Raw genomic sequence first — 57,671 nt, 5'->3', positions numbered from 1 at the left:
TGAACCATCCTGCTTTTTTTATGCAGGCTGCATCCTTTAATTGAAATCCGGCCTCAAGAAAAAGTGAATGTTCCTTCATGATCCTAATAAAAAACAAGTGAAGTTCCAATGATATTACTGCATAATCTTTCATCTATATATCCATTTAGTTTTTTATATTATATGAATTAAGGGGGTAAATGGTCTCTTTTTACTCCATATCCCATCCAGCATGAATTTTCTCTCTTATTTTCAGAGTGGCCGCTGGCTATTTTTCTTTCTGTTTGTTACAATAGTACATGTAAATAATCACAAAGGAAGGAAATGCATATGCGTCTGGAAAAAATACAAAATCTTCTGAAAGAAAAATCCCTGGAGTTTCAATATAATGAAGTGGACGGCTGCGGCAGCCTGGATTTTGATTACAGAGGTGTCCCTTATCATATCTGGGAATACCAGGAAAACGGCTGGGGCGTGGAGACGAATGTGAAGCACGGGGGATACAATGAGGATATTACCGGTGATTATGAAGAGGAAATCCTTCAGGTCATGAAGGACTGGTAAATAATCGCCCACCGCATGATTTCTATTATCATGAACGAAAAAACGGGCTCATAGGAGTCCGTTTTCCGTGCCCAGTCCCAAACTGGCTTGCTGTCCTGTTTTCGTTCGTTTAATTGAAACTTGTTACAATAATAATACAAGCCATCAACATAGTAGTCAGGTCAACCACATAGTTTATCATATCCCCCAGCTGTTTATTTTGAGGGTTCTTCTTCATTTCTTTCAGCTTAGCTTTCAAATCATCAAATTCATGTTTCGATAAATATTGGTTCAAATTCTTTGTTTTGTTTAAAATATAAACAAGTGCTATATCGTGAGGGGAAATTTCGTCTTTCGCCACCTCCGTCTTCATGTTTCCGGCCAATGCATCCTTATAGCTTCTATCAGGAATATATACGGCTTTATTACCGAACAGACCGCCTGCTTTTTTCACTGCCGCGCCATCTTCAAGCAAAGATTCACCGATCTCTGTCAGTAGTTGTTTGATCCTGCTGCCTGTTGATACCGCGTAATCACTCATCAATTTTTCCGTGGACCGTGGTTTATCCTTTAGATATGTATACAGGGAGGCAAGGTGTCTAAGTTCATTTGGTAACTCTTTGATCACCGTTATTTTTTTCTTTTCCACTGTGATCACATCATTTAATATGAAATCCATGATACCGGATACCACGATTCCGGCATTTGATTCGTCCATGTGCATGACCGGCATGGTTCCTTTTTCATTTACCGCTAAAGCATAATACTCCTGTGCAATTGATTTTCTATACATGTGTTACCTCCTATTTGGCAGTCAAACCGTATCAAATCACGTTTTTACGATCATACTGTATGTTTTATTTCTTCCATATGCTTACAATAACACATTCTGTACGTCTGCTGTGTGTAAATTCCCAAACGGTAAACATCACTTCCTAAATGGTATACCTCCGGGTAAAACGCCCATGGCAAAAGACGATTCTGTATAAACTTATGCTGGAACTGCCCAAACCTACCGGGGCTTTCCGTAAAACTTCCATACAGCAAATCCCGTGACCGCTGCTGTCAGGCCAACCAGCACTGCCACAAGCCGGATATTTCCTGCTTTTGACTTAACCGAGGATGTTTCATGCACACCCGGGATTTTTTCCGGGGCTTCCGAAGATGTTTCGGCCACACCCGGGATTGTTTCCGGGGCTTCTGCTATATCCCTGTTAATCTCCCTGACCGGCAGATCAGGATTTTCCGGTTCATCAATACAAACCCAGAAGTCTTTGTTTCCCATATAATATCCTACATTTCCCCAATGCATCCCCTCTTCATCTGTAAACTCCGAACCATAGTCAAAGGAATCCTCCCATATAATCCATGGGTACCCAGCCGCCATTCTCCTGAGAATCCTCTACAAATCCCCATTTTACATTCTTCTTATCTGTATAGACAAATGAAATATAATAGGTTTCCCTATTCTGAATGGTCATGACTTTTTCGGCGGATCCGGGACTATCATAGACATCCGTTTCCCCGCCATAGCCATTGACAACATAAACGCGGTTTACATATTCACATGCATCCTTATGCTTTTCGTAAAAACTGTCCTGCGGTTCAAAAATCAAGTCCGCACGCACCACGGAAGCTTGAATGATCATGCACAGAAGTACCAGCAGCGTTATTTGTATCCTCCTATTCATGGTCTCCTCCTTTCCCGTATATTCCCCAAATAAGGCATCCTGTTACAATGACAAGCACCGCAGTAAGCCCGGCCACAACCCAGACCGAAACCGTAAAACCACCATTGACACGGTCAATTGCTTTGGGTGGGTCGGGAATGCTATTGTCCACTTCCCGGATTGGCAGGTTTAAATTTGACGGGTCATCCATACATACCCAATAGGTATAAGAGCCATAATGATAATAATTCACATGTGCCCATTTAAGCCCCTGCTCATCTGTAAAAACCCGGTCATAACTTAATGGATTTCCCTCCATTCTCACTATTAAAGGGTCACCTGAGCCGGGATACGCCCAACTGTATATTGTTTCGCTGCTGTCAACCTCTATGATCCCTTTCTCTTTTTTAATCTGAGATTGGTATTCCTTCAGAAAGGAACTTCCCCCATAAGAAGAGTACATATATGCCATGGGTACCCAGCCTTCTCCTCCTTCCACATCCTCGACCAGTCCCCACATGTTCCCCTTTTCGTCTGTATAGATATAAGAAATATAATGTTCCTCATTATTTTTCATTACAGCCAGCACTTTATCGGACAAAGGACTTTTATAAAGCGTCGTTTCTCCTCCATAGCCGTTAACCGTAAAGGTACGGTTGACATATTCGCATTCTTTTGCATGACGTTTGTAAAAAATATTTTCCGGCTCAAAAATAACATCTGCGGATACGTCCAAAGCCTGTATTCCGAGACAAATCCATATCAGTAAAAACAGAACGATCCCTTTTTTCATCTGTATCCCCCCTATCCAATTAACAACCCCAAAAAGAAAGAACATCCATTTGCCGCCAGTGAATATTTCATAGGATGCCTGCTTCCCTGCAGATAAGCCCTGTAAATTCGTCCCTCTGTTATGACTACTGCTGCCTCCACCAAAAGATAAAAAACAATTTTCCCCGCACCGGGCGGCATATACATCCTCCATATCCACGCAAGAAACACTGCTGCAGGGTTTGTCATAATATTGACCAGACAGATCAGCAGCAAATCCTTTCTCTTTCTTATCCCCCACACAAGAGCAGCAGCTTCCTCGATCACAAGCGTAAGCCCCAGAGAAACCCCAAACATTTTAACCAGATACAGAACCATCCGACTCTCCTTTCCGCCTCATCACCCCGGCAAACAGCAACAGCGAAAGCAAACTTCCCAGACTGCCTGTCAGCCGGGGATCCATAGGCGGCACCGTCTGAAAATAGACCGGCAGAAATCCCAAAAACAGAGCAAACGTCAATGTACCAAAAGCCAGCCCCGGCTGTTCCCGCATCTCCTTCCACATCAGATACAGTGTCAAAGGCATGGTCATATTAAAAAACAGCAGTGCCAGCAGCCCGGTTCCCCAAAATCCACCAAGTCCATACATCCCCGCCGCCAGAATCAAGGAGATCACCGCTGTCCTGGAAATTCCGATCCGGTCAGCAAAAAAACCTCCCGCCGCTTTGCCTCCCGCCACAGCCGCAGTACACAACACCCCCATAAGGACGGTCTTATTCCACGGAAAAGCAGCCGACATCCCAACATAAGACCTCAGCAGCACCACCAAAAAACAACCGACTGCCATCATACTTCTACCATAAACAGGCCTGCCTTTCCCGGATATTCTACTGCCATGCTCTTCCAAATACTTTCCCCTGCCCAGCCACAAAAGCACTCCCCCTAAACTCAGCAGAACAAGCGCCCCTGCCAAAACGATCCCCACCTCAGATACAGACTGACTCCACATTTTCCCAAAAAACAGCCCCAAAGCTCCGGGCGCCACAAAAACTCCCAGCCGTGTGCAGACTCTGTCTTCCCTTTCACTGGTCCAGATAGTCCCCACGCCTCCTCCCACATGAAACAGCGCATTCCCCAGCCCCAAAACCGTCACATGCGTAAATCCGCCCAAAAAAATAAGCACTACCCCAAAAACTGCAAAACCTACGGAACACCTATACTTTTCCTCTGTACCTTTCCCTCTGCATAGCCCGTCAAGTACCACCCCCAACGGCATCTGCAAAGCAAACGCGCAGAAATTATACAACAACAGATACCAGTACCAGGCATCCTTTTCCCGAAATACCCCATACATGGCAAACGCGCAGGCAGCATCCACAAGAAAATGCATACATGAAAACACACCTAAAACAGCCTGTCCCCTTCTCATAGGCTTTCTCAGATTTCTCCCAGCATCTGAGCCGGGTTATCCGCTGCCTTAACCTTTCCGAATGCCTTTTCTATTATCCCGTTCTCATCAATCAGATATGTGGTCCGCACCACCCCCATAACCTTCTTCCCATACATATTTTTCTCTTTCCACACATCATACTCCTGAACCACCTGCAGCTCTGTATCAGAAAGCAGTGTAAACGGCAGATGATATTTCTCCGCAAACTTTTTATGGGAAGCAGCCGTATCCTTGCTGATCCCCAGCACCACAGCCCCCTTCTCCGTAAACTGCGGATAAAGCTCCCCAAAACCACATGCCTGCTTCGTACATCCTGCCGTATTATCCTTACTATAAAAATACAAAACTACTTTCTTTCCCCTGTAGTCAGCCAGCGAAACCGCCTCCCCATCCTGATTTGGCAAAGTAAATTCCGGTGCCTTCCTTCCAACTTCCAACATATCCATTCCTCCATCTCTTGTTTTTTCACTTCTCTTGTTTTTTCACTTCTCTTGTTTTTTCACTTCTCTTGTTTTTTCACTTCTCTTGTTTTTTCACTTCTCTTGTTTTTTCACTTCTCATTTTATCACTTATTTTACAGTTCTCACCACTGCCAGACATCTTCCGGCTCCACAACTACTAATATTATAACTTTATTCCCTGACTAAAGCAACTTAACAACATCCTCTCTCTGCCCCCCTTAATCCCCTTTTAAATAAGTGTCCTTCACAACAGACTTTGTTGCCCCACAAAAAATCCTCAGATCACTCATCCCAAAGTTGTCAAAGGGCGAAAGGCAAACCGGAACGGACTGCTAATAATAAACCAAAGACGCTATATGGAAATCCAATACCTTTGAATGATACCACTTTCACTTAAACCCGCTGTATCAGAAATTTCATTCTCCAACACCCCGCCATTTTTAATAATCGTTCTTTGTGAAGCAATATTTTCTTTATCGCAAGTTAATAAAACCCGGCTTTCCCAAAAGTCACGACAAATAGGCAAAATCAATCTTAGCATTTCTGAGGCATACCCTTTACGTCTTTCTGATTAACGAATACTATATCCAATATTACCTCCAAAATATTTAAGAAAATCCGACAATGGATGACGAAAATCAATCATTCCGACCACAAAATCGTCATTTTCCCTTACGCCTAAAAACACTTCCGAAGGAACATATCCGGGTCATCCCCTAACACTCCGCCCACAAACTCACGCAATATTTTTCCAACAATTCCCGCCTGAGAAAACCAGGGAGAAGCGGAGGTGCCGGGAGGGGCGGCGGGTGTGTATCTGTGGCAGCGAGGTTAAGTGGAGGGTTCTGTGAGATCCACCAATTACGGAGACTTAGGCGAGAGCCCATTGGCGAGCGTCTTAGTCGCAGTTATTGGTTAGCTCACAGGTTCCGCAACGTCGAGCGGCCACAGATACACACCCGCCGCCCCTCCCGGCACCTCCGCTTCTCCCGTCCCCTCCCCCAAAAAAATATTTTTTCCCCTATTGACTTTTCCCTCCCCTCATGCTATGATACAAAAAGTGATTAATTTGAATTTAGAGCCGACCAGACAATGATTCCATTTAATTCATTGCTGTGTTGGCTTTTTTCTATTTTATTACGACCAAATATTATATATGGAGGTACTGATTATGAATAACGGTACAGTGAAATGGTTTAACGCTCAGAAGGGATACGGATTTATTACTGATTCCAATACAGGAGAGGATGTATTCGTACATTTTTCCGCTATTGTTTCCAATGGTTTCAAAAGCCTTGACGAAGGACAGAGAGTAACATTTGATACAGAGCAGGATCCGAAAGACAGCAGAAAACTGAAAGCAGTTAATGTTTGTGCAGCATAATTCCTGATTGCATAAAAAGAGGCCGTGCAGCCAAATGCACGGCCTCTTTTTTATCCATCTTTTCCCTCATCTGTACACTTTCCCATACCGGAAGTAAATCTTCTTATACCAAGGCAGTCTCTCATAAACAGCAGCGCAGACTTTTTTATACACACGCCGTGCATCTCTCCCCTGCATTCCGGACAATTCCTCCTTACCGAAACTCTCCTGAAGGGCAGCCCTCTGTATCTGTCCGGCTTCTTTTTTAGTGACAGACGGTACTGCATTTGACAGACTTTCGGGAAAATCTGCCCCCATGGCATCACAATCTTTCATCTCTCCAGCCAACCCCAGAACCTCCAGCATTCTAACCATGATCTGACCAGTCCCATACTTTTCCTGTCTGCATAGGATCAGATAGCGGCGAAGCAAAATACTCCCCCATACAAAGACTATCAAACCTATCACAGCAAATACAGGCGCCATCCGCAGGAAAAAGGAACGCACGCTTCCCTGGCCGCTCTGGCCGCTCTGGCCGCTCTGGCCGCTCTGGCCGCTCTGGCCGCTCTGGCCGCTCTTCCCGCTGCTCCCATCCTTCTGATCGGCTTCTGTCTCATCTGCATCTTCCATATTTCCTGCCTGTTCCTGACCGGTCATCTCATTTGGAGCATTCGGGTCCTCCTGCTCCGTCTCCGGTTCCTGACCGGTTTCGTCTTCCTCCCCGGCGGTTCCTGCTGCTGTCTCTGCATTCGTCATATTTTCTTCGCTCTCAGCGCCAACTCCGGCGGGCAGTTCTCCCGCTGCCGGAGTTGTCTCCACCGGAATCCACCCCTCTCCTCCGGAATAAATCTCCGCCCACGCATGAGCCTGCTCATCTGTGACAACCGCTCTATACCTGCCGTCTTCCTGCTGTTCAAATAAATCCGGCGTTACCCTAAAGCCCACCGCGTAACGCGACGGAATCCCGTAAGACCGAAACATAAGGGCAGCTGCCGTGGCAAAATGCTGGCAGTATCCTTTCCCCTGTTCAAATATAAAGTATTCCGCAGGGTCCTTTCCAATAGGCACCACGCCGGGGTTCAGAGAATAGGCTGCCTTGGACTGCAGCCAGGAACGGATGAATCCGCTCACCTCCTCTGCCCCTGACTTTTCATTTTCACCGCAAAGACGGACCAGCCGCGGTACCTCCTCCTCGGGAACCGTGAGACAGGACTGCTCCACAAACGTTTTGTAAGCACTCTCCTCCTGCTCAAACCGGGCTATGGTATCTGCATCCGCCATGGCGAGCACCTCTTTAAAATCCTGCTCTGTGTACATGGTGCCTCTATGCACCTTATCATCCCCATACTCCTCCCCGTAAATATAAGGGATTGATGCGGTCCTGTTTTCTGCTGCCAGGGATTTAAGCTCTACATTCTTTTCCCCCGGCATATTTTCCCCGCCGTATACGCCTCCCATATTGGCAAGAATATAACGAATCATATAAAACTGTCTGTTCTCAAAATACTTCCTGGCGTCTGCCCCCTCCTGGGCAGCATACTGTCCATCCAGACTCTCATAAAATTCCTCTCTGTCCGACACTTTCCAGGAACCGTTCTCATACACATCTCCCACAAAGTTTTTCAGATATAAAGCTTCCTCAGGCTTCCCGGAGACGATCACTTCCATCTGTTCTCTTCCGCTTGGGTAAAGACCTCCCCTGTTTATCTGGCCTTTGAGGGATTCGGGAAGCCACATACCTGCGGCCATGCGCCAAACTCTGTCACCGGCCTTTAAAGGAGTCTCATACAGCGTTTCCATATGTCCTGCCGCTCCTTTTTGGGCGATTCCCATAGCCAGCAGAAGAAACACAGCAAGGACAGGTATCACTCTGCCCGCATTTTTGTAAATACTGCGTCTGGTCTGCCCCGGCTTCTGGTCCGTCTTTGCCGCAACACCTGCCATGCGGTTTCCCAGATGAAAAACAGCCAGAAGACAGAGCATCCCTGTCTTGATCTCTGCTTTCTGCATCATGACGGCAAATACAAGAGAAAAAGTAATAAAATAAAAGATCCACCCCTGCTTAGCCAGACTTACCGTCAAATACATAAGGAGCAGCCCCAAAATCACACAGATACACAAAAGCCCCGTCACTTCAATCACGGGAATTGCCCTCATATTCCACATTCCGGCAGCATACAGCATTTTCATATTGGTAAGGTATGCGCTTTGCCTTATTAAAAACATCCCTCCCGCCCCTGCAATTCCGGTCAGTATGATAAAGAAGGGCTTCCATTTCAAAACATCCTGCAAGACCCAGCATAACAAACAAGCCAGAGAAAGTACAAAGACCACGGCTCTCCAGCTATAGTTCAGCCTGAAGATCAGTGAACACAGCAACAGATAACCCAAAATCCCGCAAAAATAGCAGCCGAAAAAGAACAGGCCGCTGACCGGTCCGCCGGTTCTCCCTGCTTTCCTTCTTTTATTAGCTGAGTAAAAATGTCTCTTTTTTGATCTCTTCCGCATAATTATCCTCTGAAAACTGAACCAGCATTTTGTGGTACAAATGCAGCCTGAGGGACGTGTCCATGGAGAGGACTATCTCCCCCTCCTCCTGCCGCCGGTACATCTCCCCTAAATACAATTCATCCGGGTAACTGCTTCCCACAAAAAGAACATCCCTGCGAATCATTTCACATAGATCATTCATAATATCTTCATGGCAGGCCACAGGATACACCTGAATCTGCCCGGTCTGCCCGTCATAACATCCCACCTGATGACTGACTTTTTCCTTCAAAAGCCCTGCACTTACCGCATAGCAAAGCTCCCAAAAGGCATCCATCTGTCCCGGACTTAAAGGCTTTTCTTCCCGGATATCCCAGAATACGAACACCGGTGCCTGCACTTCTGTACAATACTGTTTGCTGAGGAGCTCCCCGCTTCTGGCAGTCAGCTTCCAATGTATATCCCTCATCCCGTCCCCCGGACGATAAGGCTGTATCTGGTATATTTCAGGAGGCTGTACGCCGAGCCTGCTGTTCCCCACCTCCACTTCCATGCCAAAAGGAAGGCTTTCTATGGAAAACTGCATCTCATATCCCTTGGGGTACACCACTGCATTACAGGAGGCCTTCTCCTTTTTCTGCCCGCAAAAAAGACACAGCGGGTCCCAGATTTTTGACTTCACTCCGCTGATCTCCAGGGCACCACAGTGCCTTGGAGAAACTTCAACCGGTATCCTTGCAGTGCCCCTTGCCGGAACATAGCCCTGTACTTTTTTTACCGCTCCTTTGGATGTTCCCTGATTCCATATTTTCATACGTGTTTCAAATTTCATGACAGGTACCAGGGAAGGGTTCACAGCAGTCAAAACCACGGTAAGCGTACTCTCCTTGGACACGGTGCCCCGCTCCGGCTCCAGACTGATCTCCAGTCTGCGGGCCAGATATTTAGCTAAAAAGCCCATACACCCTAAAAACACCAGAAATGCCAGGATAAATACCATAACCGAAGAAGAGCGGTAAAGGCCTGCCAGATAAAAAAACAAAAGAAGTACCAATGTTATCAGCAATTTTCTCATCTGTCATCTCCCCTTAAAAAACGGCCGCTCCTCACGCTCCAATATCTCAGCCAGCACATTCTCTTTTTCCACACCGTCCATACGCGCCCTGGTTCCAAGCCTCACTCTGTGATTGACCACAGGAATGAACTGGGCGGACACATCCGCAGGGGATACAAAGTCATTCCCTGCTATCCAGGCCGTGACCTTAGCCATACGGACCAGGGATATGGTTCCCCTGGGGCTGGCACCGGCTTCCAAATGGGGATTTCTCCTGGTTGCGGTAATGAGTTTGACGATATAATGATAGACAGCGTCGTGGACAAATACCTGTTCTACCTCCTGTCTAATATTCTGAAGCACCTGGGCATTCAGCATGGAGGTCAGATGGTCAGTCTTTCGCTCTATCCCTGTCCCCTTAGCCATCTCCACCTCACTGGCAAAGTCAGGATATCCCATGGTAGTGCAGATCATAAAACGGTCCATCTGGGCAGGCGGCAGCATCTGTGTGCCTGCCGTACCTGAAGGATTCTGTGTTGCAATGACAAAAAAAGGAGCCGGCACCTTTCTGGTCACTCCCTCCACGGTGACCTGCTCCTCCTCCATTACTTCCAGGAGCGCAGACTGTGTTTTGGGTGAAGTACGGTTAATCTCATCCGCAAGAAGCAGATTACAGAATACAGCACCCGGCTGATAGACAAACCGCTGCAGATCCTTTCTGTATATGGAAAACCCGGTCAGGTCAGACGGCAGCACATCCGGCGTAAACTGCACCCTTTTCCAGTCCAGTCCCAAAAGTTTAGATAACGCCAGCGCCAGGGTGGTCTTCCCCGAACCGGGCAGATCTTCCAGCAGCACGTGGCCTCCCGCCAGAAGCGCTGCCAGTACCTCCGCCGTCAGAGTCTCTTTTCCCAATATCACTTGATTAATCTGTGCAAGTACCTCCCACACAGCCTCTCTGTTTGATTTCATATTATTTTATCCCCCTAATCCTGTATTTCCTCTTCTCTGTCCTGATTCTCCCCATACAGACCCAGTCCTTCCAGCCAGTCTGCCATCTCCTCCCCCGCCTGGTCTGCGCGGGAGCCATAAACTGCCAGCCCCTCAAAAGTTTCTGCATCCGGGCACAGTTTTTTCAAATCCTGCTCACTGCTGCCCAGTCCGCTTCCTCCATGAGTACAGAATGGCGCAATGATCTTACCTTCAAAATCATATTCTTCCAGAAATGTATTTACAGCCATGGGCATACTTCCCCACCAGATGGGATACCCCAGCAGCACCACATCATACGCTTCCATATTTTCCACATGGGAGGAAAGCGCCGGACGGGCATTCTCCTCCATTTCACGGGCTGTCTCTTCCAGACACTTGTCATAATCTTCCGAATAAGATTTTTCAGTCTCTATCCGAAACAGATCCCCGCCTGTATACTGGGCAGCCGTTTCCGCCAGTTTCCGTGTATTTCCGCCGTAAGAGAAAAAAGCCACCAGAACTTTTACACTCTCCTTTTCTGCCTGCATCCCGGCAGCATCTTCCGATCCTTTTTTGCCGCAGGAGGACAGGGACAGTGATGCTATCAATAAACAAAAGGCCACAGATATTATTTTTTTCATATTCGGTCCATCCTTTCTGCGTATATTTATGCATATCTCTATTCTATCATAAGTGATGGACCTAACTCCAGCGCAAGACCCTAATTCATTCCTTTTTTTCAGTTTCCCAGTAAATTTTCTTCTGCTTTTCACTCAGGGATTCCACAAACCGCTTCTTATAGAGCAGAAATTCCTCCAAATCCATCATAATATGATATAAAACCGCTCTTCCCTCGAATTCCTCCCTGGTCACCGGAAGCGGTGCCCTGTGAAATTCATCCTCCACCTGGCGGAGTCTTTCTATCTGTTTCTTCGGCACATTTTTTTCCTCCACGAATCGTTTCATATAAGTCATGTACTCTGCAATGGTCAGGGCCTGGCTGGGCATGGTGCGGATCTTCTGTATCTCCCAGTGAAGGCTCTGCAGCATACTGCACTGCCTGGTCCGCATTTCAATATAATGGTTGTAATACTCCGTGTGGGGAAGAAATGTATTTCTGTCGTACTCATAGGCCCGCTCCATGGAATGGGACAGATGCTCCTCCAGATGAGCGATCTCCTCCCATACATCCGCCTGGTTTTCTCTCTGCATCAGGTAGTCTGCCAGCATTTCCAGAATGTCCTGCAGCCTGGCTTCCACATACCGCATATCCTGCAAGATCTGTTTTTTCCTGCTCTGGTTGCGCTGAAACAAGTTCAGCACCACCGCCACTGTTATACCGATAAAGACAAGACAAAACTCATTCCAGATAGCAGCAGCGCCAAAGTCCTGCGTTGTCCAGAAATGTGTCCCTATGACTGCATTGACAGACATGGTATTCTGCCATCCCACAAACAGGCTTATGCCCACCAGCAGAAATACAAACACGCCGTATGTGATCCATTCCCTGCTCATATGGCTGAAGATCATCCAGGCCAGAAGCACGGCAGCAAAAAAAGAGAGAAGCCTCACAGCAGACAGCCTGAGGGTATCCCATCTTGTATTGATCAATGTCAGCAGCGCGATGATCCCCGCTGAGCTGGCAAATTCCAGGTGAAACTGCTCCGCTGCAAGTATTGCAACACAGCTTCCTATGGCTGTTTTCAGAGCAATTGCCACATATTTTCCGGCTTTCATTTTCAGCATATCAAACCCTCACAAAAAAGGCTCCCACACAGAATCTCCTGTGCAGCAGCCCTGATCCTTTTATAGAAACGGTTGTAAATCTTTCATAAATCTTTCTTCTGCTTTCACAAGGCGTTTTGCCAATGCGATACTGTCTGTGGACGCATGGCAATATTGATTTACAGCCTTGCTGATACTCTGGATGCCCATATTACTGCCGTCTGTCAGAAGCTTTGCAATCTGGCTGCTGTCATCCTTTATCATGAGCTTCACCTCTGTCGTAACCTTGGAAAAGGCAGCAGCCACAGGGCCCGGGTCTTTCTCCTCCTCACCGGACTGCTGAAGCAGCCGGGAGGTTTCCTTCTCCAAATCCTGATGTTTGCGGATGTATTCATTGACCAGATCCTTCAGCTTCTCATCTTTGATGTAATCGCTGACCTGCTTCATGCTGTTGATTCCCATTTTACATCCGGAGTTGCATTCCTCTAAAAGCTTCTTGGTATGTGTCTCCACGTTCCATGCCCTTCTTTCTTTTTCCTTTTAGTATGGGCAATCCTCCGACATTATATGCTCTTTTTTCCTATACCAAAAAGCAATTTTGTATGTTATACTTTTTATATGATGTGTGAAAAAACATCGGAATAAGAGGTTAGGGAAATATGGAAGATAAATACGCACTGCTGATCGACGCAGATAATGTCTCAGCCAAATACATCAAGCCTATTCTGGATGAACTCTCCAAATACGGAAACGTAACATACAAGAGAATATACGGTGACTGGACCAGCACTTATAATTCCAGTTGGAAGGAAGTCCTGCTGGAAAATTCCATCACACCCATTCAGCAGTTCAGCTATACACACGGAAAAAATGCCACGGACTCTGCCATGATCATAGATGCCATGGACATGCTGTATACAAGCGAGCTGGAGGGTTTCTGTCTTGTTTCCAGTGACAGCGATTTTACAAAACTGGCCAGCCGCCTGCGGGAAAGCGGCAAAAATGTCATCGGCATGGGGGAGGACAAGACACCTTCCTCCTTCAGGAAGGCCTGTGATATATTTACGGTACTGGAACTGCTGCTTGAGGATAACGCCATAGAAAAAGAGGAAAAGCCTGCCATCCATGCAATGGAAAAATGTACGAAGCAAAACAATGCCGAGGTGGTTTCCAAGACGGAGATTGAGGAAGCTGTGGTGAAGATCATCACCGAGAATCAGAATAATGATAAGATCACAGGCCTGGGAGAAGTTGGCAGCCGTCTGGTCAAGCTATATCCTGATTTTGATGTTAGGCGTTACGGATACAGTCTTCTGTCGAAATTTTTAGAAGCCTTCCCCAAATTAAAGCTGCGGCAGGAGGGGACCCAGGTGTCTGTCACGCTATACGAGGACAAGAGTAAAAAAGAGATGCTGGAAGAATATGTGATCCAGCTTGTCAGAAACGCAGGCCGGCAGGGTGTACCACTGGGAACTCTCAGCAACAAAATCCGGAACCGTTTCGGAGACTTTAAGGTGCGGGATTACGGTTTCTCACAGTTCAAGCAGTATATACAGAGTTTTCCGGAAATACATATCCGGGAGGACGGGGAACAGAACTGGGCCGTTTACGACGCATAGGCTTAGTTTTTCCTAATGTAAAAGTATGCGGGTACATGGAAGTGTTTATATCCATGTACCCGCATTTTCATTGCCGCAGCCCATGTCAAAGGTCTGCATTTCTTATCGTTCCATTCTCTGCCGCAGCTCATGTCAAAGGTCTGCATTTTCTATCGTTTCATTCTCTGCCGCAGCCCGTGTCAAAGGTCTGCATTTCCTATCGTTTCATTCTCTGCCGCAGCCCGTGTCAAAGATCTGCATTTCCTATCGTTTCATTCTCTGTGGACTGGCGGCTGCAAGTCTCCTAGACAAGGTTAAAATCTGTTTCCAGATATCTGTGCAGGGTGTCCAGACAATCTGCCCCGTATTTGTCTGCAAATTTTTCGTCTACTTTCTTTATGATACTTTCCCCATCTAAAAAAACGGTCCGTATGTATTCCCCGAAAGTTTTGTAATAATGACCGCAGTGGTAATCCCAGTCCTTTTTCGCTTCTTTGGAGACCGGCACGCTGTTGTCAAGCGCAGCGTTTCGGAATACAAGCCGGCAGCATGGCGCATTGTGAAGCACGCTTTTCTGTTCAAACAGCAGGTCCGGATTAAATCCTCTGATAATCCCCTTGTCTATCTCCCTGCAGTATACCAGGCCGCACGCCTCAAGTCCCATCTCTTTAAAAGTGTCATGCCATGCGCAGGTATAAACCCGTGTCTCTGCGTCGGGATATTCCCCGGCCATTTCCATTTTGCCTGGAATGGTGGCATATATCTCCCCGTATGCCATATATGTATTATAGTCTAAAGGCCTTTTGTCACGCATTGCCCTTAAAGCCATGCGATGTCCCCGCTGTTCCGCTGTTCTCTGGACAGCTTTTATAAAGCATTCCTCTCCTGCCGGACCTTCTGCGGCTTTTAACTCCTGATAAAACAGCCCAATTAAAAACGCATGTACCTTTTCATTAAAAACACAGTTTTCTGTCATATTATAATTCTCCCCTATGGTTAAAAATGTTCAAATGAGGCCAGGCTTTTAACCGCTATGCGTGTTTCCTCATGCCGGTCCGGTGACTGGGGCGTTTCCTCACTATAACCCACTGCAAGTATATTAACCGGTTCCAGATTCTTTGGAATGCAGAATTCTTCCCGTAAGATATCGGGTTTAAAATAACAGATCCAAACACTTCCGAGTCCCAGGTCAGACGCCTGAAGCATCATGTGGTCTGTTAGGATGGACGCATCAATATCACAAGTCTGCTTTTTATCAAAAGGCCGAACCCATGCTTTATCATGATCCGCACATACCACTATGGCAAGGGGCGCATGGTAGATATTTGCCGCCTTTGACAATTTTTCAAGTCCTTCCTCCTGCTGTATCACCAACAGGCGGACAGGCTGCAGATTTGCGGCCGTGGGAGCCACGTGGGCGGCTTCCAATATTTTTTCTAATTTTTCTTTCTCCACCTTCTTTCCGTTATAAGAGCGGACAGAGTACCTCTTTTTTGCCAGTTCTGAAAATTCCATATGATCCATTCCTTTCTCTTTCTATTTTTCTTGGTCTATGCTATAATCTTACCACTGATTTTACTTTTGGCAAGAACGCACTTTTTTGGTATATAGTACCCAAAAAGTAACTGTTCCGTAGATCTCTTTGAAAAATCTTCAAATTGAAAAAGAAAGGAAAAACAAGAATGAAGACATGCAGCAGCTCTTATACCTGTCCTGTGGAAGCTACCATTCATCTGATCGGAGGAAAATATAAGGCGGTCATCCTCTGGCATCTGAGAGATCAGGTGCTTAGATTCAGTGAACTCCATCGGCTTGTCCCCAAAGCTACAACCAAGATGCTGACACAGCAGTTAAGGGAATTGGAGAGCGACGGTCTGATCAGCCGCACGGTATATCCGGTTGTCCCACCCAAAACAGAGTACGCCCTTACCGAATTCGGCCAGACCCTGCTTCCTGTATTGGAATCCTTGTGCGACTGGGGAACCATATATCTGGAAAAAATAAGTGATGCTGACTGTTCCTTCTAAAATAATTCATCCCAGAAATCAAGCTGGAATTCTCTCATCTTTTCCCTCAGAAGAGTCATTTCCCTGTCGCTCAGCACTGCAGTTTCCCGCAGCTCCGTTTCTGTGCATGACAGGATGTCCGTGACATACTCGATCCTGTGGTTTATAAGTTTATCTGTCAGCTTTCTGCCAAGCCCCATCTCCTCCACGTGGTTCGGCATTCTCCTTTTGACTTCTTTACTCTTTTTGAGGAACCTTTTTCGACCTGTCTCAATCATATCCTGCTCCCTCCGGCTCACTGTCCTTCCTGCGGCTGTTTTCTTACTACATAATAAGAATTATGTGGTAAAGAATGATTATCTTCTTAAGGAATCTTATGAGAGGCACAGCGGAATATGCTGTCTTTTCTTTCGAGCCTGCATTTATCTGTCCGCAGGTTTCTTTTTGATATGCATAAGAATTGATAATAACAGACTATTTCCTTCCTTCGCTGCCCAAAGGAGACAAACCCGGTATATTATATTGACATTTTTTACCGTATGTATTAAAATTTCTATAAACCAAATGCATGGACACCTATAACAACTACATAATTCTTATTATGTGGTATTAATATCCTTCTTTCTATGGAACAATCAAATCCAGTTGTTCTATCATTCCCTGAAATTTCTTCAGCGTATCTGCTGTGTAAATCCGTGTCACTTCAAGACTGCTGTGTCCCAGAACGTCTGCCAGTGCGGCAAGATTGTTTGTTGCCTTATAAAAAGAGCGGGCAAAGAGATGACGCAGATTGTGCGGAAAAACTTTTTTCGGTTTAATTCCTGCCTGCTCTGCCAATACTTTCATTTCTGTCCATATGTTACTTCTGTCCTTTGGTCTTCCGTTTCTGGTGACAAAGACAGGACCTGTTTTGATCCCCTGTTTTCCCGCATAGCACAATAATTTTTTCCGCAGACCCTCCGGGATCAGGACAATTCGTGTTTTTCCCTTATTACAGACTTCCAGACGACCGTATTGAAGATTTTTTACGGTCAGATATTTCAGTTCACTGACCCTGACTCCCGTGGCGCAGATGGCCTCCAGTATGAGGGCAAGCTGGTCCTTCTCCTTCTTTCTTGCCGTCTCTACCAGTTTCCGGTACTCTTTCTTTGTCATTTCCTTTTCTGAATCCAGAAACATCCGTTTCTGCACTTTATAGCTCTTCACTTTTAACTCCGGAAATCCCAGGTAATCTAAAAAGCAGTTGACTGCAGCCAGCATGGAATTGGTACTGCTCACTGCATACTTCTGCCTCAACCATTCTTTGTACTCCAGAAGACGTATTCTGCTGACTTGTCTGTCAGGCCCCAGATATTTTAAAAAGGTCTTTAAGTCCGTGGAGTATTTTCTGATGGTTGCCCCTGTCTTTTCCTGGCTGTATAAATGATAAGAAAATCCCTCGATCAGTTCTGTCTTCATGGTAAATGTATTTTCTTTCTGCATAGGCAGACCTCCTGTAGATATAGTGTTATTCCATTATTATAGCTTTTAAAGGAAATAACGCAATCACCATGGAGCAATTTCCAGTATTTACCATACACCGGGCTATATGTCCTGTACCCCGGATTGTTTTATGAACTCTTTCTGCAGCGCAAAAATGTCAAAAATGTCATTTGGCGTTTAGGAATTCAATATGTATATTGAGTTTTGCAGCTATTTGTTTTATAATTATTAAACATAATAATATGAACAAGGTGCTGTTCCGCATAGAGACACGCAGCCAAGATCAGTATTGATGGGCGCGCATTAAAAAAGAAACAGGGAATAAGGATAAAACATATGGGAATTAATCTGAGTTATGAAGAGTTAAATCATGAATACAGTATGCTGATGAGTGTTCTGGGTGCCAGTGTCAGCCGGCATCTTTTGGACGAACATTTTACCTGTGTATGGGCAAACGATTACTATTATGAGTTGATCCGCTATCCAAAGCCGGAATATGAGGCCAGATTCCACAACCATTGTGACGAATATTTCTACAACAATCCGGAAGGCTGGAAACTGCTCATGGACAAAGTAAATTCCACCTTGGAAAAAAATGAGACACAATATACCGTCTATCTGCCAATGCTTTATCCTGATGGAGAAACTTTCTGGGTCAAACTGCAGTCAGCCTTTACAGATGAGTATATTCACGGATACCGTGTAGCCTACACTGCTATGACTGATGTAACGGAGATGATGCAGGCCCGCAGGGACAGGGAATATACACAGCGCGTCTATCAAAAAATGACCCGGGAACAGGAAATGCTCATGGGTGCACTGAATGTAAGTGTCAGCAAACATATGATCGATGAACATTTTACCTGTGTGTGGGCGAACAAATATTACTATAGACTGATCGGTTATACCAAAGAAAAGTATGAAGCGCTTTTCCATAACCATGCCGATGAATATTACAGCAATAATCCGGAAGGCTGGGAACTGCTGGCTGCAAAGGTTGCATCCGTTCTGGAAAAAGGGGAAGACCAATATGAAATGATCGTCCCGATGAAATATGAGGACGGCTCCAGTTATTGGGTCAAACTGTTCAGCTATTTTACGGATGAATACATAAACGGTATCCGTACCTCCTACACGGTCATGACAGATGTAACGGAACTGGTACAGATGAAAAATGAGCAGGAAATGCTTATGCGCGCCATGAAAGTCAGTGTCAGCCGTCATCTGGTAGACGAACATTTTACTGTCGTTTGGGCCAATGATTTTTACTATCAGCTAATCGGTTATTCCAAAAGTAAGTACGAAGCACTATTTCATAACCACTGCGATGAATATTTCCGCAATAATCCGGAAAGCTGGAATACCATCCATAATAAAATCAACCAGATGTTTGCAGACCCCCAAAAGAGCTATGAAATTTTCATACCCCTGAGGCTCCCGGACGGCTCCACAAACTGGGTTAAAATGGTAGGATTTTTTACAGATACATACCTGGATGGAAAGCAGATTGCTTATACCACCATGGTCAGCGTCACAGATATGATGCAGATACAGCAGGAAAGGACCATCGCTTACGATAATATTCCCGGTTTTATTGTCAAGCACCGTATCATGCCGGATTCCATCATGATACTGGACGCAAGTGAACGGATCAAAGATATTTTTGATCTGGACCTTGAGCATCTGCATACCATAGATCCATATTCTATCCTGCAGCCGGAAAGCCGGGCGCAGATGAAAGCTAATCATCCTAATTTTAGAAAAGGTGAACCTTTTGAGGGGACAATACGTGTCAAGGATAAGCATGACCGTGACCGTTGGTTTCAGATTCACTGTACCTGCATTGACTCTGTGGCAGATGATCCGGTATATATGACAATTTTTATCGACGTCACTGACATCACGGAGCTCAGGGAGCTGCAAAGTAAACTGGAAGAACGCACGGAAATGCTCAACGATGCCTTGGAAACCGCCAAACAGGCAAACATGGCAAAATCAGATTTCTTGTCCCGTATGAGCCATGATATCCGCACCCCGATGAATGTTATCGCAGGGATGACAGATATTGCAGACAGCCATCTGCACGACAAAGAACGTGTGAAAGACTGTCTTCGTAAAATCCGCCTTTCCAGCCATCATCTCTTGGGCTTGATCAATGATGTCCTGGATATGTCACAAATTGAAAACGGGAATTTTCACATTAACATGGAACCCATCTCCCTCCCTGAGGTACTGCGGGAGGTGATCATGATCACATTAGCCGGGATCCATGAACACGGCCAGGTTTTTGATGTTCACATAATGCATTTGGAAAACGAGAAATTTTGCAGTGATGACCTCCGCCTGCGTCAAATCCTGCTGAACCTTTTGTCAAATGCCTGCAAATTTACGCCTTATGGGGGGCATATTATTTTTGATACAGAGCAATTGCCCGCGGCACAGGACGAAAGATCCAGGATACGTTTTACAGTTTCCGACACAGGCGCCGGAATGAGCCGGGCGTTCATGGAACATCTATTCGAGGCTTTTACCCGTGAACAGGACAGCCGGACTGACCGGATCGAAGGCAGCGGCCTTGGTATGTGCATAACAAAACGGCTGGTGGATATGCTGGATGGAACTATCACGGTGGAGAGTGAACCCGGGAAAGGTACCGTATTTCAGGTTACCCTGCCAATGACCCCGGTGCCGGAAAATGACGGTCCGCCTCTGCCCGATGTTCCGGTTCTGCTGGCAGACCATGATCCGTTCGTTTTACAGTATGGCGCTCAGGAACTTTGTGCACTGGGGATTCATGCTGAATGTGCCGAAAATATTGGAAAAGCAAGGGCCATGGTTCAAAAACGGCACCGGGAAGGCTGTGGATACCGTATCCTTATACTGGACCAGGAAATGTCCCACGCTCAAGACCTGGAACAAGATATCCAACTTCTGAAAAACAGTGGGGACAATCTGCATCTGATCCTCTCCTCCTTTGAAAGAAACGGCATCCGGAAAGGGCCGGACACCGGCTTTATAGAAAAACCCTTTTTCCGTTCCACATTCAGAAACTGCCTTTCGGAGTATCTAGGCGGCGGCAGGCGCATAGAACCTCAGGTGGAATCCCATGATTTCAGCGGGAAAACCTTCCTGCTTGCAGAGGATAATGAACTTAACCGGGAGATTGCCGTGGAATTACTCGGCAGTATGGGAGCCAAATTGGAAATTGCCGTCAATGGTGAAGAAGCACTTTTGCAGTTCCGGCAAAGCCCGCTCTATTTCTACGACCTTATTTTAATGGATATCCAGATGCCTCTGATGAACGGCTACGATGCTGCCCGTGCCATTCGTTCCCTAAACCGCTCAGATGCGCAAAAGGTACCCATTATTGCCATGACAGCAGACGCCTTTGTAAGCGATATCCAAAATGCCAAATCTGCCGGCATGAACGGTCATATGGCAAAACCTCTGGATCATGAGGTTATGTCACGTGAAATCAGTAAATACCTGGACTAAAGAATCTTTTACAGAATATCAAAAGATCTGCCGTCCTCCTTCCTTTGATCTCAAGGGATAAAAAAGTGGGTATCACAAAGCTTTACACTTTGTGATACCCACTTTTTTTCATAACCGCAGAGCCTTGGCGGAGCGGGCCTTCTATCATTTTTTATCGTAAGGTATGACTTCCACTGATTTTTTGTCAAAATCAATAAAAAGCTGGTATGCATACCCATCCTCACTGGTATCCCAGATCTCCACATATTTTGGTGAAACCTCAATAAGGATTTCCGTATCCTCATGGCTGTATTTGTTATAGCTCTCCCACAGATACTTTTTGTATCCCTCCTCAAATCTGTGTCCCGGCTCCTCCACAACAAGTCCTTTATTGTGGGCAGTTCCTTCTACCTGCACGCCGCTCCAGCACATAGCTACCTTGGGATTTTCCAAAAGCTGTTTTGTTTTTCTGAAGTTTTTGTCCGTTTTAAAGTAAATCTTGTCATCATAAAAAAGACAGCTTACGTTCCTGACCATTACATAGTCATTGAGGCTGGATGCCAGTGCCATGATCTTGCTGTTCCCCAGCATCTCAAACATACGTCCCACAGCGTCCTCATAGCTGATGGATTTGTCCAGTGAAAATTTCATTTTTGTTTTCCTCCTTTATTTTTCTACAATACTTTTAATTACTTTACTCAGTCTTTTATATAACAGAAATGTCAGGACTGACGTCACTCCGTATTTGATCAGATTAAACGGCAGGATTCCTAAGACCGCCATAGAAAAGGCATTTTTCATAGCTGGGTTTACTGCGCTGCACATTGAAATGATTTCATCCATAGTCATGCCAAACAACCGCACATAAAAGGGAATGATCAGATACAGGTTCGTAAAAACAGCCACAATGCCAACCAGTACCGTGCTGACCCCCATACCTGCCAACGCCGTCTTCTTCGTCTTGTGTCTGTGGTAGATCAGCAGTGCAGGCAGAACATAACAGCAGCTCAAAATAAAATTCTGTATCTCCCCCGTTCCCAGAGAGAAGCTGCCCTGCATGACAAGCTGTAGCAGTATTTTGACCACAATGATCATAAGCGCCGCACCGGGACCGAACATAAATCCTCCCAGCATCTCCATCAGACCGGATAAGTCAAAGGACATAAAGGGCGGCATGAAAGGCAGCGGAAACCTGAAAAGCATAAGAACAGCACTGACTGCCCCCATCAGGCCTGCAAAGGCTATTTTCTTTACCCGCATTTTCGCACCTGCCTGGGCCTTCATTCCATTGCCAAAAGCTGCATTGGTTGTTTCTTGAGTCTGGTTCATAGTTTGTATCCTCCTTCAAAAAAAATGAGCCCGGAACAATATATATGCTCCGGGCGTAGTTTCACAGAAAATGTCTTTTCTCATCCGGACTATACCGTCGGTGCCGGAATTCCCCTTATCATACAAAAGGAGTCACCGGCTCAGCCGCCAAAGCGGGTCATGGACTATACCATCGGTAGGGACTTACACCCTGCCACAAAGACTTCAATATTCTTTTTTTGAAATCAGAAATGCAGTAAACATCATCTGTTACAATTGATTATATACCAGACTTTCCCATGTGTAAACAGAAAATGCGAAATTAAAGTTTACTGTTCACAGGCCACTGTACCGGGAGGCGTTTTCATGCTGAAAGCATGAAAATGCCGAGGCAGCCAGCGCTGGGATTCATGAGCCATGGTGTGGATCCGATTCCCCCGTCATTTCAAGGCATGCGCTTCTCAATTCATCCTCTTTTTCACGGTAGAGAAGGATCTCGCTGTATTTAAAATAGGTATCACATCCATGACTGCTGATAAATTCCATAGCCTTTTCGTTTTTCGACAATCCCGTCACAAAAAGCACCATCTCCTGTTCCTCACCAAAAGAATCTTTTACAAACCGAAATGTATGTTCCAGCTCCGCACTTATCTTTGTTATGATATCTTGTCTCTCCTTCAAATCCTGGTGAAACCATTCCCTGACACAGGCCATACCTTCCGTTTTCTCCAGAATATGATTCTCCTTCAGGGAAAGACTGTAAGATTCCAGGCGTTCCAGAGCCCATTCCTGTTCAGATGCCTGATCTACGGTTATCTTTTCTGCCGTCTTTTCTGTTTCCAGTTCTCTTCTTTCTATCTCTGTAAAGGCAGTGAGCGACTGAATATCTTCCTGATTTTCCAAAAAACATTTGAATAACTTTAATATTTCATAGAGTGTACTGATCCTCCCGTCAATATGCGTATATGTTCTGAACGACTGGTTGAGATAAGCCAGAAGGAGACCAACTACCGTAAATCTTTCCTCAAAGCCAGCCACCTGCGCCATATCCCTCCGCCGCTCATATTCCGCTTTGGGCAATGTGCCTGCTGCAATCTCCGTAACCGCATAATCTGTTCCGTATTTGCAGTAAAGCTGATAATAAGCCGCAAAATCCCTGGCTATTTCCTCTTTTTGAAGATATTGGACCACCAGCTTCTCTGTAACCGGGAACTGAAACCGTTCATAACTTTTCAGAATCTCGGACAAATCCTCCCAGCCTCTTGCCGTCACGAAAAACTTGCCGTCCACAGTATTTTCCACGAGATAGAAATTCTCTTTTTTAATATTCAGGTAAGAGAGCACAGCGGCGTGTATCTGCTGTGACCAGGCATATTCCATCCAGACACTGCAGTCCACATCAATATCTATTTTTCTCACCCTGTCCAGTGTGACAATATCAAATTCCCGGACAGATTTATTATACTCCGGCGGATTGCCCGCAGCAGCGATCAGCCACCCTTCCGGCACTTTATGGCTTCCGAAAGTTTTATTCTGCAGAAACTGCAGCATAGTGGGTGCCAGGGTTTCAGATACACAGTTAATCTCATCAATGAAAAGAATCCCTTCCTTTTTCCCTGTGCGCTCCATGCACTCATAGACTGAGGCTATAATCTCACTGAGGGTATATTCTGTAACGCTCACGGTCTGTCCCTGATATGTTTTACTTTTTATATTCGGCAGTCCCACAGCGCTTTGCCTTGTATGATGGGTAATGGTGTAAGATACCAGCCCCACATTGCACTCCTCTGCCACCTGCTCCATAATGGCTGTCTTACCGATACCCGGCGGCCCCATGAGCAGTATGGGCCTCTGTCTCACCAGCGGAAACATGTAATTGCCCCAGTCGTCTTTCTGATGGTAGGATTTTAATGTGTTGCTGATTTCCAGCTTTGCCTCTTTGATGTTCATTTTTTCCTCCTTGCAGGGTATGGAATCATGTCCGGGAATATTTTTGTCAATGGGAAACTACCAGCTTCATAGCCCAGCACGGCACCCTGTCCATGCCGTTTCCGCCTTTCAAAAAAACAAATGCCGTCTCGTAATCCGGCCTGCATTTCGGATAAATTCCATCTCCGTCTGTAAAATAAATCAGTGCTTTCAGATTTCTGATCTCTTTCTTTTCTTTCTGTTCTGCCACATAAGCAAACACAGGCCGAAAATCTGTTCCGCCCCGTCCCTGTATTTTAATATTTTTGCTGTATGCTTTCCATTCCTCTTCTGAATGGATAACAATACTCTCCCGTATGCTGCAGTCACACTGGACAAGATGAACCTTCATCTTTTTAAAGAAATTTTCACGTTCACTGAGAATGCTGTATGTCTCTGCAAGGAACTGCTGTACGGTTTCTCTGGAACAGGAGCCTGAGGTGTCCAGGGCAATGACCAGTTCTTCCAGGCGATTTACTTCTTTATATTCCAGCGGTTCTATAAGAGGCATATCTCCATAATGTTCCATCCCATAATGGTACATGATATAGTCAAAACTTTCTGTATCCAGTTCCACTTCCTCCCTTGGGACCGCGAATTTTTTCAGAAATCTTCTGTAGTCATAACGACTCCTGTGCACCTCCGCTGTCTCCTCCCTGCCGTCACCTTCCTGTTCTCCTGCTCTTTGTTTTTTATCGTGTTTTTTCTGTCCTGTGTAAGCCAGAATCTTTTCCCACTTACTCTTTGTCCTGGCAATCCGCTCTGGTTCCTTCCGCCTGTCCCACAGGCTGTGATCATCAAAGCAGAAGGCTGACTGAATCTCTTCCAGGCTGTCTGAAAAAATGCCCTGCATCAACATTTGGCTGATCCTCTCTGCAGACAGATTCCTGTCTCCCAGTTTTTTTAAACATCGTGTTCTGACCGGCTGGGCAGGCAGGCACAGCCCCGGCAGATTTTCCCGCTCTATGACCTGCTCCACGGCCATATCACACGCAAGATCCCAGATATGCTTACTGTATTCTTCTTTTGGGAACAAATGCAGATAAAGGCAGTGAAGCATCATATGAAGATACCCCCTGCGGATGGCTGCCGGGCTGTGCCCATAGCTGTGCAGCAGATATTCAGGTTCAAAATAAAATATATTTCCTTCTGTTCCGATTCCCCGGATGTGCCTGCAGCTTTCATATGAAACACTGGCAAATGCGCCGTCCAGATATGGAAAATAACTGTAGAGTTCATTTCTGCAGTTTTTCAAAATTTCAACTCCCAGTTTTGCTTTTCGGTTCTCTTCGCCCTTTTTATATTCCTCTGTATTCTCTTCCATTCTTCTTTACCAATCCGTTTTCCGTAGTTTATATAGGAAAACTCTTTTCTGAATACCCGTATTTCTTATCTTTTAGATGCATAAGCCAAACCAAGGCTGCTGTCTTTTGACGCGCTCTGGCTATCTGGATAAATGCATCGAGATGCTCTCTGTCAAACCACCCCAACCCTTCCAGGTATGCGATCTTTTCTACGTCCTCCTCCTCGATCAGTTCTTCCGATGCAGCCAGGATCTGCTCTTTGATATAATTGCCAAAAGCCTCTCTCTGTGTCTCCGAAACACCTTCCCTCAGGAAAAATCCACGCAGCGCAGCAGCAAGGCGCACGGCTTCCTTGTCTGACTCTTTGAATTTCCGGTATACCTTTTCCCCCTCCTCCTGAGGGTTTTCTCTTTTTTGTCTCTCCAGCCCTTGTACTGCGATCTCTACATCTTTTAGAAAGTCACTTTTTTCTCTCATAACAGTCCCCCTTCCACTAAAACATCTGATCCGGGAATTACACCGTGGTATAAAAGCAGCCTGGTACCGTCCTATTTTTCTTCACTCAATCTTTGTCATATCCAGTATATCATTAATTAGCACAAATAGGTAATAAGATTGTTTACGCGGTAACCGGAACCGCATTCTTTTTCTGCTCCGCAATATCTCTCCTCTGTGGACGTGTCAGCGGATAGCCAAATTATTTTCGCTTGCAAATTGTCTGACTTAATTATAATATTAACTTATAGATTCAGGAAAACGGGGGAATCGCCCCCCAAATGGAGTCCTATATTTTTCAAAAACGGAGGTGTTATTTATGCTGCATGAAGTAAGTTTTTTATCTTACAACAAACGCGACCAGGTACAGGGGTGGATTTATGTCCCCGCCGCAAAACCGAAAGGGATCGTACAGATTATCCATGGTTTCGGTGAGCATTCCAGACGATATCTGCATATGATCGTCAAATTCATGGATGCCGGTTACATTGTAGCTGCTGATGACCATGTGGGGCACGGAAAAACAGCCATGGTCAGCGGTGTATGGGGAGATTGGGGGGATACAGGATTCCACACTATGATGGAAGATGAACACACCCTCAGAGAACTGGTCTGCGGTAAATATCCGGGCCTTCCCTATTTTATCTTCGGTCACAGTATGGGTTCTTTCATTGCCAGAGATTATGCGGCGAATTATGGAAACGACCTGGCAGGTGTTACGATCTGCGGTACCACAGGAATCTTTCGGGGAGCAGACAACGCTGCTGCGCTCTTAAAGAAAGCCATCGACGATGGGATGGGAAATGATTCTGATCCGGAATTCACAGGTTCCCTGATGGGATGGATGTGTGAGCGCTGTGATGATGTTACCATCGGAAATGAATGGATCTGTTCCGACCCATATGTACAGCGTGACCATGCGGAAGATCCTTTCGACGCATTTACCAGACCTACCAGTAATCGTTCTTTATATGATTTCACTCAGATGATGATGGCAATTGAAGGCGTACAGTGGGCTGAAAAGGTTCCCGTAGCCCTGCCATTTTACAATATAGGTGGTGATCAGGACCCTGTGGGGGAATACGGAAAGGGCATCTATGAAGTCTCAAACTGGCTGTGCGAAACCGGGCATGATGTGACCACCAAAGTCTACTCCGGCTACCGCCACGAGATACATAATTACAGTGAAATCAAGGACGAAGTCGAGGCCGGCATAATTGCATTTATGGATGGAGTCATCGGCATTTGACCGGACTTTTCCTATTTACATGCGAGATCTGACATCATTTTCACTGTATCTGAAAAAGAGAATCCACGGACTCTGTGTGGATTCTCTTTTACTCTATCTGGCTTGCCGCAGGAACAGCAGGCTGCATTCGACCATATGATACAGACTTACGCCTGGAAATATTGTGAAAGAGTCTACGGAAGTAAAGTTCTGGCATTCGGCTGATATAACTTTAATTCCTCCAGATCCTGTTCAAATGTATCCATCTTCGCCAAATGGAACGCTTCATCCTGGCATAAGCTGCAAAAACTGCATTTACCATAAGTACATCCTGCCGTCAGTTCAATAATGCAGTAGTCAGGCTCATAAGGCGGCCGCCATGTTCTTCCGCTAAAGTGCATGCTTTTCTTCCCCCTTTACAGATGCGGCAGATCTCTGCGGTATCGCTGTAGTTCTTCTTCACTTACCGTCTCTGTTATCCGATCCAATGTATAAAGCAGTTTCTCTTTGTCCCGTGGCAAAATACCCTGTAACTGAAATGCATTAGATGCCCCCAATGCACCAAAATAGACCGGTATTTTGAGTTTTTTTACAAGCGTCCGCAGTTCCATGTATTTTTCCAGCTCTCCCTCCTCTTTCCAATTACCCTTTTGAATCTCCTGATAAAGTCCGGACTCGGAATAAACGGTCAGCATATTAGCTCCAATCCGTACCGGATGAAGTTGATTGCACACCTCTGCAGTCGCCTTTGCCCCAATGTTCCCCCGCCCGGCTCCCGATATACCGGTAAGATAAAAGAAGTTGTAAGATATGCCTGCCTCATCCAGACGGCTGCACTGCCGAATAATATCAGAAGCTAAATAACCTTTATCCATAAAAGTAAGCGCCTCATCGTCTCCGGTTTCAATTCCAATGGTAATCCCGTCATAACCTGCCAGCCGAAGATTTGACAGTTCTTTATCTGTTTTTGCAGTAACATCTGTAACTCTGGCAAAACAGCCTATCGTTTCGATGGTGGGATGATACCTGTGAATCAGGGAAGCGATCTCCATCAGCCTGCCAAATTTCAAAACAAATGGATTGGCTCCAGTCAAAAAGACCCGCCTCCCATGGAAATCCGGCCATAACTCTGACTGCCCTTTCAATTCTATTAAATCCTCTTCTATATCTGCCAAAGGGGACATGCGGAATTTGAAGGGAAGCTCTTCATATAGTGTACAGAACTTACACCTGTGATGAGTACATCCTGCCGTAACTTCAAGTAAAAGGGAAGGCGCCTCATAAGGCGGCCTCCAGATGGTTCCTGTATAATGCATAATAAATGACTCCTCTCTGTGTTTTAATGCATCTTTCTTTATTAACTTACTGAAACCGCTTAAGAAAAACAAGTACGGGCTTTTTTTGTATATAGTACATTTTTTAATACTATGTATGAAAAAGAGTCTTACTTGATTTCCTCTGATAATTGGGATATACTCTCAGAAAAGAGGTGATCAGATGTCTGAAAATAAATTCAGCAGTGAAGAAAACATTGCACGCTGCATCCCTATGGGTAAGCTGCAATCTGTAATTGGAGGGAAATGGAAAATACTGATTCTATGGTATATATACTTCTATAAAGTACAGCGTTTTGGTGAACTGCGCCGCCGGCTTGACGGCATCACACAGTCTACACTCACAAAACAGCTCCGGGAACTTGAAGAGGATGGTTTTCTGCACCGGGAAGTCTATAAGGAAATTCCTCCAAAAGTGGAGTATGCATTGACAGCACTCGGTGAAAGTTTTATCCCTGTACTACAGACCATGATGACATGGAGCGAACGGTTTCTATGTCCTGAATATAAAAATCCTTATAAATAAAATCTCAATTTATCTTATTTTACAGTTTATAAAAAATCCAGAAGGATGCTCCCAATGAATGGCATTTTGTTAAGAGTTTTGGAAGAAGCTATCACGGTTTTGTGGCAGCTTCTTTTCTGTACTCCTTTCGATTTGTAATTATTACTTTTATTAAAAGCCCCTACACCACCATTATAGTGATGTGGGGGCTTAACTGAATACTATTTGGAATATCCCCTGGGGTTCATTCTAATTTCTCCAGCGCGTTTATGCCAGGATATATTACTGATGGCGCAGAACGGGATTGTAAAAATGCACTTCTTGATTGTTCGGTTTTTCATAATTATATCCCACCGTTCTGTATTTACTATTACAAATTTCATTCTGCACTACCGGACGTGATTTTCTGCTGTTCCACTATTCCTCTATCACATAGGTGTATTTTTCGGTGAGCACGGCTGGCGGTAGTGTTCTTGTTTTCCGAAATGTTCCGACTGGCATGACTGTTTTGGAGGACATGTGGAACATAACTTCGGCGGGCATGGAAGACACGGCTTCGATGGACATAACGAGCATGGGGGACACGGCTTCGGCGGGCACGGTGGCTCTGGTGGGCATGGCTTCGGCGGGCACGGTGGTTCCGGTGAACACGGCGGCTCTGGCGGGCATGGCTTTGGTGGGCACGGTGGTTCCGGTGGACATGGCGGCTCTGGCGGGCACGGGTTCAGCGGACACGGCGGCTCTGGCGGGCATGGTTTCGGTGGGCACGAATTCGGCGGACACGGCGGGTATGGTGGGTATGACTTCGGTGGGCACGGATTCGGCGGACACGACGGCTCTGGCGGGCATGGTTTCGGTGGGTATGGGTATGGTGGGTATGGTTTCGGTGGGTATAGGTCCGGTGGACACGGCGGATATGATGGGTATGGTGGGTATGGGTCCGGTGGACACGGTGGTTCTGGCGGGCATGGCTTCGATGAGCACGGGTACGGCGGATACGGTGGCTCTGGCGGGCATGGCTTCGGTGAGCATGGATTCGGCGGGTATGGTGGGTATGGGAACTCCGGGGGGTATGATTCAGGTTGACACGGCGGGTATGGTGGATACGGTTTCGATGGGCACGGCGGATATGGTGGATATAATCCAGGACCCCAGCCCGGATAACATGGTATTATACATGAAAATGACAGTGGATATCCATTTGTTCCCCCACTGTAAATATTCGATAAATTATTGTTGTTGTTATTATTGTTGTTGTTATTATTGTTGTTGTTATTGTTGTTATTGATATTGATTCCCAACTGTCCCTGTAGTCCCCGCTCTTCCTGCGAAGTATAGCAGTCCGGGACTGGATATTCCACACATACACAGACTTCAGCCTGCAAATTAACCTGAACATCATCAAATGAGGTACCTATAGGCTGATAATTTAGTGCTGTACTTTGTGCCTCCATTGTAACCACACGCGTTATGGTTCCTGAAAATGATGCTGTCACAGTAAAACAAACAAATTTACTGCATGTGCGGAGTGCAAGATAGAATTCCTGTCCAATAACAGGATTGGAAATTGGATTGCCGCAGAAATCCATAAAGGTCACAGAATAGTCATCTCCACAACTACAGAATGGTGTAACTGTAACCTTAGGCTGACCTGAAAAACTGGACAAAACACGAAATGGACCTATAAGAAGTCTTCCGCATACAGTCCGTACTTCATCGGGACATCCCTGAAATACAAAGTAGGGCGCTCCCCGTTCTGCAGATAACGTGCTTCTATTGCAACAGTTCATCACAGACCTATCTCCGCAGCATCCAGGTTTGGATAAAGGTGATAAAACCGGTAGTTCAGGTTCTGAATCCACATATTCTCCTGCAAGTCTTAGAATTTCCAGAACTGCAGTACGCATTCTGTCAGATTTCGGATGCGTCTCACCGCTTGTGCAATCCAAAAAATACACTTCATCAAGATCTATTTGTCCAAGCAGTACCCAAAGTGCAATCTGAACTGCCGCATAAGCATCATTCTTGTCAAGAACCGGGCTGGCCGCAGCATCTACCCCTGCCAACTCAAATGTGGCATCAGCACTTATGGCAGGGTAGGTATTTGCCAAAATCCAACCAAGCATCTCTTTCTGCCGTTCTGTAGCTGCCGGAAACAATGTTTCAAACGGCCGACTTTCATAAGGCACATCATTATAAGGTCCATCGGCGAATTTATCCAGACAATAAACCGGTTTATTAGTACTACCCAAAATATTTCCAAAGAATTGGAATATTTGGTTGTGATCCTCTCTTTTTAGACGGTATCGTGAAGCGGAAGTATAGTCCAACGCACAATAACTCTCCACCCCTGGATTACCACCAGCGGTACCGCTGATATCTTTATCAGAATAGATAATAAAAGGGCGTAGCGCCCTTAATGCTTCTATATCAATCATGAAATATTCCTCCTTACTTTTTGATTGTAATAAGAAGATAATTACACAATTAATATATGCCGGTATATAAGATTTGCTTGTTTGTCTCATATCTGGAGGTTCAAACAGCTTTTATAGTGTCTTACTTTAAAATCCACTTATAGTTTTCACTTTAAACAGGGGAAAGTTATGTACATAGACAAGATATTACATGGATAGGTGTTACCTATTCTTATTGAATGCAACAACAGTAATTACTCCAAAATGGGTGATATTCGTATAGTATTCCTGGCTGTTGTCATTGAAATACGTTTCTCAAAATCATCCCGATTTCAATCCACACTTCCGTGTAGGAAGTGACTTGTACTTTGCATTGTTGAAAGCCACGTTTGATGTATTTCAATCCACACTTCCGTGTAGGAAGTGACTTTCATCCATCGAACCGCTCATGATATATTGGAATTTCAATCCACACTTCCGTGTAGGAAGTGACCGGGGCAGGTTCCGGTGTGGGTTCTGGCTCCGGTACATTTCAATCCACACTTCCGTGTAGGAAGTGACACGCTGGCGCAACCGCGCTCCCCTGGGAACCATATATTTCAATCCACACTTCCGTGTAGGAAGTGACGCCTTTATGTTTGGCAATAATGCAACAAATAACATATTTCAATCCACACTTCCGTGTAGGAAGTGACAACTTGTGCTGCTCCCTGTCTGGCAAACAATATTTCAATCCACACTTCCGTGTAGGAAGTGACTTGTACTGTGATCCGGCTCGACGTCGAGTCTGTTATTTCAATCCACACTTCCGTGTAGGAAGTGACTTGGCAAGGTTGCTGATTTGATAAAAACTCTTTGGATTTCAATCCACACTTCCGTGTAGGAAGTGACCGTAGCCAGTGGTGTAAACGATATTGCTGACATGCTATTTCAATCCACACTTCCGTGTAGGAAGTGACGACTGTATCCATTAAATGGGGTATCCTGCAGGAATTTCAATCCACACTTCCGTGTAGGAAGTGACTCGTGCCACCTCAAAGGCCACCACCAGCAAGATATTTCAATCCACACTTCCGTGTAGGAAGTGACTTTACCTGTAATTCATTCATTCGCTGTTCCTCCCATTTCAATCCACACTTCCGTGTAGGAAGTGACAGCAAAATCATACAATTTTAACCAAATATTTTGTACTTTTCCTCTAAATTCTACCCCTTCTTTCCTCAAATTGCAATCCTGACTTACGTTATTTCCATTAAAATAATACAATCTTTATATTTCCATCCTTTTTTCAGGTGCGAATCCCCCTGATAATCCATGTGCACTCTACATTCGCACCTGACAATTATCCATATATTTTCTTCTGGATCATACGGAAACTCTGTATAAAACTCAACCGCACTCAAGCACGGTTCATCCAACCCTGACAAGATTTCTCTATAGTACCCCATCGGATAAGGACCAGAAGTCTTTAACATTTAATTAACAATAAATCTCTCAACTTCCGCGAAATAGCAGTGAGCCTTTTTATTATCTCTTATATTAATCGCTTCTGACTCAACTGTCTTTGCCATATATATGTTCTTCTCTATTTGTCATAAAATACTTCATAGTGTCCAAATCCAATTGTTGCCCCTTTTCCAACCCGCAGATATTTTCCTACTTCCAGAATCGGCACGAATTGCGATAAATCACCTTCATATAGAACCCATCCTGTCTTGGACGTAAGTTCCAGTTTACCATCTTTCTGATTCATGGAATACCTGGAAAAAGGGATTTCCCTCCAATATTCATCTAAAGTTTGAATTCCCCTGGCCTGTTCCAGCAACTCCTCCTTATTCCACTCCAATTCAAAATCCATATGGGCTTTCGTCAACAGTGATATTCTGCGTATCAGAAACTGTATAAACATTTCAAAGGGCAGTCTGTCAAATAATCTCTCTCCAGAAATAATTCTTAGAGGCGTATCAAAAAACAAGCTGGCATAAGAAGCATTTCTTTCTTTAATCTGCAGTGGACCAGGTGAGAGATTACGAATCCAGCTTTTCCCCCCGGCAAAAATCACCTTGCCTGAGTTTGCATCTACTATCTGTCTCAGGCGAAATGTGAGTCTTGCAGCACCCCATCCTTTTTGTTCTGCTGCCTGCAGTGCATCCAAATACACTCCAGCTCTTTCTGCCCCTGTCCCAAACAATGTAAGATCAAAAACACATAAATCCCCTTTTTTCCATCTCTCCCTGCCTTCCCCGTGTACATATAACACATATGGATTCACCGCGCCTGCTTCACCACCCGTATTGCTGAAACACTTGACATAGAGACATGTGTCTTTTCTTACACACTTAAAACATCTCTTATCGGGATAGTCACAGCAAAAATCCCTGATGCAGTGTCCTAATATACCTCTTATTGTAGAACCCAAATAAGAAGGAAGTCTGCCTTCTTCCTGACATTCATATGTTGCTCGTAATGTTAAAATATTTATGAACTCGAACATACAGCCTCCTTGGCCTTTTTGTTTATTTTATTACATTATATACCATTTTTCACCAAATAAAAACCTCCTGATAATATAGAAATACATATATCAGAATAAATACGCATTGCTATACTTATTCTCTAAAATGTTGTATAATAAAGCAACATTAAACTTGCAGAAGATATCGTTTATAATAACGGAGGAATTAACGATGCAAAACTTTCTCAAAATGTTGACAAGCGACTGTAAAAATGAGGATCTGCCCGAAGAATTTAATTATTTCGGAAAGCTTATCGGCAGTTGGAAAATCGACTATATTGATAACAGCAATTTTTACTCGAGGAAAGGCGAATGGCATTTTTCATGGATTCTTGATGGGATGGCAATTCAGGATGTTATTATGCTGCCCGATTATGAATATGGAACGACGCTTCGCGTCTATAATCCTGGTACATGTGCTTGGGATATCGCCTATTGTTATACCGGAAAGATCATGCGGTTTGAAGCGCGAAAACAAGGCGATAGAATAGTCCTTACGAACATAGAAGATGAAAGAAGAAAATGGGTCTTTGCCAAAATTGAGGATGATAATTTTCACTGGCAGGATATTATAGTAAAGGATGACGGTGAATGGCAGATTAATTTTGACTTATATGCCCAGCGCATGTAATAAGCATATTGTTATTGCACAGTCTTAGCATAAAGCAGCCTTCAACTTACAATTTGACGAGGTAAAAAGATGATAACAGGATACTACTGCACAAATATTTTCTCTGAGCAAGCCAAAGAACTGATTGCATTTTATAGGGAAATATTAGATATACCCTTTATTAAAACAGACGATGACAATTCAAATGGGGTTTATCTTGGCTTTATTGAAAACGCACCCACTCTTTGTATATGGGATTGTAAAAAATGTAACGTACCGCCCACCGGACATCAATCCTTTGTATTTCAAACAAATAACCTTGACTTAACAATGGAATGTTTAAAGGAAAAAGGGATTTCTCTGTCTGAAGCCATTAGATATGATTGGGGAACTTACGAGGTTCGATTAAATGATTTAGACGGAAACGAGATTGTGCTAGCTGAGTTTGCGTAATTGTCAGCATTCAGTCTGGTGTATATCAAATTTATAGAACAGAGCTTGTCTGTTCAGAGGCTGCTGTGCGTAAATTAGCTTCATAATGACAGAAATGTTAAGGCCGATAAATTCCCGTTTGCTCTAAAACCTATAGGACACCAAATAACTGATAATCTGGTGTCCTATTTTATAATATGTGCTCTGCCCTTCAATCAGCTATCTACTGCATGTACTTTCATCCGGTAATTTTGTCAGCAATCACTCTTCTACTAATGAAAACAATTACAGTTCAAGATCCACTTGATACTCATTGTCAATAAGTATATATTCCAATTTATGGCTGCGGCATAGTTCCAAGATTTCCGCATTATCCCTAAGTACCGTATCTATCGTAAGTCCTTCATCTTCTATACGTTTTTCAATAACATCTGCATATTTCATAATCTCATGAAAATGATTGTTAATATATTTTTCACTCATGACCAAACAATAAAATTTAATTTTTGTCAAATATTCCGCTGCAAAGTCCTTAGACCAGTCAAAAGGAATATAACACCCTTCTACAATAAGATTCTGCTCATTCTCAATAGCTGTTTTCATGATTCCACATACAATTGGCCATAGATAATCTGTTAATGCACTGTCATCGCTCATAGGTGTAAGCTTTGTATATCCGCTGCGGATAAGTCCCATCTTTAAGTGGTCCACGGAAAGGTACGGGTATTTATACTTTTCCAGTAATTTTTGTGCAAGTGCTGTCTTACCGGTATGAGATGCGCCTGTTATTAAAACAATCATTTTTTGATTTCCTCTCAATTATTATCCTGATAGAACAAAGTGAACGCCCGAACAATCCACAACTCCGGACTTTCCCTTTTCGCTCTTTACATGAGATTTTACCATATAATAGCATTCTTGCATATGAGAAAGACCTTTGCTTCTCCTTCTTTTTATAAAAAGAATGGAAAGTGAAATACATCAAAAACCTCCATCCGTGGCAATCCTGCACCTATTCTATTCCCGTATGCTGACTTTCCGGGAATTTTGTAGGCCATCCGTTTTTGGGTTTCCCGGATCATTGGATGCTTATCTTACGAAGTCATAGTAAATCATAACCTCTACCGTGCGATACCCCAGGTGGTAAGTTCTTGCTTTACAAGCCTTATGATATTCAAGCAACTCTCTTTATCCTTTACGTCTCCAATCAACATACAGTTTAGCGTACATATATTTTTAAAGGTACTGCATGTAAGCTGAAAATCCGGAAATCTTCTGTAGGTTCCCGTCAAATAGCAGTCCGTGATTGTGCAATCATGCAGTGTAAGCAGACTGTCATTGATCACTCCTATATTCGTATAAGAGACAGGCTGGAGCCTATAGACTGCTTTCACTATCCCTCTTAGCAGGAAATCAGGAATGATACCATAGACATTTTCCAACAGTGATATCCCGCAAAAGCAGCGGCGGCGTACCTTTTGCATTTCGGTTTCGAGGTGTACTTGCTGTAATGTATCTGTAAATCTATGACCGGGCAAAACTTCTATTGTTATACGATGATATATCCCTGTCATATTAGCGACTGTAAGCTTATCAGAATACGGCTTAAATCCCCGCAAATCTGCCGGGCAGGGAATTACCACTTTATTTATCCTCTGCTGTTTTGCGAGTATACGGGCGTATGCACTTATAAATACATCATTCAATGTAGCTCCATATTGCTTAGCCATCTTTCGGATGATGTTCAGCTCATCGGAAGTGATGATTTCCTTTAAGCAATAATAATTCTTTTCCGTACTGTAAGAACGTATAGGGCGCAGAGAGACTTTTTTTCCGTTTCTTGTCTGTTCTGTTGGTCCGGAAATATGAACTTCCTTCAATAAATATGCTATATCCCGCCTGTTTTTCAGCGTGTGCGGTAATTTCCTTCCGTTATACAAATGGCATAACAAATAAAGATATTGTAAGAATCCAATTCCGTCTGCCAGAAGATGGCTCATTCCAATAATCAGCACCCACCCCCTTTCTCTCTGTCTGATAAATATTTTAAGCTGTGTGTTTGTTCCTAAGTCCCACATCATTGGTTGATATGATTCCTGTTCTTCCAAAATAATGGTATCTTCTGCTGCATAATCCTTCTTTACAAAACAATATTTTTCAAAGTCAAATACATATAAAACTTCCGGAACATATTGGCAGGACAGCGCAACCGCTTTCCGCAGCCTGCAAATGTCTAATTTTCCCTCAATTTCTATATGACAATACATCAGAGGATATACGCGCTCTTTATGTATGGCTTCTATAAAATCCAGACTTTCACTTTTTGTTATCTCTACCTCTTCCTTCATTCCCATCTTGTCACCCTGTTATTGTTGGTTGTCCGTATGCTGCTTACAAAGTAAAGTATTGCTAAACAGAAATGGAATGAAGATCAAACCCACGCCTGTTAAACGCCCCATTTGTGAGGTTTGCGCATTTTCAATTAATTGGCGGATCACCAGCACAACGATCATGATCTGTGCCGCTAAGATGACTGTCAGAATCATGATCCCTCCTATCTTCTGCTTCACAGCTGCATCTGAAAAAACAGTTTTTAAAAAAAGAATAAGAAAACAAAAAATGTAAGCCAAAAGATAGGCCGGATAGCTGCCGCCTATATACAGGACAATGCAAATAAGCAGGCATATGAAAACTTTTAAGAAAACATTTGTTTTTTTCATTTATTCACCTCAATCTTTCCATTCCGTGTTTCCGTTTCAATCGTTATCACTGGATTTTTCCCAATCTTTCCCTCAGCTTTTGCCCCGTTTGTTTTAATCTCATCCTGAAAAGATGTCCTTATGGTCCCGTTTTTTGTTTCTGCCGTAAAGTCAAATTCCAAGTCATCCGGAATCGTTAGACGGATATCACCATTTTTATTAAACAACAGTAAATCTCCTGTCACCTCTGAGTAATCAATTTCCAAAAGCCCGGAATTGTTATTTTTATATTCCCCCGAACCGACAGCATTTTTTATGCTGACATCTCCACTTGTTGTAGTGCAGATAACAGAGCCATTTAATGTATCACAGGATACTTTGCCGCTGGTCGTCATGAAATGAATAGCCTCTGCCTGCAATTTATATAGATCCAGCATCCCGCTTGTCGATGACAAGTACATATTCTTGGCAGTCATATCCTTCAAATTGACATTTCCAGCGGTACTGTCAATTCGCAGTGACGTCAAAATGAGTTTGGTCTCAGAAAAGTCAATATTGCCATCCGTTGTGGTCACAGTCAATCCCTTCTGGTAAGACGACGGCAGCTCTACCTCCACGTACCTTAAAAATCCATCCTTGAAGAATGGTTTCCTGCCCTCGCTGATATGTACACTGTTCCCATCTTCCGAGACTTTGGCATAATAGGCCTTATCCTTTTCGGTCATATATTCCCGAATCACAATTTCGTCACTATCTGACATATAAAAGGTAATATTCTCTTCATCGTAAGAAATTGTCAAATCCGAAATATCACCAACGGAATAACGCAATTCATTAACCATTTCCGGCTGCGCAGAATGGGAACATCCTGTCAAACCCATGATAAAGAACACACTTACAGCTAAACACCAATACTTGTTTTTTATTTTCATCTAAATACCTCCCTATGTCATAAATGAATCATTCATTCATCTGTGGTTAAAAAATTAGAGGGCTGAAATGCCCTGCTAATTTATAGTTTGTAAGCAGATATAATATTATCCATACAGACAGCTTTTGCCAATTCCATCGGAATTTCTTTCGTCTCAAAAGAAGTATATCGCACATCCATTGCCCACCACGATAGAATTTCTATAATAAGCGTTGTGATAAGTTCGGGATACTTCAGATTCCGGATCATTTTCTGCTTTTGAAATTCACTTATATATCTGCTCATAGCCTTAAAAAATCTTTTTCGATAAGCTGTATAGTGTTCTCCTAAATATTTAAAATCAAACTGATTCCTTTCAATAAACAGACAGCCAACAGCATATCGGGCCATAAGGTCAAAAGTGTCTGATATGAGTTCTTCAAAACTATAATCCTCTATATCCTTTAAATGTTTCTCAAATTCATTTGCAGATTCTTCAAGCAGCTTTACCACATCCTGCTCAATCCCTGTAAATAGATCATCTGTTATTGGCCTTTGCAGCTCATGATTTATAAAGTCTGGGTCAATCGTACACTTTAAAACAAAATGTAAGATCTCTTTTTTTCCCACAAAATCCAGGTATATCGTGCCCACAGACACGCCTACCGCCTTTGCAATATGACTGATCTGCGTTTTAGAATATCCCTGCTGCAGGAACAGCTTAGCAGCTGCGTCAGCTATTGCCTTTATTCTCTCGTTCAAAACAGCACCTCCCTAGTGAATGAATCATTCATTTCTATCATAATACAATAGATATCTTAAAAAGTCAATTCACTATTTTATATAAAGGCCCGTGTGAGGCTTGGAAAGAAATCATAAAGGGTCCGTCACACATATCAACTTAGTGTGGCAGGCCCCTAGTCCCATGGAGCACAACACACAAGGATTTATCCCTTCATTTCAGGTTCGCTTGACTTTCCACCACAACTGTTTCATACTGTATTTTATATACTATTTTAGGCAAGCCGCCGCGCTGGAAAGGATAAACATGATCAAAGTGACAAAGCAGACTAATTTTAAATTCCAAATGGCAACAGACAGCCTTCAGGTTGGGATACTTAAATGCAGAATTGACAAGTATCTTTCCATAGAGGAGATGAACAGCGGTTTTGTTCAGTTGTCCGGATATTCTGCTGAGGATATGGAAAAGCGTTTTCAGAATCATCTCATGGAGTGTATCCATCCGGAAGATATCTCTGTACTTACCACACTTCAGGCGGATATTTCCCGGGGTAAAATATGTGCGGCCGCAGAATTCCGTATTCCTGGCAAAAGTAATGTATCACGCTGGTACCGGTTACTTGCTCTTACACAATTTGATGAGTTTAAGAAACCATACAGTGTTATAGGAATCCTTTTTGATATTGATGGTGAAATGCAGTTTATGAACAAGCTGCGCTCCCAGGCAGAGCAGGATTCTCTGACCGGATTATATAACCGCAAAGAAACAGAACTGCGGATTAAAGAATATCTGGACAGAAAGCCGGAGAAATGCTGTGCTTTGTTTATGATAGATACGGATAATTTTAAACAGGTAAATGATACCAAAGGGCATATGATGGGGGATGTGGTCCTGACCGAAATGGCCTCTGCCATGAAGTCCCTCATGCGCACAACAGATATTGTGGGACGAATAGGCGGCGATGAATTTACTATTTTCATGAAGGATATCCCCTCTAAAGATGCTGCCCGAAAAAAGGCAGAACGTCTGGCCGATGTCTTCCGCCATCTTTTTGAAAACGAAAAATTTTCCCTCCAGATAACCTGCAGTATCGGTGTGGCCGCTTACCCGGATGACGGAGCTGATTTTAAAACCTTATACAAACATGCCGATCAGGCTCTGTATCAGGCAAAAACCCATGGTAAAAATAAATATGTGATGTATAATAACAAACGCGCATATTGTGCTGAGGATACCGGATACTCTTCCATCGGTGCACACATTGACTCCGAATCCCGGACCGTCCAAAGTCAGGGAGATTTGCTGGCTGATGTTTTTAAGATCCTATATCGCATGGAGAATCCTGATCAGGCCATTAACCTTATTCTGGAAACTGTGGGCAAGAAGTTTGATGTGAGCAGGGCCTACATATTTGAATCCACAGAAGACGGTAAATATACTTCCAATACTTATGAATGGTGTAATGAGGGCATCCCTCCCCAGATTCTTATGCTGCAGAATCTCAATTACAATCAGTTTGGGGACTATCATACCTTATTTCAGGACAACTCCATATTCTACTGCAGAGATATCAACACACTGCATCCAAAACAACGGGAAATATTGGAGGAACAGGGCATTTGCTCCACACTTCAGTGTGCTTTCTGGAAAGGGGAAAATCTTGCCGGTTTTATTGGTTTCGATGAATGTACAGGCTTACGTCTCTGGACGAAAGAGGAAGTAGATACCCTTTCCCTTATCTCCCAAATGATGTCCATTTTCCTGCAGAAACGCAGAGTGATGGACTGGAACAGTGAAATGAAACTGCAGCTGCATACTATATTGGATTCCAATGATTCCTGTATCTACGTGATCCAGCAGGACTCCTTTGAGCTGCTTTACTTAAGCCAAAATACCAAGGAACTAAAACCCAAAGTCCAATTAGGAGAGTTCTGCTATAAAGCATTTTATGGAAAAGACAGCATATGTGATTTTTGCCCTCTTTTGAACGGAGGAACCGGAGAACTCTATGTTCCGGAAAAAAATATACACATTAAATTACAGGCGTCTTCCATGAAGTGGCTTGGAAATGATGCATACCTTTTGTCTTTTCGCACAGATTCCGGGGGAATCGTTCCCCATGATGAGAGCTGCTCTGCTTTCATGGCGGAAAAAAGTCTGGTCGACTGCCTCCAGTGGCTGACTTCCTCGGAATATTTGGATGATGCCATTGAATATGTCCTGCGAATCGTACAAAACTACTATCAGTCCGACAGGGTTTATATTATTGAAGCGGATGTAAAAAACAATGTTGCCAACAATACTTACGAAATCTGTGCCGAAGGGGTATCCCCTCAGATTGACCATCTGCAGAATGTACCTCTTGAAACCATATCTTTCTGGATGGAACAGTTTGAGATCAGAGACTACATAAAGATAAATAATATCGAAGAACTTGGTGAAGACCGCCGGCTGGAATACGACATTCTTAAAAAACAGGGCATTAAAAGCCTCATGGCAATTCCCCTCTCTGACAAAGGAGAGATAAAAGGTTTTCTGGGTGTAGACGATCCCAAGCAGAACAAAAAGAATTTCCATTATCTGAAAGGGCTTTCCTATTTTCTTGAAAGTGAAATTGCCAAAAATACTTTAAAGAAAAAGCTGGAGCTGATGAGCTATCAGGATCTCATGACAGGACTTGAAAACCGAAACAGCTTTTTGAATTACTGTGAAGACTTTTCCATACGGATGCCCTCTCCCATAGGGATCATATTTATGGATATCAATGGCCTGAAACGGTTTAATGATGCCAAAGGCCATGTATATGGAGATATGATCGTCACTCATGTTTCCGACATGATAAAGAAATTCTTCCCCGATGCCAGAAAATTCCGCCTCAGCGGAGATGAATTTCTGGTCGTATCCGAAGCCCTGACATATGAGGCGTTTATGACGCAGGTCAGCAGTCTGGAAGAATCTTTATCTGAAAACAATTTATGTATCATATCTATGGGAACGACATGGAATGATATCTACACTGACCTAAATGAATCTCTGAATAAAGCTGACCGGTTAATGTATCTGAAAAAGCAGGAATATTACCGGACATCCCAAAACATTGCACCTGAAAAAACACCTTTGCTGAAGGATTTGACGAATGCGATCCTCAATAAGGAATACCTGGTTTATCTGCAGCCCAAAATAAACTTGGGATCAGACAGCATAGACAGTGCGGAAGCTCTTGTGCGCTACAGGGAAAAAGATGGCTCCATCTCTCCTCCCTTTAAGTTTATTCCCATGCTGGAAAGTGAAGGACTTATCTCTAACATTGATTTCTTTGTTCTGGAAGAAGTATGCAGACTACTGACAAGCTGGAAAAATACCCCGTTCTCGGAAATTAGGCTTGCTCTGAATCTTTCAAGGATTACTTTATTTGATGACCATTTTTTTACTCGGTTTTGGGAGATTTTTAAGCGTTATGATTTAAAGCCGGAACAAATAGAAATAGAAATCACCGAAGCGCAGGAGACACTCAATAAAAAGCAGATGGCTCTGCTGCTGGAACAGCTTAAAAACCGTGGTTTCCGTATTGTCCTTGATGACTTTGGTGTTGCATATTCCTCATATGAGTTTTTAATGATGGCTGACTTTGACCTTTTGAAGATAGACAAAAGCGTCGTACAAAGGTATGAAACTTCTGTTAAGGGCAAAGCTTTAATGAAACATATCGTTCAAATGAGCCATGATATTGGAATTAAATGTTGTGCGGAGGGCGTGGAGACAGAAGAACAGTACAACTTTATAAAAGAAATCGGTTGTGACTATATCCAGGGTTATTTTGTGGGAAAACCGGCGCCTCCGGAAAAATTTAAACTTTGATATTTCTATGCGGCATCTTCATGCGGGATGGCAATACACCGCACGAAGATGCCGTATTTTTAATACTCTAAGTACTTATTTCCTTCTCTCCCATTTCATAGCACAAGGCCACGTTCTGCAAATATTTTTTTCGCAGTGAAAACCGCATTTAGAACTCTCGGAAATCCCGTATACGGAATACACTGCAGAAATGTTTCTACGATTTTCCGCGGTGCTATCCCAACATAACAGGCTTTTGCAAATAATCCCCAAAGCCTTATTGAAGTTTAATTTTATTTTGACAATGGCTAGTTACTATTTCTACACAAACTGTGTCGTACACCATGCAGCACGGCAGCGGAGCCGATAAAGTGATGACTTCGAGGCATCTGCCTCTCGCCGAAGGCGACTTTAAATGGGCAGATCCAGTTACTGTCCTCTGGCGATCCTGCAAACAGTAACACAGCCTCCCTTTAAAACCGTCCCGGCTAAACACAGACCTATTCGCTATTTTATCAGAACCTTGCAGGTGGTCTGGCTATAGACTCCGTTCGCTTTAATATGAACTTCTCCTGGCTTACCTGCTGTTCTAATCCAAAAAGAGGAGACACCTCCAATAAGCGGGAAACGGGATGGTCCAAGCAATATGGCTGGTCCATCTATCAGGATTTCCACACATTCTTGTGTAAACGGCATCAGATTTCCCATATTATCCAGTGCTTTTACCGTAATTCGAGTGGCATCATAAGTATCCCCGTTGGAAAAGAGTACCCCATCATCTGCGCTGGCATTTAGTTGGACGGCATATTTCGTCTCTCCTAATTCTTTCTTGCAGACTGCGTGTCCGTCCAGCCAGCCTTCCAATATCAGGTTATTTTCTGCATCCCCCCATCCGCCTGCTGATTTAATGACAATGCTGATAAGCTCCCTTATATCACGGTTATATCGTTGTGCAAGGTTTGACATAAAAGCAATATCTTCTGGCAGCATGGAGGTTAAGGTTCCTTCTGAAATCCTTTTTTTAAGTAAATCAATAAGCGATTTCTGATCCTCCGACGAAAAAGCGTTAAGCAGTTCTTCTTCCATCATGTGGAACACCATGACCGGAGGATGACTCAGGTATTCAAACTCTTCTTTCAGAGGATAAAAATCTGATACTTTGTTTCCATTTTTATATACCCTCACGAAATCACAGTTTGTTAAAACATAAAAAGGAACCAGTCCTCCGCCGTCTTTTTCCCCCCGGCTTGCAAGCGTAACAGGCTCCAGAACCAGCCCTTGTGCAGGCTCCTTTTGTGAAGCATAGGCATAGGCTGCATATTTCGGATTCCGGAACATATCATATACGCCATGATAGCAAATCTTATCCCCTGAGCCAAAACTGCCGTGTGTGTGGTAATCAAACGCGCACCAACTGATTCCACCCGCCAGATCATCCCTGCCGATACTCTCATTGATTACCTTCAGATGGCGGAGGACATGTTCTGTCAGCCGGGATTCCTGGTCAAAACGTTTAGTAGGATACATGTGTCCATTGCTTTCCGTGACCAGCAAAGGCACTTGTGTATCCAGACCGGTTGTATGCTGCTGTGGGCGAAATACCATGCCCTTGCCGTCATAGGTAAAATCATTATAAGTATATACATCCTCCAGCAGTTCACTTCGCTGGATATAACGTGTGCCACCCGTCTGCCTGCCGGGATCCATGGCATGGGCGAGGGAATTAGTCTGTGTATAGAAAGAATGATCATCCTGAGACTCATTAATCCGTACCCCCCACAGGATGACAGAAGGGTGGTTATAATCTCTGGTTATCATAGCCTCCAGGTCCTCAAGGGAACGCTGTTTCCATGCTTCATTTCCTATGTGCTGCCAGCCGGGGATTTCCTCCATGACCAGCAGCCCAAGTTCATCACAGGCGTCCAAAAAATGCCTGGATTGCGGATAGTGGCTGGTACGGACGATATTGCATCCCAGGTCCTTCTTCAGAAGCAATGCATCCTTCCTCTGTATCCTTTCGGGCATGGCATATCCTACATAAGGCCATGACTGATGCCTGTTCAGACCAATCAGCTTTAATTTCTTTCCGTTCAGAAAAAAACCTTCAGGTTGAAAGCGGGCATGGCGAAAACCGAAACGTTCACTCACAGCCGATTGATAACCGGCAGCCGAAAGGGTGGCTTCTATGTGATAGAGATACGGATGCTCCACATCCCACAGCAGAATGCTTTCCAGATTGGCCAGGACTGCCAGATACTTTTGTGTACCGGGCTTCAAAGTGATACGCTCCTCATATCTCTTTACAGCTTTTCCTTGAGGGGAAAACAGCGTAATCTCCAGCACCCCTTCAGATGGTATCTCAGCAGTGATTTCACATCCACAGTTCAGTGCTTTCTGATCTGACAGGACATTGGGACAGTCCAGCCAAAGCCGTTCTAAACGGATAGGATCGGCTGCATACATCCATACTTCACGGTAAATCCCGCCATAAGTCAGGTAGTCTACTACATTTCCAAAGGGCGGAACACCACTTTGTTCGCTGGAGTCCACCTTTACCACGAGTACATTTTGGGTTTCAAAACGAACTGCAGATGTGATGTCTATTTTAAAAGGAGTATATCCCCCTTCATGCCTGCCTACCTCAATACCGTTACAATAAACCGCACAGGTCAGCATGACTCCTTCAAATTCCAAATAAATAGCTTTCCCTCTAAACTCTTCGGAAAGCATCAGAAACTTTTTATAGCAGCTAACGAACTGATAGGATGTCTCATCGAAATAATTGTACGGAAGTATGCGGTTAGTATGTGGCAGATCGGCGGTTTCAAATCCTGCGGTTTCGGGTGTGCAGTTCTTATCTTCAGGGACAAAATCAGGTTTAAAATACCAGTCGTAGTTTAAGGGGATTTTATAGTGCATATGCAGCCTCCATTCTGAAAAGCCAGCGGTGCGTTAACCGCTGGCTTTCGGATATATTTGATAAATTACTTTTTATTTTTACGTTCTTTCAGTTCCTCTACGATTTCTGCATGACGTTTTTCTGTCAGCGGATAGAAGAACATTGGGATTGCTCCAATCATCATGACAATGCCCGGCAGTAATGCAACTACAAAGTGGAATGCATTCATAGTAGATGCTGTCTGTTCTACATTCGGTACATAGCCTGTCATAGTAAGGACAATAGCCACAGCTACACCTACCAGTGCCGAAGCAATCTTAGTAATAAGAGTACGTGTGGAAGTGATAACGCCTTCATTGCGCTGACCGGTCTTCCATTCACCATATTCGATAGTATCTGCGGTCATGGAACTGATTACTACAAAGGAGCAGCCCACACATAGTATCTGCAGTGCTCCCATAATAAGTACAAGTGTTATATTATGATATCCTATCAGATAAAAAATGATGCTTATTACCAGATTCGCAGCCATCAGACCCAGCAATGTTTTCTTCTTTCCAAAAAACTTCGTTAAAAATAGAGCGGCAGCCGTGCCAAGCAAAATACTTGGAAGCGTAATCAGGCTCATCAGAGACATTAACTTTACATCTCCTAGTGTATAAGTTGTGTAATAATAATTCAAAGTCATTTTCATAATAAAAGCAAGATTAATGACAAGATTGGTTATCATAATGCAGAACAGAGGCTTGTTGGTAAAAAGAGATTTAATTGCCAGCTTAAAACTAAACTTTTCTGTAGGTGCCTTCACATGCTCCCTAACCAGACCAAAGCAAGTCAGATATAATACAAAACCAACCAGGGCAAAAATCACTGCTGTTATAAAGTAGGCGCGGGAACTTCCTGTACCGCCAAAGGTTACAAGCAGAATAGGGATGAGCATATTCCCTACTGTAGTTGCCAGATTTGTTCCAAGAGTAGCAGTTGTAAATATTTTGGTACGTTCTTCAGGGTTGCTGGTCATAGCGGCAGGAAGGCTCCAGTAAGGAATATCCACACTTGTAAAAGCCATGCCCATTAAAATATAGGTGATAGTAGCATAAATGATATTGCCCGTGGTCCCGAAATGTGGGACTGTAAAATTCAGGACAAGGCAGACAGCCACTACTGGCGGCATACGCAGCAGCCAACAACGATAGCGCCCGAACCGGCTTTTAGAACGGTCTGCTAAAATCCCCATCATTGGGTCATTGATACCATCCCATATCCTGGCAAATAGAAAAATTGCCGCCATGACGGCTGGGTTCATGCCGAATACATCCGTGTAAAAAGCGGTGATGAAACCACTCCATAAGGCATAAACTGTATTTTGCCCCACGCCCCCCAGCGCATGGCCCAAGACCTCTATATTAGAAGCCATATTTTTTTCTTTTTTCATTTTTTGTTTTGTTGGTTCGACATTTTCTGCAGATACAAGATTTCCCATCACATATTCCTCCTCTTGAATTTCATTATTATAGTTTAATGATATTTTGGCAGCCAGCTGCCATGAGCTTCAATCAAGTCGTCCACCATATTATGTATTTCATCAATGGTCAGTTCCGAAGCAGTATGTGGGTCGAGCAATGCTGCCTGATAGATTGCTTCTCTGTGCCCCAGAAGGGCTGCGTCTACAGTAAGCTGCTGTGTTCCTATGTTGCTCATGTTCAAGGCAGCCAGTTGATGCGGCAGACTGCCTACATGGCAAGGCTGTATTCCTCCCTGGCCTGCTACACATGTAACCTCTACGCAGCAATCCGAAGGAAGATTGTCAATCAGACCTTTATTCATAACATTTCCTGCAAACGTAAAGGGGTTTCCTGTTTCGAGTGCCTCCAAAATATAGGATGGATATTCCCGCGTCCTTGTGTGGGTCAGTGCTTCATTGCCAACCAACTGGTTCTTTAAATGTTTCCAGTGCTCAATCTGGATCCTGCAGCGGCGGGGATATTCATCCAATGGAATCTGGTATTTCTCAATAAGTTCAGGATGGCTTTTCTTGATAAAGTAAGGCATAAATTCCGCATTGTGTTCACTTGACTCTGTGACATAACAGCCAAATTGTTTCATAATTTCAAAACGTACTAAATCATCATGCTTCTGAGGCGTAAATTCGTATTCCGGATATAAAAGCTGCGGATAATCTTTCAGCATTTCCTTGGTATAGGGCTTGATGATAGGACCTTCCTGGGCACGTTTTTTGATTTCGGGATAATAATCCACTCCATTGCGTGTGATATCGAGCAGCCAGGACATATGGTTGATTCCTGCAATCTTATACTGTACATGATCCTGTGGAAGACCCAGGCGGTAAAGAAGTTGAGGCACACAGACCTGTACGGAATGGCAGATCCCTACTGTTTGGATGGAAGATGATTTCAGCATTGCCATTGTCAGGGCTGCCATAGGATTGGTATAATTTAAAAACAGGGCGTCGGGGCACACTTTTTCCATATCCCTCATAAAATCAAGCATAACAGGTATCGTACGCAGTGCCCTGAAAATACCTCCGATTCCCACTGTGTCACCGATGGTCTGGCAAAGACCGTACTTTCTTGGAATCTCAAAATCTGTAACAGTACATGGCTCATAGCCGCCCACCTGAATAGCATTGATAACGTACTTCGCATCCCGCAGGGCCTCAAGACGGTTGGTATACTTTGTGATTTGTGCCCTGCTGCTATTGGAATTCTTGTTAATGTTAGAAAGCATCATGAAAGATTCATCCAACCTCTGCGAATCAATATCATACAACGCGTACTCAAATTCGCAGAGCGCATCGGTCAGCAGGCAATCACCCAATACATTTTTGGCAAAGACTGTGCTTCCGGCTCCTAAAAAGGTGATTTTGTCCATATTTTTCTCCCTTTCCTTTATATGTGCAATTTATATATATAACATAGCAGATAGGGGTGGTATATTCAGTATCTTGAACAGATATATAAGAGAAGAGCGGTTACTTATTCAGACTTTCTGTACAGTAACCACTCTAAGAAATGATAAATGTTATATTTTTAAAGACCGCCATTCTTTACGGTAGGCACCGGGGAGCATAGCATACTTTTCGCTGAAAATCCTGTTAAAGTATCCTTTATTAGAAATACCCAGGTCATTAATAATTTCATTGACGCTTTTATCGGTATTTTTTAATTGATCAGCAGCTGACTCAAGGCGCATGGAACGCAGGAGGGACGAGTAATTGCATCCGGTTTTTCTCAGCAGGAACCGATTCAGGTAATCTGGATTGAAATGAAAGAATGCAGCCAGTTCATCCCGTTTCACAGTATCAATATGATCCTGCATATATTTCAGGATTTCTGCCAGAAGATTTTCTTCAATCTCGCTTTTGCTCTGGTAATGGCAGGTAAAACTGTTATTCTCTATTAAAACTCCAAACAGACGGATAAGATAGCCTTTGATAACCAGATGATGTCCCGGTAATTTTTGGTCATCTTCTTCCATAATCTTTTCCAGGAGCCTGCAAACCATAGAAAAATCATTACTCTGAAATAAGATATATTGTTGGTCAGTACGTCCGTACTGCTCCTGCATAAATGCCGCAATTTCAGAATGAGGGGCAAAAAAACGACTTAACTCACCTTTTAGGAAACTGGGCGAAAGCCCCATAAACAGCACTCTGTCATCAGGACCTGACACTTCATCCCTGTGGATAACATTCGGGTTAAGGAGACATACATCTCCTGCTTTGTGTTCATGCAGGATACCATTTATAGATTGGACATAGCTCCCCCTGAGTACAAAAATAAACTCCAGATAGTCATGCCTGTGATAACACATCTTGTTAATCGTATTCCTTCGATTATAGCTGGGAATCGCAGGATTCAGAAAAAAATCCCGTTTGATGGAATTAACCTTTTGATCAGGCATAAGCCCACGCAGAAAGTCAGCGCTGCTATAACTCTGCATAGTATGTAAACGCATAAGATATGCGGAATCCTTAATGAGCAGCTCTAGCTCTTCTTTTTTTTCTGGCGGGGCACTCCGGTATTCATTTATGAGCTGCCCCATCTCAATCGCTGGCGTAAACCACTTTTCAATATCCATAGGATTTCCTCTCCTCGTAATACGGTCCTGCTATAAGAAAAGAGTGGCTTAAACCATCCTCTCCGGCTTGTTCGCAGCATACTTTCTCTTAAGTACTTTCATCTTCAGTTATATCTTTTTATAGTATAAGATACTGTATATTTAAAGTCAATCATATCCCAGCGTCACCTTCATTCTTGACTGCATGACACAAAGATACAGAAACTTCAAAGGCCCTCCTGGTTTCCTTAACATGCCCAAACATCTTAGCATAAAGCCTTGATTCTATCCTCCCCGTAAGCATGATATTGGTACTAAATTCCAATTGACTGGCAAATGTGGCGTTACGCCCCCTAAATTCATAGCCCTACGGCGTATCGGCTTCTCCTTGTTCCTTGACCTCACTACATTTTCTCTATTTCTTGATACAAAAAAAACCTATACGAATTTTCTTCAATCCGACAGGCTCTTATTCTTTCACATACTCTATTAGTTCTACTATTCCACAATCCAAGTAACTGCACAGTTTACAGATTAGTTGTGCGTCTAAACTCTGAAATTCAACTTTTCGAGGCTCAATCGCATTGCAACCCTACTTGCCCGCTGTCTACGCTTCGCAATAATCATTACTGATTATCACGCAAGACTCGCTACTGATGGTTGGCTAGACCTTAGTCAGACAGGATTTGCACCTGTTAGGTTAATTGCCCTTTGCTGGGCGCACGACTGGAAGTTGTTGCTATGAGCTTCTTTTTTCATTACTTTTTGATGGACGAACATAGCATAACATTTCTTCTTCGCAAGCACCAAATCGTAAATAATTGGCTATCGCTTCGTTTAAAGTTATTCCATGATTTGAGTCGCTTGGTTCGTCATCAGAAGTAATGAATGGGTCATTCTCCCAAAAGCATACGGGGCAAATATCCCCACAATCTTCGTTCAATGGAACATTGTAAGTGAAACATCCACAACACGGACATTGATATTTTTTCAAAAATTTAAGGGTGTATTGCCAAATACAATACACCCTTAACTCTCACAGCGTTCCCTTTCTATTTTAAACAACAAGCAAATTCCTCGTTAAGAGGTTGGGTAAATTTCATTACCCAATACCCTACCCAAAATAGCACGATATTTTGTGAGATTTTACAGTAGTTCATAGCACTTTTAAAATAGCCAGAAACCGCTTAAATACGCTATTTAATTAACTTTTTATCAGTCTTACGAAGATAAATTAGTTGCCCATCTGTTTAGCGAACTATTTTCATTTTTTGTTGTATTTTCAAGGTAAACTGTTATCTATAAATCATCTGTACCAAACTTTCTACTTTGGTACATCTCAATTTTCATGTTGAAACCACTTTATTTAAGGTAGACACTCAATCTTGGTATGGTTTTTTATAACTTTGGTAAATTTTGCGATTACTCATTTACTACGATTGCCGATTCTAGTTTTCTACCCTCATTATTTATATCGCTTTCCATAACATGAGTATAAATATCTATGGTAGTAGAGTAATGTTGATGCCCCATTAACGCCTGTACTACTTTGGGATTCATATTCAGTTCAAAACATCTACTACAAAACGTGTGACGGATTGCATGAGGATACACATCTCCAAAGATAATCGGCTCACGCTTTTCTCTAACTGATTCAAACGCTTCTGCTTCATTAATAGCTTTCGCTACCTTTTTACATTCTTTCTCTGCATGATATCTAAGCACTGGTGAACCCATTGACGTAACGAATACTAAATTTGAAAGCTCTCCCTCACTTCTATATCTTTTGCCCAATTCTTTTTTAATCTTGTCCTGCTTTTTCTTCTGGGATAAAAACATTTCCTCTGCTTCTCCCATAAATGGAATTTTACGATATGAATTATGTGTTTTCGGTGTGGTCAGTCGCATAGTTTTTATGCCTTTATGGTATTCCGAAGATAATGAGCGGTTTATGTTAATGCATTTATTCTTAAAATCAATATCTTCCCATTTCAAGCCGCCGACTTCACCGATACGCATACCAGTAAGGAACATAATATAAAACATTTCCTTATACCAGTTATTTTCAACTGTTTGTAAGAATAATGTTTGCTCCTTCTGCGATAAGAAACGTCTTTCTTTCGTTGTGCTCTCCCACGGAACAGTAATATCAAAGCATGGATTTACTGCTATAATTCTGTTGTTCTTAGCAGATTCAAGGCATTCTCTTACTCTGCCGAGCGCATCACGCATACTTGAAGTTGCTTTTCCCTCTTTCTGCATAGTATTAATCACAGCCTGAATATCCATATTCCGAATCTCCGAAACTTTCATATCTCCTATCAGTCTGCCATAGTTACTCCTGTATTTTGTTCTCATTGGATTTATGCTTGTCTCTTTGATTTTGGGTATCTTATATCTGACAAACCATTCCTCAAACCACTCGTTCAATGTGATTTCTGACAATTTCTTATCTACACCCTGTTTGGCTTCCTCTTTCGCCTTTTCAAAATCCACTTTCAACTGTTTCAGATTAAAATTGTATAACTGGACTTTAATCCCATTCACTGATGCTCTTGCTTCGTATCTACCATCCTTTCTCTGATAAATTCCTTTTGGTAACTCTTTACCCTTTAAATCTTTTGGCATATATTCTCATCCTTTCTTCAACAAAAAGAACGAGGTATCTTTCATACTTAAATTATACGAAAAATCCTCTTCTTTTTCAATCCTAATTTTCTCTTTTCACTTTATTTCCGCTTATTGAATCAATCCACTTGTCCAACAAGATTTTATTTGCATACAATCTATTTCCTAACCGCACTGTAAACGGATTATTTGTCTTTGTCATAATTTCCCTTGCTTTCGTCTGTCCTATACCAAGATAGGTACAAAACTCATTTATGTTAAGTAATTTTTTGTCAACCAAAACTTTTTCTGTCATGCTTATATAAATTTCCCTTTCTTGCTTTAATTTTAACTAAAAAAGGACTACGGTTTTTACCGCAATCCTGAAATTTTATAGTCTATTTATTTTTCACAAAATTTTTGTATGCTTCAAAAGGTATTATCCTTACTTCTTCGTCCAACTCATCAATGGAATCGCTTACCTGTATTCCTAATGCTTCCCCAATTTGACACATTACTTCGTGATAAATGCCAGTAAGCAACCATTGTTCCTCGCACTCTTTCGTTTTGTATTGCTTTGCTTCTACTAATTTAGTCCATTTATGTAAATGTACATTTGTCAAATCAGAAAATTCTTTGTATATCAATTCTAATTCATCCTTCGTTAGTTCCACTATTATCTTTGTGTTTTCGTTCAAGTAATCACTTCCTCCCCTAAATTATTATATTAACTTCATTTTACTATTGAGTTCTATAATTTTCAATAGTTTGTTTCCGTATTAGTGTATATTTTTACACCTAAACAGAAATTCTTTTTAGTACACTTACACTAAATGTAAAGGTGGGTGATACTAATGGTGAATTTTGGAGAAAAAATAAAATCTCTACGAACTCAAAGAAATTTAACTCAAAAGCAACTTGCAGATTTATCAGGTGTTGCAATTAGTGCTATATCATCTTATGAAGCTGGTAATCGTTACCCATCTTATGACGTGTTGATTAGCCTTGCTCGTATTTTTCATGTATCTACTGATTATTTATTGGGGTTAGAGAATTTAAAAACCGTAGATGTTAGTGGCTTAGAAGATCGTCAAATTAATGTTATACTGCAAATGATTGATATTATGAAAGAGAAGAATCTATAAATCAAGTAGGAGGCGGTGATCAGCCGCCAACACACAATTGAAATGGACTATGGCAAAATACCATAGTCCTTAATGTACTATACTTCTTTCTAATCGTTAAAATACGTTTTGAGAAATATCTTATAAAATTTATCATCCATACAAATTAGGCTTCTTTTTCCACTTTTAAAAGCAACTGTTATAGTATATGTCCTTTTATTCTTAGCCGTTAGTCCGGCCAAAATTTCAACTGGTCCCAAAATTACAGTTCCTGCCGCCCCTCTAAATATAGCTGATGTCCTTATCTATGGTAAATCCACTATATATTTGTTTCACACTTACCATTTATATTTACATTGTTTGCATTCGTATTGTTTTCCAATCTTAACACTTGCCACTCCAAGCATGGCAACGCTAGTAACTCTACTTGTTGTTGAAATTTACTTTGTATTTTTTGAGCCACAATTAGGGCATTTAATTAAGTTTACTTCCATATCAAATTTAGCATTGTTTATAGCAATATCCTCTAATCCAATGACATGCTTTTTATTCAAGAATGGGCTGCACATTCTTATCCACCACCTGCGGGGCCTGCCTGCTGTTGGCATTGAAGAAATAACTGTCCGCATAGGCTTCATCCTCCGGACGGTCGATATCCCCATCTCTCAAAGGAAGTTTCAAATTCGCCGGAACCTTCCCGCCCCACTTGGAAACGGAGTCCTTCTTCGCCTGCTCAATGGCCCTCTTGATCTTCTCCACGGTCTCCGTATCCGACTTCGGAATGATGGCCGACACCGAATACTTCGGGTCTCCCCCGTTCACCGCATTCGGTTCCCAGCAATGCAGGTAAGAAAACCTGCAGGGTACAATCACTTTCGTTACATTTACATTCGCATTCTCATTTCCCATCTAATTATGCCTCCTTAAAATCCGCCTCTGCGGACGCTGTTTCTACTGCCTGTCTCTTATCCGATTCCGTCACCAGGGTGATTTTGCCCTGTGGCTTATACACCAGCTTCCCAAGCACCTCCGCAAACTTCTTCTTACCCATCAGTTTCTCCATCTCCGTGATGCCCACCAAAGTGCTCTTATAAATATCCGTGTATCCGGCAGCCTTCGCCGCCTCCGCCACTTCCTCCTCATCCGTATACTTCCGGTTGCTCCGGCCTTCCACCAGCTTAAATCCAGTCCACTGCTTCCCGTGGGTGATTGCCTCATCCGTGGCAAAGGCATACACATCCGCCGCCCACTTCGCCAGGTCATCCGCAACCTTCAAAACCTCCGCAATCTCCTCATCCGACAGAAGCGCCGGAGCCTGAAACTCCATCTGCGCCAGCCTCAAATATTCCTCCGCCCTTGCCCTGCAGGTATTCTTTGCCTTGCAGAATCGGCACCAGGAGCCGCACCGGAACCCTCCCTCACCGTTAATAGCAAGTGCCGCCTTCGGCCTTAATTCCGTTTCCACCCACTCCATCAAGCCAGAAACAGAAATTTCCCAGGTACTGACACTCTCCAGTCTCGGCTGGTAAATCGTCATCCGCACTGTATCAATATCATAAATGGCATCAAACAACTCCAAAGCTCCCAGCCCGTACAGCATCATCTGCGGGTTCCACTCTGCCTCTACAGCCACGCCTTTCCCATATTTCAGGTCAATGACTGCCAAAGTTCCATCCGCAACAATCACCAAATCCCCGGTCCCAAACCCTTCCGGCACGTAAGCAGAATAATCCAGATGCTGCTCGATTAGCACAACAGGGTCTTTACAGCTCTGCTTCGCCAGTTCAATCTGCTCCATGCTATAGGAAACATACTCATCCGTACATTCCTCCATCTCGTCACAGTCATAATCCGACACCGGACGCCTGGAACGCCGCTTCAACAGCCGTTTGATTTTATGCTCCGCCAACGCATGGGCGGCAGTGCCTTCCTCCGCATAAACGCTCCCCGTCTCTCCCGTAAACTGCTCCTCCAGCCTTGCGGACGGCGTACAGTTCAGCCACCGCTTGGAAGAAGAAGCAGACAACAGCGCATGTCTCCCCATCACAGCACCTTCGCTTCCGCAAGCAGTGCCGGGTAATCCTCCTGCTTCACCGCAGACAGTTTCACTGCTCCGTATCTGCCCAATAGCTCCTTAATTTCCTTTGACTTCCCATCCTGGGATTTCTGTGCCAGGACTGCCCGGATATCTTCCACCGCCACAGGCGTTTCCTTTGCCCCAGAATTTTCCGTACTTTTCTTACCTGCCATTCCAGCATCCATCCCATTTCCCGTTTCAGTCTTCTCTTTCGGCCTAACTCCGGCCCCTGCATTTTCACTTTTCTGAATACCTGCCAGCACACACAGACTTTCCACCACTACAGCAAGGCTCTCCGCCATCTTCAATAATTCTGAACCCATCTAAATTCCCTCCATTTCTTCCAAACGCTCTATCAGTTCATCTGTATACATGGCACACATAAGAAGTTCCTCCCCTATCTGTGCCGCATCAAAATACTTTGCCCTGCTCCCATACTCCCGGCAGGCTTCTTCTATCCGCTTCTTCTTTTCCTCATCCTTCTCATTCCCGAACACCCATATCTCATCCACCTGCTTTGCCAGCCGGGAAACCAGGAATCATCCCCTTGTGTGCCGCATACCGGCAATATTCAGCTGCCCTCATCCGGTCATTTTCCGCATTGCCGGTAAGCTTAGTTACAATCAATGCAAGTTTCATTTTCCCATTCCCCCTTCCTGCTCTCCACGTCTGCTTTCCTTTTTTCTGGAAGTAAGGTCAACGATGCAATCTGCTTTTCCCCCTTTGAATCCAAAACAGTAGATTCTCTTTCTTCTTTCAGGGTAATCCTTATAATTCTCATAACAAGACCTCCTTTCTCTCCGGAACGCTTTTGGTCCCTACTATATAGCCACGGGAAATATGGTTTTTAAACTAGAACATAAACTTTTTTATTTTATCCGGAATTTTTTTCAGCCTTTTTGACACAGTCATAGCCGAAATCCCCATTTCCCTACCGATTTCTTCCATAGTACTGTTCTCAAAATAATAGAGGCTGACCATCCGGGAATCCCTGTATTCTAACTTCCTGATTGCCTGATGCAGCCTTTCCCTCTCGTCCAAATCTATAATGATCTGCTCAATATCCACTTTTTCATCCACGAACTGTTTTGGGTTACGCCCAGGCTGTTGCTCCTGCAGGCATTCCAGCGAACTGTGCCTTCTGGTTTCAGCACGGTTTTTCCTGGACTGTAATACCTCCATCTCAATGACAATATCTCCGATGCTGTCATCCACCTCGATTTCCAACTTCTCTCCTGTTACAAACTCATAATGAATCTTCATTGCTGCTCCCTTCTTTACCGGGAGTAAAGCGGCAGCAGCAAAACTGGAAAAATAGGCAAAAAAAATAGCCGGAGTAAGCTAAAACTCGCTTTACTCCGGCCATTTGGTGTCTCGCTTATGCGGACCCTTTGCTCAGTAGTTTCTTTATTAAATTAACCTGTTGTGCTAGTTAAATAAAGAAACTTCAACAAAATGTGCTATCCTATTTGTAGGGAAACAAATTCGAAAGGAGGCATCATTATGTTGAAGTTCCAAGATAATCATACCACTATAATAGCA

Annotated in this window: 57 protein-coding genes, 2 pseudogenes, 1 CRISPR repeat array and 1 riboswitch (1 of these 61 running past the window's edge); of the genes and pseudogenes, 12 read left to right on the top strand and 47 right to left on the bottom strand. The window is 43.6% G+C overall.

The genetic code is table 11. The features are described 5' to 3' along the window. Positions 1-133: the 5' portion of a DUF2935 domain-containing protein gene (locus CI595_RS21845; RefSeq protein WP_095175734.1), read on the bottom strand. 776 nt of this gene lie to the left of the window's left edge; 133 of the gene's 909 nt are visible here — the first part of the coding sequence; its start codon is at positions 131-133; the stop codon falls past the left edge of the window. A 176-nt stretch (positions 134-309) separates the two neighbouring features. Between CI595_RS21845 and CI595_RS21840 the strand changes: the two genes are divergently transcribed. Beyond that, on the top strand, positions 310-543 hold the full coding sequence (locus CI595_RS21840) for a kinase (RefSeq protein WP_095175733.1): 234 nt from the start codon (positions 310-312) through the stop codon (positions 541-543). Between the two features lie 109 nt (positions 544-652). Here CI595_RS21840 and CI595_RS21835 read toward each other — a convergent pair whose 3' ends face one another. The 8 genes from CI595_RS21835 to CI595_RS26750 form a co-directional block, all read right to left on the bottom strand. Beyond that, on the bottom strand, positions 653-1,315 hold the full coding sequence (locus CI595_RS21835; protein WP_095175732.1) for a GPP34 family phosphoprotein: 663 nt from the start codon (positions 1,313-1,315) through the stop codon (positions 653-655). Between the two features lie 219 nt (positions 1,316-1,534). Next, entirely contained in the window at positions 1,535-1,909 is a 375-nt protein-coding gene (locus CI595_RS21830; protein ID WP_095175731.1) for a hypothetical protein, read from the bottom strand. Then, positions 1,866-2,213: a hypothetical protein gene (locus CI595_RS21825; RefSeq protein WP_095175730.1), complete on the bottom strand. Its 348-nt coding sequence runs from the start codon at positions 2,211-2,213 to the stop codon at positions 1,866-1,868. Before CI595_RS21825 ends, CI595_RS21830 begins: the two co-directional genes overlap by 44 nt. Then, positions 2,206-2,985: a hypothetical protein gene (locus CI595_RS21820; protein ID WP_095175729.1), complete on the bottom strand. Its 780-nt coding sequence runs from the start codon at positions 2,983-2,985 to the stop codon at positions 2,206-2,208. Before CI595_RS21820 ends, CI595_RS21825 begins: the two co-directional genes overlap by 8 nt. Before the next feature lie 11 nt (positions 2,986-2,996). Next, positions 2,997-3,341, bottom strand: a complete 345-nt coding sequence (locus CI595_RS21815) for a hypothetical protein (protein WP_095175728.1) — start codon at positions 3,339-3,341, stop codon at positions 2,997-2,999. Next, complete coding sequence (locus CI595_RS21810) at positions 3,322-4,392, bottom strand: hypothetical protein (RefSeq protein WP_095175727.1); 1,071 nt, start codon at positions 4,390-4,392, stop codon at positions 3,322-3,324. The genes CI595_RS21815 and CI595_RS21810 overlap by 20 nt, the downstream gene beginning before the upstream one ends. 8 nt (positions 4,393-4,400) lie before the next feature. Continuing rightward, positions 4,401-4,853, bottom strand: coding sequence for a thioredoxin-dependent thiol peroxidase (gene bcp, locus CI595_RS21805; RefSeq protein ID WP_095175726.1), 453 nt, complete (start codon positions 4,851-4,853; stop codon positions 4,401-4,403). A 373-nt stretch (positions 4,854-5,226) separates the two neighbouring features. Then, positions 5,227-5,415, bottom strand: coding sequence for a GNAT family N-acetyltransferase (locus tag CI595_RS26750; RefSeq protein ID WP_243135234.1), 189 nt, complete (start codon positions 5,413-5,415; stop codon positions 5,227-5,229). Positions 5,416-6,045: 630 nt separating this feature from the next. Between CI595_RS26750 and CI595_RS21795 the strand changes: the two genes are divergently transcribed. Next, positions 6,046-6,258 (top strand): cold-shock protein, encoded by a 213-nt coding sequence (locus tag CI595_RS21795; protein WP_018594431.1) that lies wholly within the window; start codon positions 6,046-6,048, stop codon positions 6,256-6,258. Between the two features lie 66 nt (positions 6,259-6,324). On the opposite strand, the gene CI595_RS21790 is transcribed toward CI595_RS21795, so the two are convergent. From CI595_RS21790 to CI595_RS21765, 6 genes are all read right to left on the bottom strand, one after another. Further along, positions 6,325-8,745, bottom strand: coding sequence for a transglutaminase TgpA family protein (locus tag CI595_RS21790; protein ID WP_095175725.1), 2,421 nt, complete (start codon positions 8,743-8,745; stop codon positions 6,325-6,327). Beyond that, positions 8,705-9,802, bottom strand: a complete 1,098-nt coding sequence (locus CI595_RS21785; protein WP_095175724.1) for a DUF58 domain-containing protein — start codon at positions 9,800-9,802, stop codon at positions 8,705-8,707. Before CI595_RS21785 ends, CI595_RS21790 begins: the two co-directional genes overlap by 41 nt. 3 nt (positions 9,803-9,805) lie before the next feature. Further along, positions 9,806-10,753: an AAA family ATPase gene (locus CI595_RS21780; RefSeq protein ID WP_095175723.1), complete on the bottom strand. Its 948-nt coding sequence runs from the start codon at positions 10,751-10,753 to the stop codon at positions 9,806-9,808. A 14-nt stretch (positions 10,754-10,767) separates the two neighbouring features. Beyond that, positions 10,768-11,394 carry a flavodoxin gene (locus CI595_RS21775; protein ID WP_243135233.1) on the bottom strand — a complete coding sequence of 209 codons (627 nt, stop codon included), beginning with the start codon at positions 11,392-11,394 and terminating at the stop codon, positions 10,768-10,770. Between the two features lie 85 nt (positions 11,395-11,479). Further along, positions 11,480-12,499, bottom strand: coding sequence for an aromatic acid exporter family protein (locus tag CI595_RS21770; RefSeq protein ID WP_095175722.1), 1,020 nt, complete (start codon positions 12,497-12,499; stop codon positions 11,480-11,482). Between the two features lie 60 nt (positions 12,500-12,559). Continuing rightward, positions 12,560-12,991, bottom strand: a complete 432-nt coding sequence (locus CI595_RS21765; protein ID WP_095175721.1) for a DUF2383 domain-containing protein — start codon at positions 12,989-12,991, stop codon at positions 12,560-12,562. A gap of 146 nt (positions 12,992-13,137) precedes the next feature. Here CI595_RS21765 and CI595_RS21760 point away from each other — a divergent pair, with 146 nt between their 5' ends. Beyond that, on the top strand, positions 13,138-14,097 hold the full coding sequence (locus CI595_RS21760) for an NYN domain-containing protein (RefSeq protein WP_095175720.1): 960 nt from the start codon (positions 13,138-13,140) through the stop codon (positions 14,095-14,097). A 283-nt stretch (positions 14,098-14,380) separates the two neighbouring features. Here CI595_RS21760 and CI595_RS21755 read toward each other — a convergent pair whose 3' ends face one another. Continuing rightward, positions 14,381-15,052, bottom strand: a complete 672-nt coding sequence (locus CI595_RS21755; RefSeq protein ID WP_095175719.1) for an L-2-amino-thiazoline-4-carboxylic acid hydrolase — start codon at positions 15,050-15,052, stop codon at positions 14,381-14,383. Between the two features lie 20 nt (positions 15,053-15,072). Next, positions 15,073-15,591, bottom strand: coding sequence for a nitroreductase family protein (locus CI595_RS21750; protein WP_095175917.1), 519 nt, complete (start codon positions 15,589-15,591; stop codon positions 15,073-15,075). A 167-nt stretch (positions 15,592-15,758) separates the two neighbouring features. Here CI595_RS21750 and CI595_RS21745 point away from each other — a divergent pair, with 167 nt between their 5' ends. Then, positions 15,759-16,103, top strand: a complete 345-nt coding sequence (locus CI595_RS21745; protein WP_095175718.1) for a winged helix-turn-helix transcriptional regulator — start codon at positions 15,759-15,761, stop codon at positions 16,101-16,103. On the opposite strand, the gene CI595_RS21740 is transcribed toward CI595_RS21745, so the two are convergent. Beyond that, positions 16,100-16,360 carry a hypothetical protein gene (locus tag CI595_RS21740; protein WP_095175717.1) on the bottom strand — a complete coding sequence of 87 codons (261 nt, stop codon included), beginning with the start codon at positions 16,358-16,360 and terminating at the stop codon, positions 16,100-16,102. The two genes, CI595_RS21745 and CI595_RS21740, sit on opposite strands and share 4 nt — an antisense overlap. Positions 16,361-16,706: 346 nt before the next feature. Then, positions 16,707-17,564, bottom strand: coding sequence for a tyrosine-type recombinase/integrase (locus CI595_RS21735; RefSeq protein WP_095175716.1), 858 nt, complete (start codon positions 17,562-17,564; stop codon positions 16,707-16,709). Positions 17,565-17,900: 336 nt separating this feature from the next. Here CI595_RS21735 and CI595_RS21730 point away from each other — a divergent pair, with 336 nt between their 5' ends. Continuing rightward, complete coding sequence (locus tag CI595_RS21730) at positions 17,901-21,059, top strand: ATP-binding protein (protein WP_095175715.1); 3,159 nt, start codon at positions 17,901-17,903, stop codon at positions 21,057-21,059. A 144-nt stretch (positions 21,060-21,203) separates the two neighbouring features. Here CI595_RS21730 and CI595_RS21725 read toward each other — a convergent pair whose 3' ends face one another. The 5 genes from CI595_RS21725 to CI595_RS21705 form a co-directional block, all read right to left on the bottom strand. After that, positions 21,204-21,689, bottom strand: a complete 486-nt coding sequence (locus tag CI595_RS21725; protein ID WP_095175714.1) for a pyridoxamine 5'-phosphate oxidase family protein — start codon at positions 21,687-21,689, stop codon at positions 21,204-21,206. Positions 21,690-21,704: 15 nt separating this feature from the next. Continuing rightward, complete coding sequence (locus CI595_RS21720) at positions 21,705-22,367, bottom strand: ECF transporter S component (RefSeq protein WP_095175713.1); 663 nt, start codon at positions 22,365-22,367, stop codon at positions 21,705-21,707. A 68-nt stretch (positions 22,368-22,435) separates the two neighbouring features. After that, positions 22,436-22,574: riboswitch (FMN riboswitch) on the bottom strand. 180 nt (positions 22,575-22,754) lie between these two features. Next, positions 22,755-24,296 carry an AAA family ATPase gene (locus CI595_RS21715; RefSeq protein ID WP_095175712.1) on the bottom strand — a complete coding sequence of 514 codons (1,542 nt, stop codon included), beginning with the start codon at positions 24,294-24,296 and terminating at the stop codon, positions 22,755-22,757. 46 nt (positions 24,297-24,342) lie between these two features. Continuing rightward, on the bottom strand, positions 24,343-25,638 hold the full coding sequence (locus CI595_RS21710; protein WP_095175711.1) for a vWA domain-containing protein: 1,296 nt from the start codon (positions 25,636-25,638) through the stop codon (positions 24,343-24,345). Between the two features lie 28 nt (positions 25,639-25,666). Beyond that, entirely contained in the window at positions 25,667-26,095 is a 429-nt protein-coding gene (locus CI595_RS21705; RefSeq protein ID WP_095175710.1) for a hypothetical protein, read from the bottom strand. Between the two features lie 337 nt (positions 26,096-26,432). Between CI595_RS21705 and CI595_RS21700 the strand changes: the two genes are divergently transcribed. After that, positions 26,433-27,362, top strand: a complete 930-nt coding sequence (locus CI595_RS21700) for an alpha/beta fold hydrolase (protein ID WP_095175709.1) — start codon at positions 26,433-26,435, stop codon at positions 27,360-27,362. 173 nt (positions 27,363-27,535) lie between these two features. On the opposite strand, the gene CI595_RS21695 is transcribed toward CI595_RS21700, so the two are convergent. Together CI595_RS21695 and CI595_RS21690 are read right to left on the bottom strand one after the other, a co-directional pair. After that, complete coding sequence (locus CI595_RS21695) at positions 27,536-27,742, bottom strand: hypothetical protein (protein ID WP_095175708.1); 207 nt, start codon at positions 27,740-27,742, stop codon at positions 27,536-27,538. A gap of 15 nt (positions 27,743-27,757) precedes the next feature. Beyond that, positions 27,758-28,657 (bottom strand): radical SAM protein, encoded by a 900-nt coding sequence (locus CI595_RS21690; RefSeq protein ID WP_095175707.1) that lies wholly within the window; start codon positions 28,655-28,657, stop codon positions 27,758-27,760. Positions 28,658-28,838: 181 nt separating this feature from the next. On the opposite strand from CI595_RS21690, the gene CI595_RS21685 reads away from it, so the two are divergent. Both CI595_RS21685 and CI595_RS26745 read left to right on the top strand, forming a co-directional pair. Beyond that, on the top strand, positions 28,839-29,201 hold the full coding sequence (locus tag CI595_RS21685; RefSeq protein WP_095175706.1) for a winged helix-turn-helix transcriptional regulator: 363 nt from the start codon (positions 28,839-28,841) through the stop codon (positions 29,199-29,201). Positions 29,202-29,697: 496 nt separating this feature from the next. After that, positions 29,698-30,468 (top strand): hypothetical protein, encoded by a 771-nt coding sequence (locus CI595_RS26745; protein WP_156087482.1) that lies wholly within the window; start codon positions 29,698-29,700, stop codon positions 30,466-30,468. Positions 30,469-31,075: 607 nt separating this feature from the next. Here the strand turns inward: CI595_RS26745 and CI595_RS27205 are convergent. Both CI595_RS27205 and cas6 read right to left on the bottom strand, forming a co-directional pair. Then, positions 31,076-31,618: pseudogene (locus CI595_RS27205) on the bottom strand (thioester domain-containing protein); the annotation flags it as partial. Between the two features lie 308 nt (positions 31,619-31,926). After that, positions 31,927-32,752: direct repeats of the CRISPR family, unit length 32 nt; unit sequence ATTTCAATCCACACTTCCGTGTAGGAAGTGAC. 430 nt (positions 32,753-33,182) lie between these two features. Next, entirely contained in the window at positions 33,183-34,091 is a 909-nt protein-coding gene (gene cas6 / locus CI595_RS21675) for a CRISPR system precrRNA processing endoribonuclease RAMP protein Cas6 (protein WP_095175705.1), read from the bottom strand. Positions 34,092-34,284: 193 nt separating this feature from the next. Here cas6 and CI595_RS21670 point away from each other — a divergent pair, with 193 nt between their 5' ends. Next, positions 34,285-34,743, top strand: a complete 459-nt coding sequence (locus tag CI595_RS21670; RefSeq protein ID WP_095175704.1) for a hypothetical protein — start codon at positions 34,285-34,287, stop codon at positions 34,741-34,743. A gap of 69 nt (positions 34,744-34,812) precedes the next feature. Next, a complete protein-coding gene (locus tag CI595_RS21665) occupies positions 34,813-35,175 on the top strand; it encodes a VOC family protein (protein WP_095175703.1) in 363 nt (120 codons plus the stop codon). Positions 35,176-35,439: 264 nt separating this feature from the next. On the opposite strand, the gene CI595_RS21660 is transcribed toward CI595_RS21665, so the two are convergent. From CI595_RS21660 to CI595_RS21640, 5 genes are all read right to left on the bottom strand, one after another. After that, complete coding sequence (locus CI595_RS21660) at positions 35,440-35,955, bottom strand: adenylate kinase family protein (RefSeq protein WP_095175702.1); 516 nt, start codon at positions 35,953-35,955, stop codon at positions 35,440-35,442. Positions 35,956-36,275: 320 nt separating this feature from the next. Then, positions 36,276-37,262, bottom strand: a complete 987-nt coding sequence (locus CI595_RS21655) for a hypothetical protein (protein ID WP_147737758.1) — start codon at positions 37,260-37,262, stop codon at positions 36,276-36,278. Between the two features lie 258 nt (positions 37,263-37,520). After that, a complete protein-coding gene (locus CI595_RS21650; protein WP_095175700.1) occupies positions 37,521-37,874 on the bottom strand; it encodes a hypothetical protein in 354 nt (117 codons plus the stop codon). Beyond that, positions 37,871-38,785 carry a DUF4097 family beta strand repeat-containing protein gene (locus tag CI595_RS21645; protein ID WP_095175699.1) on the bottom strand — a complete coding sequence of 305 codons (915 nt, stop codon included), beginning with the start codon at positions 38,783-38,785 and terminating at the stop codon, positions 37,871-37,873. The genes CI595_RS21650 and CI595_RS21645 overlap by 4 nt, the downstream gene beginning before the upstream one ends. 80 nt (positions 38,786-38,865) lie before the next feature. Then, the gene (locus tag CI595_RS21640) at positions 38,866-39,525 is read right to left on the bottom strand and encodes a helix-turn-helix domain-containing protein (RefSeq protein ID WP_095175698.1); all 660 of its coding nucleotides are present in this window, start codon (positions 39,523-39,525) and stop codon (positions 38,866-38,868) included. A gap of 286 nt (positions 39,526-39,811) precedes the next feature. On the opposite strand from CI595_RS21640, the gene CI595_RS21635 reads away from it, so the two are divergent. Next, positions 39,812-43,363 (top strand): diguanylate cyclase domain-containing protein, encoded by a 3,552-nt coding sequence (locus CI595_RS21635; protein ID WP_095175697.1) that lies wholly within the window; start codon positions 39,812-39,814, stop codon positions 43,361-43,363. Positions 43,364-43,849: 486 nt separating this feature from the next. Here the strand turns inward: CI595_RS21635 and CI595_RS21625 are convergent, their stop codons facing one another. From CI595_RS21625 to CI595_RS21585, 8 genes are all read right to left on the bottom strand, one after another. After that, a complete protein-coding gene (locus tag CI595_RS21625) occupies positions 43,850-46,261 on the bottom strand; it encodes a glycoside hydrolase family 2 protein (protein WP_095175696.1) in 2,412 nt (803 codons plus the stop codon). Positions 46,262-46,326: 65 nt separating this feature from the next. Then, complete coding sequence (locus CI595_RS21620; protein ID WP_095175695.1) at positions 46,327-47,724, bottom strand: MFS transporter; 1,398 nt, start codon at positions 47,722-47,724, stop codon at positions 46,327-46,329. Between the two features lie 35 nt (positions 47,725-47,759). Further along, positions 47,760-49,133, bottom strand: a complete 1,374-nt coding sequence (gene melA / locus CI595_RS21615) for an alpha-glucosidase/alpha-galactosidase (protein WP_095175694.1) — start codon at positions 49,131-49,133, stop codon at positions 47,760-47,762. A gap of 150 nt (positions 49,134-49,283) precedes the next feature. Beyond that, entirely contained in the window at positions 49,284-50,342 is a 1,059-nt protein-coding gene (locus tag CI595_RS21610) for a helix-turn-helix transcriptional regulator (protein ID WP_095175693.1), read from the bottom strand. A 718-nt stretch (positions 50,343-51,060) separates the two neighbouring features. Beyond that, complete coding sequence (locus CI595_RS21600; RefSeq protein WP_243135232.1) at positions 51,061-51,348, bottom strand: CPCC family cysteine-rich protein; 288 nt, start codon at positions 51,346-51,348, stop codon at positions 51,061-51,063. Positions 51,349-51,743: 395 nt separating this feature from the next. Further along, positions 51,744-52,949: a site-specific integrase gene (locus CI595_RS21595; RefSeq protein ID WP_095175692.1), complete on the bottom strand. Its 1,206-nt coding sequence runs from the start codon at positions 52,947-52,949 to the stop codon at positions 51,744-51,746. 82 nt (positions 52,950-53,031) lie between these two features. Further along, a complete protein-coding gene (locus CI595_RS21590; RefSeq protein ID WP_095175691.1) occupies positions 53,032-53,244 on the bottom strand; it encodes a hypothetical protein in 213 nt (70 codons plus the stop codon). Positions 53,245-53,326: 82 nt separating this feature from the next. Further along, positions 53,327-53,626, bottom strand: coding sequence for a hypothetical protein (locus tag CI595_RS21585; protein ID WP_095175690.1), 300 nt, complete (start codon positions 53,624-53,626; stop codon positions 53,327-53,329). 156 nt (positions 53,627-53,782) lie between these two features. On the opposite strand from CI595_RS21585, the gene CI595_RS21580 reads away from it, so the two are divergent. Next, positions 53,783-54,073 (top strand): helix-turn-helix domain-containing protein, encoded by a 291-nt coding sequence (locus CI595_RS21580; protein WP_095175689.1) that lies wholly within the window; start codon positions 53,783-53,785, stop codon positions 54,071-54,073. A 528-nt stretch (positions 54,074-54,601) separates the two neighbouring features. Here the strand turns inward: CI595_RS21580 and CI595_RS21575 are convergent. From CI595_RS21575 to CI595_RS21555, 6 genes and pseudogenes are all read right to left on the bottom strand, one after another. Then, positions 54,602-54,961, bottom strand: a pseudogene (locus CI595_RS21575) (DUF2815 family protein); the annotation flags it as partial. Between the two features lie 4 nt (positions 54,962-54,965). Then, a complete protein-coding gene (locus tag CI595_RS21570; RefSeq protein ID WP_095175915.1) occupies positions 54,966-56,096 on the bottom strand; it encodes a DUF2800 domain-containing protein in 1,131 nt (376 codons plus the stop codon). Then, a complete protein-coding gene (locus CI595_RS21565) occupies positions 56,096-56,452 on the bottom strand; it encodes a hypothetical protein (RefSeq protein WP_095175688.1) in 357 nt (118 codons plus the stop codon). The genes CI595_RS21570 and CI595_RS21565 overlap by 1 nt, the downstream gene beginning before the upstream one ends. Beyond that, entirely contained in the window at positions 56,453-56,641 is a 189-nt protein-coding gene (locus CI595_RS26730) for a hypothetical protein (protein ID WP_243135231.1), read from the bottom strand. Between the two features lie 101 nt (positions 56,642-56,742). Then, on the bottom strand, positions 56,743-56,910 hold the full coding sequence (locus CI595_RS26170; RefSeq protein ID WP_156087481.1) for a hypothetical protein: 168 nt from the start codon (positions 56,908-56,910) through the stop codon (positions 56,743-56,745). A gap of 71 nt (positions 56,911-56,981) precedes the next feature. Next, complete coding sequence (locus CI595_RS21555; protein WP_095175687.1) at positions 56,982-57,392, bottom strand: sigma-70 family RNA polymerase sigma factor; 411 nt, start codon at positions 57,390-57,392, stop codon at positions 56,982-56,984. Positions 57,393-57,671: the final 279 nt, after the last annotated feature.

The sequence above is a fragment of the Blautia hominis genome (assembly GCA_002270465.1).
GTDB classification, from domain to species: Bacteria; Bacillota; Clostridia; order Lachnospirales; family Lachnospiraceae; genus Blautia; species Blautia hominis.
This window is presented reverse-complemented; position numbering and strand designations above follow the sequence as displayed.

Bases quoted from the DNA above. Each gene is read 5' to 3' on its own strand.
- CI595_RS21790 (WP_095175725.1), bottom strand. From the start codon at position 8,745: ATGCGGAAGAGATCAAAAAAGAGACATTTTTACTCAGCTAATAAAAGA.
- CI595_RS21715 (WP_095175712.1), bottom strand. From the start codon at position 24,296: ATGAACATCAAAGAGGCAAAGCTGGAAATCAGCAACACATTAAAATCC.
- CI595_RS21795 (WP_018594431.1), top strand. From the start codon at position 6,046: ATGAATAACGGTACAGTGAAATGGTTTAACGCTCAGAAGGGATACGGA.
- CI595_RS21785 (WP_095175724.1), bottom strand. From the start codon at position 9,802: ATGAGAAAATTGCTGATAACATTGGTACTTCTTTTGTTTTTTTATCTG.
- CI595_RS26170 (WP_156087481.1), bottom strand. From the start codon at position 56,910: ATGAGAATTATAAGGATTACCCTGAAAGAAGAAAGAGAATCTACTGTT.
- CI595_RS21705 (WP_095175710.1), bottom strand. From the start codon at position 26,095: ATGAGAGAAAAAAGTGACTTTCTAAAAGATGTAGAGATCGCAGTACAA.
- CI595_RS21710 (WP_095175711.1), bottom strand. From the start codon at position 25,638: ATGGAAGAGAATACAGAGGAATATAAAAAGGGCGAAGAGAACCGAAAA.
- CI595_RS21750 (WP_095175917.1), bottom strand. From the start codon at position 15,591: ATGGAATTTTCAGAACTGGCAAAAAAGAGGTACTCTGTCCGCTCTTAT.
- CI595_RS21725 (WP_095175714.1), bottom strand. From the start codon at position 21,689: ATGAAATTTTCACTGGACAAATCCATCAGCTATGAGGACGCTGTGGGA.
- CI595_RS21840 (WP_095175733.1), top strand. From the start codon at position 310: ATGCGTCTGGAAAAAATACAAAATCTTCTGAAAGAAAAATCCCTGGAG.
- CI595_RS21720 (WP_095175713.1), bottom strand. From the start codon at position 22,367: ATGAACCAGACTCAAGAAACAACCAATGCAGCTTTTGGCAATGGAATG.
- CI595_RS21780 (WP_095175723.1), bottom strand. From the start codon at position 10,753: ATGAAATCAAACAGAGAGGCTGTGTGGGAGGTACTTGCACAGATTAAT.
- CI595_RS21565 (WP_095175688.1), bottom strand. From the start codon at position 56,452: ATGGGTTCAGAATTATTGAAGATGGCGGAGAGCCTTGCTGTAGTGGTG.
- CI595_RS21670 (WP_095175704.1), top strand. From the start codon at position 34,285: ATGCAAAACTTTCTCAAAATGTTGACAAGCGACTGTAAAAATGAGGAT.
- CI595_RS21650 (WP_095175700.1), bottom strand. From the start codon at position 37,874: ATGAAAAAAACAAATGTTTTCTTAAAAGTTTTCATATGCCTGCTTATT.
- CI595_RS21825 (WP_095175730.1), bottom strand. From the start codon at position 2,213: ATGAATAGGAGGATACAAATAACGCTGCTGGTACTTCTGTGCATGATC.
- CI595_RS21660 (WP_095175702.1), bottom strand. From the start codon at position 35,955: ATGATTGTTTTAATAACAGGCGCATCTCATACCGGTAAGACAGCACTT.
- CI595_RS26745 (WP_156087482.1), top strand. From the start codon at position 29,698: ATGTGGAACATAACTTCGGCGGGCATGGAAGACACGGCTTCGATGGAC.
- bcp (WP_095175726.1), bottom strand. From the start codon at position 4,853: ATGTTGGAAGTTGGAAGGAAGGCACCGGAATTTACTTTGCCAAATCAG.
- CI595_RS21700 (WP_095175709.1), top strand. From the start codon at position 26,433: ATGCTGCATGAAGTAAGTTTTTTATCTTACAACAAACGCGACCAGGTA.
- CI595_RS21620 (WP_095175695.1), bottom strand. From the start codon at position 47,724: ATGGGAAATCTTGTATCTGCAGAAAATGTCGAACCAACAAAACAAAAA.
- CI595_RS21810 (WP_095175727.1), bottom strand. From the start codon at position 4,392: ATGAGAAGGGGACAGGCTGTTTTAGGTGTGTTTTCATGTATGCATTTT.
- CI595_RS21685 (WP_095175706.1), top strand. From the start codon at position 28,839: ATGTCTGAAAATAAATTCAGCAGTGAAGAAAACATTGCACGCTGCATC.
- CI595_RS21830 (WP_095175731.1), bottom strand. From the start codon at position 1,909: ATGGCGGCTGGGTACCCATGGATTATATGGGAGGATTCCTTTGACTAT.
- CI595_RS21580 (WP_095175689.1), top strand. From the start codon at position 53,783: ATGGTGAATTTTGGAGAAAAAATAAAATCTCTACGAACTCAAAGAAAT.
- CI595_RS21760 (WP_095175720.1), top strand. From the start codon at position 13,138: ATGGAAGATAAATACGCACTGCTGATCGACGCAGATAATGTCTCAGCC.
- CI595_RS21815 (WP_095175728.1), bottom strand. From the start codon at position 3,341: ATGGTTCTGTATCTGGTTAAAATGTTTGGGGTTTCTCTGGGGCTTACG.
- cas6 (WP_095175705.1), bottom strand. From the start codon at position 34,091: ATGTTCGAGTTCATAAATATTTTAACATTACGAGCAACATATGAATGT.
- CI595_RS21610 (WP_095175693.1), bottom strand. From the start codon at position 50,342: ATGGATATTGAAAAGTGGTTTACGCCAGCGATTGAGATGGGGCAGCTC.
- CI595_RS21665 (WP_095175703.1), top strand. From the start codon at position 34,813: ATGATAACAGGATACTACTGCACAAATATTTTCTCTGAGCAAGCCAAA.
- CI595_RS21645 (WP_095175699.1), bottom strand. From the start codon at position 38,785: ATGAAAATAAAAAACAAGTATTGGTGTTTAGCTGTAAGTGTGTTCTTT.
- CI595_RS21635 (WP_095175697.1), top strand. From the start codon at position 39,812: ATGATCAAAGTGACAAAGCAGACTAATTTTAAATTCCAAATGGCAACA.
- CI595_RS26750 (WP_243135234.1), bottom strand. From the start codon at position 5,415: ATGCTAAGATTGATTTTGCCTATTTGTCGTGACTTTTGGGAAAGCCGG.
- CI595_RS21735 (WP_095175716.1), bottom strand. From the start codon at position 17,564: ATGCAGAAAGAAAATACATTTACCATGAAGACAGAACTGATCGAGGGA.
- CI595_RS21755 (WP_095175719.1), bottom strand. From the start codon at position 15,052: ATGACAGAAAACTGTGTTTTTAATGAAAAGGTACATGCGTTTTTAATT.
- CI595_RS21730 (WP_095175715.1), top strand. From the start codon at position 17,901: ATGGGAATTAATCTGAGTTATGAAGAGTTAAATCATGAATACAGTATG.
- CI595_RS21745 (WP_095175718.1), top strand. From the start codon at position 15,759: ATGAAGACATGCAGCAGCTCTTATACCTGTCCTGTGGAAGCTACCATT.
- CI595_RS21595 (WP_095175692.1), bottom strand. From the start codon at position 52,949: ATGCCAAAAGATTTAAAGGGTAAAGAGTTACCAAAAGGAATTTATCAG.
- CI595_RS21555 (WP_095175687.1), bottom strand. From the start codon at position 57,392: ATGAAGATTCATTATGAGTTTGTAACAGGAGAGAAGTTGGAAATCGAG.
- CI595_RS21835 (WP_095175732.1), bottom strand. From the start codon at position 1,315: ATGTATAGAAAATCAATTGCACAGGAGTATTATGCTTTAGCGGTAAAT.
- melA (WP_095175694.1), bottom strand. From the start codon at position 49,133: ATGGACAAAATCACCTTTTTAGGAGCCGGAAGCACAGTCTTTGCCAAA.
- CI595_RS21570 (WP_095175915.1), bottom strand. From the start codon at position 56,096: ATGGGGAGACATGCGCTGTTGTCTGCTTCTTCTTCCAAGCGGTGGCTG.
- CI595_RS21625 (WP_095175696.1), bottom strand. From the start codon at position 46,261: ATGCACTATAAAATCCCCTTAAACTACGACTGGTATTTTAAACCTGAT.
- CI595_RS21590 (WP_095175691.1), bottom strand. From the start codon at position 53,244: ATGACAGAAAAAGTTTTGGTTGACAAAAAATTACTTAACATAAATGAG.
- CI595_RS21695 (WP_095175708.1), bottom strand. From the start codon at position 27,742: ATGCACTTTAGCGGAAGAACATGGCGGCCGCCTTATGAGCCTGACTAC.
- CI595_RS21740 (WP_095175717.1), bottom strand. From the start codon at position 16,360: ATGATTGAGACAGGTCGAAAAAGGTTCCTCAAAAAGAGTAAAGAAGTC.
- CI595_RS21690 (WP_095175707.1), bottom strand. From the start codon at position 28,657: ATGCATTATACAGGAACCATCTGGAGGCCGCCTTATGAGGCGCCTTCC.
- CI595_RS21820 (WP_095175729.1), bottom strand. From the start codon at position 2,985: ATGAAAAAAGGGATCGTTCTGTTTTTACTGATATGGATTTGTCTCGGA.
- CI595_RS21775 (WP_243135233.1), bottom strand. From the start codon at position 11,394: ATGAAAAAAATAATATCTGTGGCCTTTTGTTTATTGATAGCATCACTG.
- CI595_RS21770 (WP_095175722.1), bottom strand. From the start codon at position 12,499: ATGCTGAAAATGAAAGCCGGAAAATATGTGGCAATTGCTCTGAAAACA.